Raw genomic sequence first — 51170 nt, 5'->3', positions numbered from 1 at the left:
CGGCCCCGGCCCGCATCGCCGCCGAGAACAACCTGGACCTGTCGAAGGTCGCGGGCACCGGCAAGGACGGCCGCGTGACCAAGGGCGACGCCCTGGCCGCCCTGGAAGCCCGCGCCAACGCCCCGGCCCCGGCCGCCGCTCCCGCCGCGCCGCGTCCGATCCACGAGCGCGAAGAGCGCGTGAAGATGACGCGCCTGCGTCAGACGATCGCCCGCCGCCTGAAGGAGGCCCAGAACACGGCCGCCATGCTGACGACCTTCAACGAGGTCGACATGACGGCGGTCATGGCCCTGCGCAATTCCTACAAGGACGTGTTCGAGAAGAAGCACGGCGTGAAGCTGGGCTTCATGTCCTTCTTCACCAAGGCGGTCGTCGCCGCCCTGAAGGCCGTGCCGGACGTCAACGCCGAGATCGACGGCCAGGACATCGTCTACAAGAACCACTACGACATCGGCGTGGCCGTCGGCACCGACAAGGGCCTGGTCGTCCCGGTCGTCCGCGACGCCGACGCGCTGAGCCTGGCCGAGATCGAGAAGGCCATCGGCGCCCTGGGCAAGAAGGCCCGCGACGGCGCCCTGGCCATCGAGGACATGCAGGGCGGCACCTTCACCATCACCAACGGCGGCATCTACGGCTCGCTGATGTCGACCCCGATCCTCAACGCCCCGCAGTCGGGCATCCTGGGCATGCACGCGATCAAGGAGCGGGCCATGGTGGTCGGCGGCAAGATCGAGGTCCGCCCGATGATGTACCTGGCGCTCAGCTACGACCACCGCGTGGTCGACGGCGCCGGCGCGGTGACCTTCCTGGTGAAGGTCAAGGAAGCCCTGGAAGACCCGCAGCGCCTGCTGCTGGAGCTCTAGTCGCTCTTCAGGAACGAACGGAAAGGGGTCGCGAAAGCGGCCCCTTTTTCGTTGTCGCGGGCCAGCGTTGAGACGCGCGTGGATTTCATGTATCTATGGCTTGTAGATACATCGAGGTCGCGATGACCAAGCTCGATATCCAGCCCCCCCGCGCCAAGCTCTTCACCCACGGCGGCAGCCAGGCCGTTCGCCTGCCCAAGGCCTTTCGGTTCGAAGGGACGGAGGTGACCGTCCGTCGCGAGGGCGACGCGGTGATCCTCGAACCGGTCGCCGCCAAGCCGCCTCGCACACAGGCCGATCTCGACGCGATGTGGGCCCGCATCGACGCGCGAGGCGGCGCCGACTTTCCGGACCGTGAACAGCCGCCCGAACAGGAACGGGAGTTCTGGTGAGCCTGGCGTTGGACACCAACGTCTTCGTAGATCTCATTCGAGGACGGAAGGCGATCATCCGCCAGCGCCGGGACAGGGCGATCCTGGCGGGGGAAACCCTGCTGACCTCGCTGATCGTCTATCACGAGCTACGGTTCGGCGTGGCGCTCAGCCGCGATCCGGTCGGCGAGGCCTTGAACGTGGCCGAGGTCCTGGACGGTGTCGTCATCGAGCCGTTGAACGAGGACGATGTGACGGCCGCCGCCACCGTCAGGGCCAAGCTCAGACCGCATGGAAGTCCCGTCGGGCCCTATGACGTGCTGATCGCCGGCCAGGCCCTGGCGCGCGGCTGGACGCTGGTCACCTCCAACGCCCGTGAGTTCTCCCGCGTCGAGGGCCTGGATATCCAGGACTGGAGCCAGCCATGACCGCCGCCCGCGACCGCCTCTTCCTCCTGCGCCCCGACTGGATCGACCAGGACCGGCCCTGGTTCTGCATGGCCTGCGCGGCGGTCGAGGGCTTCCTCGGCTACTATCCGGCGGTGCGCGAGGCGCTGGACGTGGCCTACCTGCCGTATCCGCGGCCGCGCCGTCCGGTGGCCGACCTGCTGGGCGAGGCGAACCAGAACCTGCCGATGCTGATCCTGGCCGAACCGTTCGAGCATCCCGACCTGCGCGAAGGCGACCTGAACGAGGCCGACGGCCTGTGGTTCGCCACCAACGAGGGGCCCATCACCCGCGTCCTGGCGGCGCGATACCGCGTCTCGCCGCCGCATCCCTGAGGTCGAGGCGGCGCAAACGCACAAGACGCCGCTGACCGAGGCTTTTAACGCACCTGTTGGGTTGATCCTTAAGGCAGAGGCGCTAGGAGTACCCCGCCCAGTCACCCTTGGGAAACCGGGGGACAGGCCCCATTTTCTGTCCGGCGCCGAACGCGGCGCGTCTCAAGGCGAAGATCCATGGCTCAATACGACGTCGTCATCATCGGGGGCGGCCCCGGCGGCTACAACGCGGCGACCCGCGCCGGTCAGCTGGGTCTGAAGACCGCCATCGTCGAAGGACGCGGCAAGCTTGGCGGCACCTGCCTGAACGTCGGCTGCATGCCGTCCAAGGCCCTGCTGCACGCCTCGGAGCTGTACGAAGCCGCCGTCGGCAGCGAGTTCGCCAAGCTGGGCATCGAGGTGAAGCCCAAGCTGAACCTGCCGCAGATGATGGCCCAGAAGGCCGAGAGCGTCGAAGCCCTGACCAAGGGCGTCGAGTTCATCATGAAGAAGAACAAGGTCGAGTACATCAAGGGCTGGGGCCGTATCGACGGGCCCGGCAAGGTGGTGGTGAAGGCCGAGGACGGTTCGGAAACCGTGCTCGAGACCAAGAACATCGTCATCGCCACGGGCTCGGAGCCCACCCCGCTGCCGGGCGTGACCATCGACAACAAGCGCATCGTCGACTCGACCGGCGCCCTGTCGCTGCCGGAAGTCCCCAAGAGCCTGATCGTGATCGGCGCCGGCGTCATCGGCCTGGAGCTGGGCTCGGTCTGGAAGCGCCTGGGCGCGGAAGTGACCGTGGTCGAGTTCCTGGACCGCATCCTGCCGGGCACCGACACCGAAGTGGCCAACGCCTTCCAGAAGATCCTCACCAAGCAGGGCTTCAAGTTCAAGCTGGCCTCCAAGGTCACCGGCGCGGCCGCGACCGACAAGCAGGTCAAGCTGACCGTCGAGCCCGTGGCCGGCGGCGAGGCCGAGACCCTGCAGGCCGACTACGTGCTGGTGGCCATCGGCCGCCGTCCCTACACCCAGGGCCTGGGCCTGGAGACGGTCGGCATCGAGACCGACAAGCGCGGCATGATCGCCAACGACCACTACAAGACCACCGCCCCGGGCGTCTGGGTGATCGGCGACGTCACCTCGGGTCCGATGCTGGCCCACAAGGCCGAGGACGAGGCCGTGGCCTGCATCGAGCTGATCGCGGGCAAGGCCGGCCACGTGAACTACGACATCATCCCGGGCGTCATCTACACCTCGCCGGAAGTCGCCACGGTCGGCAAGACCGAGGAGGACCTCAAGGCCGCGGGCGTCGCCTACAAGGTCGGCAAGTTCCCGTTCCTGGCCAACAGCCGCGCCAAGATCAACCACGAGACCGACGGCTTCGTGAAGGTGCTGGCCGACGCCAAGACCGACCGCATCCTGGGCTGCCACGCCGTGGGTCCCAATGTCGGCGACATGATCGCCGAGATCTGCGTGGCCATGGAGTTCGGCGGCTCGTCGGAAGACGTGGCCCGCACCTGCCACCCGCACCCCACCCGCGCCGAGGCCTTCCGCCAGGCGGCGATGGGCGTCGAAGGCTGGACGATGCAGGCCTAGCGCCCTGTCGCAAACTTAACGAGCGTTCGCGCTCGACTGGACGTAGAGTGGCGGGGTTTCGAGAGGAGCCCCGCCATGCTTTTGTCCGCCCTGCTGCTGGCTTCGGCCGTCCACGTCGCGCCGCCCGTGACGGGCGACAAGATCGTCTCCGACCTGCCGGCCAGCTATTACGCCTCGATGCAGGAGGCCCTCGACGCCGCCAAGGCGCGGGCGGCCTGCCGGAACAAGGGTCTCGAGTTCGCGGTCGACGCGGCGCCCCCGCCCCGGACCATGGTCCGGAAACTCGGCGACCTGCCGCCGGCCAACCACACCCTGACCGTCCTGCGCAGCGTCGACGGCTGCCCGGCGTCCTCGACCGTCCGTTTCAACGTGGACCTGCCGGCCGGGCGCTAGGTCCGGCCCGATCGGCACGAAAAAGCCCCGCCGGGGGCAAATCCGGCGGGGCTGGTACGCTAAGCTACGAGGGGAGGAGACGCCCTCCTACGCACGCGAGGGCGGTACGCTTACTGAACCTTAGAATTCTTCCCAGTCGTCGCTGCTCGGCTGCGCCGAACCCGCGAAGGCGGCCAGCTTGGCCTGGGCGGCCTTGACCGGGTTGGCGCCGGGACGGCTGGCCGACGTGGCCGGGGCGACAGCGGGGCGCGGGGCCGGACGCGACACCTGGGTCGGCGCCGGAGCGGCGCGACGAGTGGTGGAGCCCACGGCGGCGCTGGCGCCGCCCACCTGGAACCGGCCGATCATCTGCATCAGGCCGTTGGCCTCGCCCTTCAGGGCGTGGCTGGCGGCGGTCGATTCCTCGACCATGGCGGCGTTCTGCTGGACGGTCTGGTCCATCTGGTTGACGGCGGCGTTGACCTGGTTGAGGCCGGTGGCCTGCTCCTGGCCCGAGGCGGCGATCTCGCTGACCAGGCCGTCGATCTCGCTGACCTTGCCGACGATGGCCTGCAGGGCGTCGCCCGTCTGGCCGACCATCGACACGCCCTGGCTGACCTGCTGCGAGGAGGTCGAGATCAGGGTCTTGATCTCCTTGGCGGCGTCGGCCGAGCGCTGGGCCAGGGCCCGCACTTCCTGGGCGACGACGGCGAAGCCGCGGCCGGCGTCGCCGGCGCGAGCCGCCTCGACGCCCGCGTTCAGGGCCAGCAGGTTGGTCTGGAAGGCGATCTCGTCGATCACGCCGATGATCTGGCTGATCTCCTGCGACGACTTCTCGATCTCGTTCATGGCGTCGACGGCGCCGCGCACCACCACGGCCGAGCGTTCGGCGTCCGAACGGGTCGAGGTGACGACGCGCGAGGCTTCGACGGCGCCGGCCGACGAGCGCTTCACCGTGGCGGTGATCTCGTCCAGGGCGGCGGCGGTCTCTTCCAGGCTGGCGGCCTGCTGCTCGCTGCGGCGCGACAGGTCGTCGGCGGCCGAGGCGATCTCGTCCGAGCCGGCGCCGATGCCGTTGGCGGCGTGGACGATGGTGCGCATCGCCTCTTCCATCTGGGCGATGGCGCCGTTGAAGTCGTTCTGCAGGCGCTGGTAGGCCGGCGGGAACTGGGCGTCGACGCGATAGGTCAGGTCGCCGTCGGCCAGGCGGGTCAGGCCCGTGGCGATGTTCTCCATGACGAAGGCCTGCTCGCGGGCGGCGGCCTCGGCGGCCTCCTGGTTGCGGCGGCGCTCGGCCTCGGTCTCGGCGCTGGCGCGCTGCTGGGCGGCCTCGGCGGTGCGCAGGGCCAGGGCGTTGTCCTTGAACACCTGGACCGAGCGGGCCATGCCGCCGACCTCGTCCTTGCGCTGGGCGCCGACGACCTCGACGTCCACCGAACCCTGGGCCAGGACTTCCATGGTCTTGGACAGGCCCGACAGCGGGGCCGAGATCTTCGAGCGGCCGATCCACAGGGCGAAGACCAGGGCGGCGGCCGAGGCGACCAGGCCGAAGACGATCGACATCAGGGTGCCGGTCTGGGCGGCCTTGTCGGCCTTGGCCACCATGGCCCGGGTCTCGTCGCTGTGGGTGTTGGTGTAGTGCGAGACGTCCTTGCTCAGGCTGGCGATGTCCGGGTCGATCACGCCCATGACCATCTTGGCCGCGTCGTTGGCGTTCTGCAGGCCCAGGTCCGCGCCCTGGCGGGCGCTGGAATAGACGCGGTCCAGACGGGTCTGGTAGTCGGCGACGCGCTTGGCCTCGTCGGCGTCGGCGGCCTTGATCTTGCCCAGCGAGACCTTGGCTTCCTTGTAGGCGGAGTCGATCTCGTCGCTGGCGGCCTTGGCCTCGGGCGAGGCGGCGTCGTTGGCGATGGTGCGATAGGCGGCGTAGCCGATCGTCGCCACGCGGCGATTGAAGCGCGAAGCCTCCAGCTCGGCCGGGGCGCGCTGTTCGACGAGCACCTTGGTGGCGGCTTCCGACACCTTGGCCTGCCAGGCGGCCACGCCGGTGATCGACAGGGCGACCACGGTCAGGATGACGGCCGGCAGGGCCACCTTGGTGGAAATCTTCAGATCGTCGAACTTCATCGCAAACCTCATGTCCGGGTGTCCCCGTCGAGAAAGGGCGGGGGGCCGGTCTTGAGGCCAAGAGCCGCGAACGCCGTAAAAACGCGGTTAACTGCCAGGCTTGGGCCGGTGTTGAGCGACGGAATGTCACAGGTCGGAGCAAATCGGCCGGCCTGAATCTGCCTCCATAGATCGTCGCGACATCGATCTTTCAACCTAATCGTGTATAGCTGAGCCGCACCGAAAAACGCGCGCGCCGCACGATCCTGGGGAGATGCACATGAGCGAGTCGAGCCGGCCCAACATCCTGCTGATCACCTGCGACCAGTACCGCTTCCCGCGGTTCTCCTACGGGCCCGAGGCGGGCTTCGCCGAGCCGCTGAAGCGAATCCTCGGCTTCCAGCGCGAGGACGACCGCCACAATCCGTACGCCAAGTACTTCCCCGGCCTGCTGGCCCTGCGCCAGAACGCGGCCCTGCTGCGCAACCACACCATCGCCGCCAGCGCCTGCACGCCCAGCCGCGCGACGATCTACACCGGCCAGTACGGGACCAAGACCGGCGTCACCCAGACCGACGGCCTGTTCAAGAGCGGCGACTCCTACAACTTCCCCTGGCTGGCGGCCGACGGCATCCCCACCCTGGGGACCTGGATGCGAGCGGCAGGCTACTCGACCCACTATTTCGGCAAGTGGCACGTCAGCAATCCGCCCGAGCACTCGCTGGACCGCTACGGCTTCGACGACTGGGAGGAGTCGTATCCCGAGCCCCACGGGGCGGCGATCAACAATCTGGGCGTCTATCGCGACGCGGGCTTCACCGACCAGGCCTGCGCCTTCATCCGCCGCAAGGCCCTGGCCCTGAACTACAACCGCGTCCAGGCCGTCGAGCAGGCCCAGGACCCCTACGCCAACGGTCCCGACCCGGCGGACATCCCGCCCTGGTTCGCGGTGGCCTCGTTCACCAACCCGCACGACATCGCCACCTATCCGGCGGTGATCGCCCAGGCCCTTCCGACCCCGGACAATTCGGGGACCCAGTCGATCTTCGGCCCGCTGACGATCCCGCTGGAGGGCCAGAAGACCCCGCCGCCGACCGCCGGCACGCTGCAGATCGCCCTGAACCCGCTGGACTTCCCCCAGGACTGCGCCCTGGCCTCGCCCACCCAGAACGAGTCCCTGGCCGACAAGCCCGGCTGCCAGCGCGACTACGCCTACAAGGTGGGCCTGGCCCTGAACGCCAAGACCGGGTTCAACATCATCAACGGCGTGCAGTCGCAGCTGCATGACACCTTCCCCAACGCGCCCACCCTGCCGGGCCAGGACGAGCGGTCGTTCGAGAACGCCGTGAAGGCCTCGCTGAAGGGCACGATCCCGTTCCAACTGAGCGCCGATCCGGACGGCTACGCCGTGCAGTTCCTGCAGCTGTACGCCTGGCTGCACACGGTGGTCGACACCCACATCGCCGCCGTCCTGAAGACGCTGGAGGAAACCGGCCAGGCAGGGAACACCATCGTCATCTTCCTGGCCGACCACGGCGAGTACGGCGCGGCGCACGGCATGATGATCGAGAAGTGGCACACGGCCTATCAGGAGGCCCTGCACGTGCCGGTGATCGTGCGGTTCCCGCCCTCGACCGGGATCGTCGAAGACGAGCCGGGGACGGGGGAGGGGCCGTTGGGCTACACGCCGCGCCAGATCGACGCCCTGACCAGCCACATCGACATCCTGCCCACCGTGCTGGGCCTGGCGGGGGTGACGGCGCAGCAGCGCGAGACGATCGCCAAGGCCCTGGGCCGCCAACGCCCCGTGCCGCCCCTGCCGGGCGTGGACCTGTCGGGCCTGCTGAAGGGCGACACCGACACGGTGGTCGAGCCGGACGGGCGCGAGCGCCAGGGCGTGCTGTTCATCACCGACGACGAGATCACCGCGCCCCTGGCCTCGAACGACGACCCGGCCAATCTCAAGTGCGACAAGGAGTTCGAGGTCTACAAGGCCGTGGTCGCCGCCGTGAACGCCCAGAACCCGTCGCTGGACCTGGCCCCGGGCCCGGTGCGGCAGCCCAACCACGTGCGCTGCGTGCGGACCAAGGCCTACAAGCTGAACCGCTATTTCGACCCGTCCGGCCAGGCGCCCCAGGAGTGGGAGATGTACGACCTGACGCGGGATCCGAACGAGGCGGTGAACCTGGTGGAGGTCGGGCGCTCGCCGCCCACCGCCCGCGCCGACCTGCCGTCGCCGTTCGTACGGGCGGCGGTGCAGACCGAGGCGGACCGGCTGGCGGCGCTGCTGGCGCAACTGGAGGCGCGGGATCTGTAGCGGTCCGCCTCCTTAACCGTTGTCATCCCGGAAAGCGCGCAGCGCTTGTCCGGGACCCAGGTGAACCGCACCGCGCCAGCCCAGTCCCCTGGGTCCCGGACAGCCTCTGCGAGGCTTCCGGGATGACAACGAAAATGGATTGTGGTTCTGCCGCTAGGCCCGCGGATGCGCCTTGCCGTACGCGGCCAGCAGCCCCGCCGCGTCGACCTGGGTGTACCGCTGCGTCGTTGACAGCGAGGCGTGGCCCAGCAGGTCCTGGATCGAGCGCAGGTCGGCGCCGGCGCCCAGCAGGTGGGTGGCGAACGAATGGCGCAGGGCGTGGGGCGTGGCGCGGTCGCTCAGGCCCAGGCGGCCGCGGAGGTTCTGCATGGTCGCCTGGACGTGGCGCGGCGACAGCGGCCCGCCGCGCTTGGCCCGGAACAGCGGATCGTCGGGCCCCAGGGCGAAGGGCAGGGCGGCCAGATAGGCGTCGACCCGTTGGCGGACGACGTCCAGCACCGGCACGATCCGGGTCTTGCCGCCCTTGCCGGTGATGCGCAGGCTGTCGGCCAGGGGCGCGTCGCGACGGGTCAGGGACAGGCCCTCGGAGATCCGCAGGCCGCAGCCCCACAGCAGGGTCAGCACGGCCTCGTCGCGGGTCACCTCCCAGTCCTCGCGGTCGGGGTCGAGGGAGAGCTCGGCGATCAGGCCGTGGGCCTGGTCCTCGGAGACCGGACGCGGAGCGCCGACCTTGATGCGCGGGCCGCGCACCAGGCCGACGGCGGCGTTGGGCGTGTCGAGGCGATGATCGAGGAAGCGGTGGAAGGCGCGGATCGACGACAGGCTCTGCGACAGCGAGCGGGGTGACAGCCCGTCCCTGTCTTGAGAAGAGGGGCCGCGCTCGCCGGGGTCGCGGCGGAAGGCCAGGTAGGCGCGCAGCTCGGCGGCGGCGATGGTCCCCATGTCGGCGACCGACAGGGCCTCGCCGCGATGGCGCTCCAGGAAGTTCAGATAGGCCAGGACGTTGTCGCCATAGGCCCGCACGGTGCGCGGCGAGGCGCGCTTCTCGTGGGCCAGATGGTCCAGCCAGGCGGTCAGGGCGGTGCGGGCGGTTGAGGTGTGGGCGCTCATCCTTGCCGCCCCCCGACCGTCATCCTCGGACTTGTTCCGAGGACCCCTGCTTCAGCGGAGTTGTCGTCGCAGGGCGCGCGCGGCGTCGGCGGCGTCTCGTTCGGAAACGGCAACATGGCGGACATAGGGGTCCTCGGAACAAGTCCGAGGATGACGGGTCTCACAGGATCGGCCAGCGCTCGGCCGTGCGCTCGACGACGCGGGCCAGGAAGGCGACCAGCTCCGAGCCCATGTCGGCCGTGAAGCCCTCGGGGTCGGACGAGCCGAAGGCCAGCAGGCCCTGGCGCGAGGGCTCCCACAGGGCCATGCGGACGATGGCCATGCTCTTGATCTGTTCGATGCGGTCGCCGAACAGGCCCAGGGCCGGGGCGTGGAAGCCCATGCGGGCCACGCCGTGGTCGCCCATGGTCATGTCGATCTGGCCGGCGATCAGGCCGTGCCAGCCGGCGGGCACGCGGCCGGGGCCTTCCAGCACCACGACGCCGGCGGTCAGGCCGAAGCGCAAGGTCGCCATGTCGTCGACCCGGCGGGCCAGGTCGGAATGGTTGCGGGCGTCCAGCAGGTCGATGACCGCGGCATGGGTCTGGGCCTGGGCCGAGAAGTTGGCGCGGGCGGTGGCCTCGATCTGGCGGCGGAACGTGGCCTCGCGCTCGTGGGCGGCCGAGACCCGGGCCAGGGCGGCGGGGCCGAAGTCGACGATATTGCTGGCGTCCGGACGCAGGCCCAGGTCGCTGAGCAGGTCGGGATCGCCGTGCAGGAAATCGGGCTCGGCGCGCAGGAAGTCGCGGATCAGCGCCGGGTCGACCGCCGGGAACAGCTTGGCTTGCGTCGCGTCGCTCATGGGGTCGGCCCTACTCCGTTCACACTTCGTCCCCATATCGTTCACAACAGGAGACAGGGTCGATGAAGCCCCAAGTCGGTTAACAGCGGCTTGATGGGACGGCGACGGGTCCTCTCGACCTGGGGACGTTTCCAAGGCAGAACCCAAGCTTCCCCGATGTCTGGTCCCATGCCCCGCATAGCCTCCGTCCTGTTGCCCATGCCGCTGCCCGAGGCGTTCGACTACGCCGAGCCGGAAGGCCTGGGGCTGGAGGTCGGCGACCACGTGACGGTGCCCCTGGGGCCGCGCGTGATTCGCGGCGTGGTCACCGCCCTGCGCGACGGGACCGGCGGCAACCGGCCGCTGAAACCCGTCCTGGAACGGGTGGACGACCCGCCCCTGCCGCCCGGCGTGCTCAGCTTCATCGAGTGGGCGGCGCGCTATTCGGTCGACATCCCCGGCTGGCCCCTGGCCATGGCCCTGCGCGGCCTGCGCCATCCGCCGGCCAAGCCCGACAAGGCCCTGGCCCTGACCGGGACCCAGCCGGCCCGCATGACCCCCGCACGGCTGAAGGTGCTGGCCGCCGCCGAGCAGGGTCCGATGGCCTCGGGCGCCCTGGCGACCGCCGCCGGCGTCTCGGCGGGCGTCGTGAAGGGGCTGGTCGACGAAGGGGCGCTGGCCGTCACCTGGCTCGAGCCCGACACCAGCTTCCCCCAGCCCGACCTGTCGCGCCCGCCCCAGACCCTCAATCCCAGCCAGCAGGCCTCGGCCGACGTCCTGGCCGAGATGCTGGCGGCCGGCGGCTTCCAGGCGGCCCTGCTGGACGGGGTGACCGGCTCGGGCAAGACCGAGGTCTATCTGGAGGCCGTGGCCGCCGCCCTGGCCGCCGATCCCGAAAGCCAGGTGCTGATCCTGCTGCCCGAGATCGCCCTGACCCAGGCGGTGCTGGCCCGCTTCGAGGCGCGGTTCGGCGCCGCCCCCGTCGAGTGGCACTCGGCCGTCTCACCGCCCAGGCGCCGCCGGGCCTGGGAGGGCGTCGCCACCGGCAAGGCGCGGATCGTGGTCGGCGCCCGCTCGGCCCTGTTCCTGCCGTTCCGCAAGCTGCGGCTGGTGGTGGTGGACGAGGAGCACGACGGCAGCTTCAAGCAGGAGGAGGGCTTCATCTACCAGGCCCGCGACCTGGCCGTGGCCCGCGCCAAGATCGAGGGGGCGCTGGTGGTGCTGGCCTCGGCCACGCCGTCGCTGGAAAGCCTGTGGAACGCCCAGCAGGGCCGCTATCGCTGGCTGCGCCTGTCGGCCCGCCACGGCGCGGCCCAACTGCCCGACATCGGCCTGATCGACATGCGCGAGACCCCGCCGGAACCGGGCCGCTGGCTGTCGCCGCCGCTGGTCAAGGCGGTGTCGGTGGCCCTGTCGCGAGGGGAACAAAGTCTACTGTTCCTGAACCGTCGGGGCTATGCGCCCCTGGTGCTGTGCAGGGCCTGCGGCGAGAAGATGAAGTCGCCCGACACCGACAGCTGGCTGGTCGAGCACCGCTATACCGGCCGCCTGGTCTGCCACCTGACGGGCTTCTCGATGAAGAAGCCCGAGGCCTGCCCGCACTGCGGGGCCAAGGACAGCCTGACCTCGATCGGCCCCGGCGTGGAGCGGGTCGAGGAGGAGGCGCGCCACCTGTTCCCCGACGCGCGGATCGCGGTGTTCTCGTCCGACACGGTGTTCGACGCGGCCGGGGCGCGGACCCTGGTCGACAGCATGGCGGCGGGCGAGATCGACATCCTGGTGGCCACCCAGGCGGCGGCCAAGGGCCACAACTTCCCCAACCTGACCCTGGTGGGCGTGGTGGACGCCGACCTTTCCTTACGCGGCGGCGACCTGCGGGCCGGGGAGCGGACGTTCCAGCTGCTGGCCCAGGCGGCGGGCCGGGCAGGAAGGCACGAGAAGCCGGGCCGGGCGCTGCTCCAGACCTATTCGCCCGAGCACGGCGTGCTCCAGGCCCTGAAGGCCCAGGACCGCGACGCCTTCGTCGAGGCTGAGATGATGATGCGCCAGGAGGCTGGCCTGCCGCCGTTCGGCCGCTTGGCGGCGGTGATCGCCACCGGCCCCGATCCCGTGGCCCTGGAGGACTACTGCAACGCCCTGGCGGCCGCGACGCCCAACGCCGAGGGCGTCGAGGTCTTCGGCCCCGCCGACGCGCCGCTGGCCCTGGTGCGCGGGCGGCGGCGCAAGCGCTTCCTGGTGCGGGCCGAGCGATCGGTCGACCTGCAGGGCTTCCTGGCCGCCTGGCGCGCGCGGGCCAAGGTCCCGAACTCGGTGCGCGTGGTGTTCGACGTGGACCCGTACAGTTTCTTGTAGGGCCGCGCCCGGAACAGGGGACACACACTCACGGCCAAACGCGATGCGAACCTGGCGCGGCCTTGGGGTGAGTGTGTGTCCCCACCTTCGGTCGCGTCCTAAACCGGTTCCTTCTCCAGCACCGGCTCCGGCCCAGGCTGCCTACCCCGCAGGGGCAGCTCCGGGATCAGGAAGATCACCACCAGGCCCAGGGCGATCACGATCAGCCCGGCGGCGAACACGCCGGTGATGGCGTGGGTCAGGGCCTGGGCCAGGGCGGGGTCGGCGTGGCGGGCCGCGCCCCCAGCGCCATTGGGGGCCGTGGCCTTCAGGGTCATGCCCTGCAGCTGGCCCAGGTCCAGCCCCTGGCCCTCGCTGGCCAGGCGGTGGGTCAAGAGGGCGCCGAACACCGCCACCCCGATCGTCGAGCCGATCTGGCGGAAGAACTGGTTGGAGCTGGTGGCCACGCCGATGTCGCGCACCTCGACGGCGTTCTGGGTGGCCAGGTTGAACATGCTCTGGCCGGGGCCCAGGCCCAGGCCGACGATGGCCATCCGCCAGCACAGGTCCATCAGGGTGGTGTGGGCGGTCACCCGGGTCAGCAGGCCGATGCCGACCAGCAGCAGCACCGCCCCGGCGATCATCAGCGGCTTGTAGCGGCCGGTCTTGCTGGCGATCTGGCCGGCGGCGGTGGAGGCCACGATCAGCCCGCCCATCAGCGGCAGGATGGCCAGGCCCGAGGTGGTGGCGTCCACGCCGAGCCCCAGCTGCATGTAGAGCGGCAGGAAGGTCACCACGCCCAGGAAGGCCACCGAGATCAGGAAGCCGGCCAGGTTGGAGGTGGCGAACACCCGGTTGCGGAACAGGCGCAGCGGCACCAGCGGGTTGCTGACCTTGGTCTCGATGAACAGGAACGCGCCCAGGGCCACGGCGGCGAAGGCGAACAGGCCCAGGCTCTGGGGCGAGCTCCAGGCGAAGTCGTGGCCGCCCAGGCTCAGCGCCAGCAGCAGCGGCACGAAGGCGGCGACCAGCAGGATCGCGCCCGCCACGTCGACCGCGCCGGAGCTGCGGTGATGCAGCGGCGGCATCTTCACCAGGATCATGAACAGGGACAGCAGGCTGAGCGGCAGGTTGACGTAGAACACCCAGCGCCAGCCGGCGATCACGTGCGAGCCCAGATGCACCGTGCCGTGGTCGGTGAAATAGCCGCCGATCAGCGGGCCCAGCACGCTGGCCAGGCCGAACACCGAGCCGAAGATGCCGGCGAACTTGCCCCGCTCGCGCGGCGGATAGAGGTCGGCGATGATCGCGAAGGCGGTGGTGAACAGCGCCCCGCCGCCGATCCCCTGCAGGGCGCGGAAGACGATCAGCTGGACCATGCCGCTCATGCCCAGCACGTTGCCGAACTCGCCCGACAGGCCCGACAGCCACGAGCCGGCCAGGAAGATGGCGATGCCCGACAGCAGCACCGGCTTGCGCCCGTAGATGTCGCCCAGCTTGCCCCAGATCGGCACCATGACCGTCGAGCTCAGCAGGTAGGCGGTGGTCACCCAGGCGTAGAGGGTCAGGCCGTTCAGCTCGGCGATGATCCGCGGCATGGCCGTGGAGACCACGGTCTGGTCCAAGGCGCTGAGCAGGAACACGATCATCAGCCCGGCCAGGGTGGTCCGGCGCTCGGTGTCGGTGAAGGTCTGGGCGGTCGTCATCGCATCCCCCTGCGGTGTCGCGCCGCTACATGCGGTCGCGTGGGGCGGTCCGCAAGTCGGAACGTGGGGGAAAGAAGGGGGCTCCCGCGAGAGCCCCCTCAGTCGCTACGCGACAGCTCCCCCCGAGGGGGAGCATCTGCTCGAACTGGATCCTCCCCCTCCGGGGGGAGGTGGCCCGGAGGGCCGGAGGGGGTTACTTCCCCCGTCCCCGCCGCCGCGACAGCATGTTCAGCCCCTCGACCCCGGCCGAGAAGGCCATGGCGGCGTAGATGTAGCCCTTGGGCACATGCACCCCGAAGCCCTCGGCGATCAGCACCGCCCCGATCATCAGCAGGAAGCCCAGGGCCAGCATGACGACGGTGGGGTTGTCGTTGATGAAGTTGGCCAGCGGGTCGGCGGCCAGCAGCATCACGGTCACGGCCACGATCACGGCGATGATCATCACCGGCAGGTGGTCGGTCATGCCCACCGCGGTCAGGATCGAGTCGATCGAGAACACCAGGTCCAGCAGGATGATCTGGAAGATCGCCCCGCCGATGTTGGAGATCGCCGCCGTCTTCACGTCGGGCGCGGCCTCCCCGGCGTCCGGATCGACGTTGTGGTGGATTTCCTTGGTGGCCTTCCAGATCAGGAACAGGCCGCCGGCGATCAGGATCAGGTCGCGCCACGAGAAGGCCGTCTCGAAACTCGGTTCCCCGTGGGAGAGCGGCCCGGTCAGGCCTAGGTCGAACACCGGGGCGGTCAGGCCCACGATGAAGGCGATGGTCGAGAGCAGGACCAGCCGCATGATCAGGGCCAGGGAGATGCCGATCCGACGCACCCTCTGTCGATGTTCGGGCGGCAGCTTGTTGGAGAGGATGGAGATGAACACCAGGTTGTCGATGCCAAGCACGACTTCCATGACGATCAGCGTGACCAGGGCGGCCCAGACGGCTGGGTCCGCGGCGAGGTGAAGGAGTTCGTTCATCGTACCGATCTAGGTTCCGGTTCGGAAAACGCGCCATCGCCTCCCCCTCAAGAGGCGCCGTTCATGCAAGGAACGCGACGGAAGCCCCCAGGCTTCGCCGAACCGAGAATCGAGATGATGCCCGACGCCGCCAATATCAAGCCCCTGACGGCCCTTCGGTTCTTCGCCGCCTTCTGGGTGGTGATGTACCACTATTGGCCGAACCTCTCGGCGGCGGTCCCGCCGGCGGTGATCGGCAAGGGCTATCTGGGCGTCGAGGCCTTCTTCACCCTGTCGGGCTTCATCCTCTGCCACGTCTATCTTCAGGGCGTGGGGAGGGGGACCTTCCGCTACGGCGACTTCCTGTGGAACCGGCTGGCGCGGGTCTATCCGCTGCACCTAGCCACCCTGGCGGGCGTGGGTCTGATGGCCTTCGCCGCCGGCCTGGCCGGGATCGCCGTCGACCCGAACATGCTGGCCTGGAACGCCCTGCCGGCCAACCTGCTGCTGGTCCAGGCCTGGGGCTTCGCGCCGGTGTCGGGCTGGAACCATCCGTCGTGGTCGATCTCGGCCGAGTGGTTCGCCTATCTCTGCTTCCCGGCCTTCGCCTGGGCCGCCTGGCGGCTGCGCGACCGGCCGCGCCTGGCGGTCGGCCTGGCCCTGGCCCTGATCGCCGGCCTCTATCCGCTGTTCCAGACCCTGGCGGGCTTCCCGCTGACCGAGGCGACCATCCGCTGGGGCTTCCTGCGCATCGTGCCGTGCTTCGCCTACGGCTGCGCCCTGCACGCCCTGTGGCGCTCGGGCGCGGTCACCGGCCGATTCTCGGGGATCGGCGCCTGCCTGGCGGGCGCCGCGGCGCTGCTGGCGGTGCACTTCCAGGCGCCCGATCAAGTGATTGTCATGACGCTGGGCGCCCTGATCGTCACCCTGGCCGGCCTGGCCGCCACGGGCTCGTCCTTCGCGACCCAGGCCCCGCTCGTGTACTTGGGTGAGATCAGCTACTCGACCTACATGATCTGCATCCCGTGGAAGATCCTGGCGGTCAACGCCGCGGAGAAGCTTCTCAAGATCGATGGAGATCAGCTGCCGCTCTATGCTTGGCTGTTAATCGTCGCCGCACTGGTGCCGCTGTCGGCGCTGTCGTATCACATCATCGAAAAGCCGATGCGTGAGCGCATGAAAGCTTGGGCGAACGGCTGGCGGGAGCGACGACCTGCCACGGCAAAAGCCGGATAAACGGTCTTTTCATCTTTCCCTGCGAGGGTTATCCCTTAACCCTAGTGACGCGGGGAGTACCCACAGCATGACGAAACGGACGAGAACCCTCCTGGGTTCCCTGGCCGCTGCCGCCATGATCAGCCTCGTGCCGATGTCCGGCGCGGTCGCTGACGGGTATTGGCAGTGCGTTCCGTTCGCGCGTCTGATGTCGGGTATCCAGATCTTCGGCGACGCCCGCACGTGGTGGTCGCAAGCCGTCGGCAAGTACGACACCGGCTTCGTGCCCCGCGCCGGCGCGGTGCTCTGCTTCAAGCCGACCGCCCGCATGAACCTCGGCCACGTCGCCTTCGTCAGCCAGGTGCTGACCGACCGCGTGATCCAGGTGACCCACGCCAACTGGTCGGTGATCGACGGCGGCCGCGGCCAGATCGAAAAGGACGTCACCGTGGTCGACGTGTCGCCGGCCGGCGACTGGAGCCAGGTCAAGGTCTGGTACGATCCGATCCGCGACCTGGGCACCACGGTCTATCCGACCCACGGCTTCATCTACCAGAACAACCAGGCGGTCACGATCGCCGCCGCCACCAGCAAGCTGGCCCTGGCCCAGAACGCCGCCGTCTCGCTGGCCAAGTCCGCCGCCAACCAGGTCGCCGCCTCGGTGCGGGTCTCCTCGCCGCTGGACATGATCAACCAGGCCGCCGACTCGACCGACCGCATCGCCGCCCTGATCGCCCAATCCCAGGGCTCGGGTCCGCCGCAAGACGCCGACAAGCCGCAAGCCACGCGTTGACGTGGTGCGCGCTCTGGGCCATGCCCGGCGCGTGAACAAGGTTCCACATCCATGCTGAGGGTGCTGCGCCACGGCGCGCCGGGCTTCGAACCCGGCGGCTTGACGCCCGACTGGGCGCTGCCCGCCGACGCGGTGTGGATCGAGCTGGTCAGCCCCACCCGCGCCGAGGAAGTGGCCGTCGAGAAGTCGATCGGCCTGTTGCTGCCCACCCGCGAGGAGATGGCCGAGATCGAGGCCTCCTCGCGCCTCTACCAGGAGGACGGCGGCACGTTCATGACCGCCACGGTGCTGGTCAACGCCGACGGCGACCTGCCCACCGCCGCCCCGGTGACCTTCGTCCTGACCGGCGACCGGCTGGTGACCATCCGCTATGTCGAGCCCAAGTCGTTCGCGGTGTTCGCCGCCCAGGCCGAGCGCCAGCCCAGCCTTTGCCCCAGCGGGGCCCAGACGTTCCTGGGCCTGCTGGACGCGGTGATCGACCGCACCGCCGACATCCTCGAGCGCACCTCGTCCGACGTCGAGGCCCAGTCGCGGGCCATCTTCGGCCGCCCGCGCGGCGCGGCGTTCGAGGCGATCCTCAACCGCCTGGGCCGGGCCCAGATCGTCAATTCCAAGGCCCGCGACAGCCTGGTCAGCCTGGCCCGCCTGCTCAGCTTCGCCTCGCTGGCCGCCCAGTTCGAGGGCGACAAGGAGCTGCGCGACCACCTGAAGTCGCTGCAGCGCGACGTCCAGTCGATCACCGACCACGCCGGCTACCTGTCGGGCAACATCACCTTCCTGCTCGACGCGGCCCTGGGCCTGATCAACATCGAGCAGAACGCCATCTTCAAGATCTTCTCGGTGTTCTCGATCGTGTTCCTGCCGCCGACCCTGATCGCCGGCATCTACGGCATGAACTTCACGCACATGCCCGAGCTGGCCTGGCTGCACGGCTATCCGTTCGCCCTGGTGCTGATGGTCATGGCGGCGGCCGGGCCGCTGCTGTGGTTCAAGCGGCGCGGATGGCTTTGAGTTTTCTCGACAAACTGAACGTTTCCTTAAAGATGGCGTGACACGGTTCGGCGAAAAGAGCCGTGACATGCCCGCCGCCCCCTCCAGCCGTCAGACCCCCCAGCAGACCCTGATCCGCACGCTCGCGCCCAAGGCGCTGAAGGCCGCGATCGAGGCGCACGCGCGCTATCTGAAGGGGCTGCCGGCCGGGACCCGCGCCAACCTCTCCTATGTCGATCTCGACAATGTCAGCCTGGAGGGTGTCGACCTTTCCGAGGCCGACCTGACCGGCGCGCGCCTGTCCGGCGCCCTGCTGGCGCGGGCGGTGCTGACCCGGGCCACGCTGTACGGGGCCGACCTGCGCGACGCCGACCTGCGCGACGCCAACCTCGCGCGCTGCGACCTGCGCGGCGTCTGCCTGCGCGGGGCCAACCTGGCCGGGGCCGACCTGTCGGGCTGCGACCTGCGCGAGGGCGTCACCGCCACCCAGGACAGCATCGACGGCTTCAAGATCCTGCGGCACCGCGAACGGCGCGGCGAGCTGGACCGCGCCGTGACGCGCGGGGCGCGGCTGGACGGCGCCCAGCTGGGCGACGCCTTCACCCGGGTGGCCGACCTGACCGACGCCGACCTGGCCGGGGTCAGCCTGCAGGGGGCGCGGCTGAACCGGGCCACCCTAAACGGGGCCGACCTCTCGCGGGCCAACCTCTACAACGCCGACCTCAGCGGCGCCTCGCTGCGCCGGGCCGTGCTGTCGGGCGCCGACCTGGCCGGGACCACCTTCGACGGGGCCGACCTGACCGAAGTGCTGCGCGCCCCGCCGCCGATCATCTATGTGGACGACGCGCCCCTGCACGAGGTGCTGGAGGCGCACGAGCTGTTCGTGACCAGCGACGGTCGCGACGGCGCCCCGGCCAAGGCGCCCTCGACCGACTTCCGGCCGCTGCGCCGGCTGCGCGGACGGCGCCTGGCCGGCCTCTCGGCGCCGGGCGCGATCTTCTTCGGCATGGACCTGGAGAACGTCCAGCTGCAGGGCGCCAACCTGGCCGACGCCGACCTGCGCGGGGTCAATCTGCGCGGGGCCGACCTGCGCGGCGCGCGCCTGGTCGGGGCCCAGCTGTCGCGGGCCGACCTTTCCGGCGCCAAGCTGGGGCCGCTGGACATCGCCCAGGGCCGCGTCCTGCGCGCCGACCTCAGCCGCGCCGTGCTGCGTGGCGCCGACCTGACCGGGGCCAGCGCCCGCCGGGTGCGCCTGATCGAGGCCGACCTGACCCGCTGCAAGCTGGACGGCTGCGACCTGACCAGCGCGGAGCTGCCCGAGGGGTTCGCGCTCTAGCGCCCCGGCCCCAAAAGGTTGTCATCCCGGAAAGCGCGCAGCGCTTGTCCGGGACCCAGGTGGGCCGCACCGCCTTCGCCCAGTCTCCTGGGTCCCGGACAGCCTCTGCGAGGCTTCCGGGATGACAACGATTGGGTGGCGGATGGATCATTCCACCATCCGACGCTATCCCTTCCCTCCAGGCTCCATCCCAACGCAACGCGGAAGGTTCGCATGGATCGTATCGAGGCGATGCGGGTGTTCGTGGCGGCTCTGGACGAGGGCAGCCTGGCTGGCGCCGGACGCAAGCTGGGCCGCTCGCCGGCGGCGGTCAGCCGGGCCATCGCCTTCCTGGAGAACCATGTCGGGGCCGAGCTGCTGCACCGCACGACGCGGTCGCTGCGGCTCAGCGAGGCCGGCGAGCGCTACGCCGCCGCCTGCCGCCGGGTGCTGGTCGACCTGGAGGAGGCCGATCTGATCGCCCTGGGCGAACGCTCGGCCCCGCGCGGCACCCTGACCCTCACCGCCCCGCCGATCAGCGGCGAGGAGATCCTGCACCCGATCATCGACGCCTTCCTGGACGCCTATCCGGCCGTGGCGGTGAACCTGCTGCTGCTGGACCGCCACGCCAACCTGGTGGAGGAGGGGATCGACGTCGCCCTGCGCGTGGGCCAGCTGCCCGACTCCGCCATGGTGGCCGTGCGGGTGGGCGGCGACGTCAAGCGGGTGATCGTCGCCGCACCGCGCTACCTGGACCGGCATCCGCGCATCCTCGAACCCGGCGACCTGGTCCAGCACCGGATCGTCACCACCACCCATTTCGGCCACGACACCTGGGTGTTCCCGCCCGCGCCCGGCGGGGCGATCGCCCGGTCGGTGCACTTCAAGCCCCGGCTGGTGGTCAACAGCGTGCGGGCCGCCCTGGCCTCGGCGGTCGACGGCCAGGGGGTGACGCGGCTCTACACCTACCACGTGGCCGAGCGGGTGCGGGACGGGTCCCTGCGCATCCTGCTGCGCGACGCCGAGCCGCCGCCCTTGCCGGTGCACCTGCTGACGCCCCAGGGCCGCACCGCCGTGCCGAAGGTCCGCGCCTTCCTGGACTTCGCCGCCCCGAGGCTGCGGGCGGCCTTCGCGCGGCTGTCGGCCGAGGCGGGGGCGCTGGGGACGGCGTAGCTCTTTCCGTTGTCATCCCGGAAAGCGCGCAGCGCTTGTCCGGGACCCAGGCGAGCCGCAAGGCGTCAGCCCAGTCCCCTGGGTCCCGGACAGCCTCTGCGAGGCTTCCGGGATGACAACGATTGGGGTGTTTCGATTATATCGATCTACGGAAGAGTGTCCGCCTTTCACTGATCATTCCGCCGATCCATGAACGGGACCACCTTGACGACATCGCCGGACGCGATCCCCGCGGCGGCAGTCATCGAGGCAAGATCATGAGCAACGAACGCAAGGTCGCCATCGTCACGGGCGCGTCGCAAGGCATCGGCGCGGCCCTGGTGAAGGCCTATCGCGACCGCGACTATCGGGTGGTGGCCACGTCCCGCTCGATCCAGCAGGGGAGCGACCCCGATGTCCTGGCCGTGGCCGGCGACATCGGCGACCCCGCCACCGCCGAGCGCGTGGTGGCCGAGGCCATCGCCCGCTTCGGCCGGATCGACACCCTGGTCAACAACGCGGGCATCTTCACCGCCAAGCCGTTCACCGCCTTCACCCAGGAGGACTTCGAGGCCAACCTCTCGACCAACCTGGTCGGCTTCTTCCACGTCACCCAGCGCGCCGTCGCCCAGATGCTGAAGCAGGGCTCGGGCCACGTCGTCAGCATCACCACCAGCCTGACCGACAACGCCAACTCGCAGGTGCCCTCGGTGCTGGCCAGCCTGACCAAGGGCGGCCTCAACTCGGCGACCAAGTCCCTGGCCATCGAGCTGGCCGACAAGGGCGTGCGGGTCAACGCCGTCTCGCCCGGGGTGATCAAGACCCCGATGCACGCGCCCGAGACCCACGCCTTCCTGGCCGGCCTGCACCCGGTGGGCCGCCTGGGCGACATCCGCGACGTGGTCGAGGCCGTGCTCTATCTTGAGACCGCCGGCTTCGTGACGGGCGAGATCCTGCACGTCGACGGCGGCCAGAGCGCCGGTCACTAGGTCAGGAGGTCGTCATGCCCATCGTCACCATCCAGGTCACCCGCGAAGGCTCCGGCCCCGGCCGCGACGCCGTCACCGCCGAGGAGAAGGCCCGGCTGATCGCCGGCGCCAGCCAGCTGCTGCTGGACGTGCTGGGCAAGCCGCTGGACTCGACCTTCGTCGTCATCGACGAGGTCCCGCTCGAGAACTGGGGCTGGGGCGGCCTGCCCGCCCTGGAGTTCCGCCAGCGACGGGCGGCCGGCCAGGCCTGATCCCGCCGCACCCGAAGGGCCGCCCGTCGCGGCGGCCCGCCCCCTTCAAGAACAGGACGTCAGCCATGGGTTCCGAAACCCCCAACCGCCTGCTGGACCTCCTCGGCGTCGAGCTGCCGATCATCCAGGCGCCGATGGCCAACTTCACCACGCCGCAGATGGTGGTCGCCGTCGCCAAGGCCGGCGGCCTGGGCTCGCTGCCCAGCGCCGTCTATTCGGAAAGCCTACTGCGCGAGGCGCTGGACACGGTGCGGGCCGGCACGACGGCGCCGATCAACCTCAACTTCTTCACCCACACGCCGCCCGCCGAGGACCCCGCCCGCCAGGCCGCCTGGCGGGCGCGGCTGAAGCCCTACTATGTCGAGGCCGGGCTCGATCCCGACATGCCCCTGCCGGCCGGCGGCCGCGCGCCCTTCGACGACGCCTTCTGCAAGGTGGTCGAGGACTACCGCCCCGAGGTGGTCAGCTTCCACTTCGGCCTGCCCGCGCCCGACCTGCTGGACCGGGTCAGGCGCACGGGCGCCAAGGTGCTCTCGTCCGCCACCACCGTGGCCGAGGCCCTGTGGCTGGAGGAACGCGGCGTCGATGCGGTCATCGCCATGGGCTACGAGGCCGGCGGCCATCGCGGCAACTTCCTGACCGACGACATGGCGACCCAGGTTGGGACCTTCGCCCTGGTCCCGCGCATCGCCGACGCCGTCTCGGTCCCGGTGATCGCGGCGGGCGGGATCGCCGACCGGCGCGGCGTGCTGGCCGCCTTCGCCCTGGGCGCCCAGGCGGCCCAGGTCGGCACCGCCTATCTGCTGACGCCCGAGGCCGGGATCTCGCGGGTCCATCGCGACCTCCTGTCCAGCGCCGAGGACACCGCGGTCACCAACCTGTTCACCGGCCGTCCGGCGCGGGGGATCGTCAACCGGCTGATGACCGAGCTGGGCCCGCTGTCGGACCTGGCCCCGGCCTTCCCGACGGCCGGGGCGGCGGTGGGGCCGCTGCGCAAGGCGGCCGAGGCGGCGGGGCGCGGCGACTTCACCCCGCTGTGGGCGGGACAAGCCTTCCGCGTGGCCCGGCCGATGTCGTCGGCCGACCTGACCCGGGCGCTGGCGGGCGTCTAGGCGATCTTCTAAGCGGGCGCGCGCGACGCCAGGATCGCGTCGGCCACGTGGCCCATGATCAGGTGGATCGAGGTCCGCTCCTCGACCGTCGGGCCCCGGGGCAGGTGGTGGTAGATGGCGAAGGTGCCGATCACCCGGCCCGGGGCGGCGTCGATCGGCGTGGACCAGCAGGCGCGCAGGCCGTGCTCCAGGGCCAGCTCGCGGAAGTCGGCCCACAGCGGATTGGTGGCGATGTCGGTGACATAGACCGCGTGTCCCAGATAGGCCGCCGTGCCGCACGACCCTCGTCCCGGGCCGATCTCCTGGCCGTGGATGGCGTCGCAGAAGGCCTTGGGCATGCTGGGCGCCGCGCCGTGCAGCAGGTGACGCCCCTCGTCGTCCAGCAGCAGCACCGAGGTCAGCAGGTCGTCCGCCGTCGCCTCGACGGCCAGCAGGTGGCGGTCCAGGATCGCTTCGAGACTGTCGCCGGCGGCGCGTTCGGCCTGCGCCTCGCGGTCGCGCTGGGCGAGGGCCATGTCGAGCAGATGCGAAAAGGGCATGAGCGCACGCGCCTCCGCGAAGAGGGCGTCGGACGCCCCTTTCGTAACCCTGTCGCGGAGCGCTTCGTTGCAGGTCGGCCGGGCGGCCTACATCCGCTTCTTCAGCGGGACCAGGTCGGGATAGACCGGCTCGCGGCCCTGGGCCTTGGCCTGGAAGGCCTCCAGCATGTGCGGCGGCGAGAACATGCCCGTCTGCCAGGTGGCGATGTAGTCCAGCCCGTCCTTGATCGTGTGGTCGCGGGCGTAGTTGATCATCACCTTGCTGCCGGCCACGGCCAGCGGAGACTTGGACGCGATCTCGCGGGCCGTCTCCAGGGCGTGGGCGACCACCTCCTCGTGGGTGGCGAACACCTCGTTGACCAGGCCGATCTCGCGGGCCCGGGCGGCGGGCAGGCGACGGCCGGTGTAGGCCAGCTCGCGCACCCAGCCCTCGGGGATCAGCTTGCACAGGCGCGGGAAGGTGCCGACGTCGGCGGTCATGCCGATGTTGATCTCGTGGATCGTGAAGAAGGCGTCGGCGCTGGCGTAGCGGATGTCGCAGGCGCTGGTGAAGTCCACCGCCCCGCCGATGCAGCCGCCCTGGATGGCGGCGATCACCGGCATGCGCGCCTCGTCCAGGCAGCTGAAGGTGTCCTGCAGGTGATGCACGTGGCGGCGGAAGCTCTCGGCGGCCACGAAGCGGTCGGCCGGCTCGCCGCCGGTCACGCCCTCGCCGTCGGTGAACACCGACAGGTCCATGCCGGCGCAGAAATGCTTGCCCGTCGAGGAGATGACGATGCAGCGGGCGCGGGCGTTGTGGTCGATGTCGCGGACGATCTGCGGCAGCTCGTTCCAGAACGCCCGGGTCATGGTGTTCAGCGCCTCGGGGCGCTTGAGGCGGATATGGGCGACGCCTGTCTCGATCTCGACATCGAAGCAGCTATAGTCTGGCTTGTTACCCACGTGCGTCTCTCCCTGTCGTCGGCTCTCTATCTCGTCGGACAATCTGCAACACGCGCGCGGGGGACGCCAACCAGCCCCTACGGAAGCCTGTGAAGGAAAGAACAGCCATGGCCAAACACTCGATCGCCCCCAAGATCGGCATGACTCTGTCGGTCGCCGCCGCCCTCGGCTCGATGATCGTCGCGCCCCTGCCGGCCGCGGCCCAGTCCAAGGGCATCGGCGGACTGTTCGCCTGCGAAGGCTCGGGCAAGAAGCAGGAAGGCGGCGCCCTGATCGGCGCGGCGGCCGGCGCCCTGCTGGGCCGCGCGGTGGCCAAGAACGAAAAGACCCTCGGCACGGTGGTCGGGGCCGCCGCCGGGGCCGCCGCGGGCGCCTATATCGGCTGCCGCATGCAGTCGACCGACCAGGCCCTGGCCCAGCAGGCCACCAAGCGCGCCCTGGACAGCGGCCGCTCGGAGACCTGGAGCAATTCGCGCACCGGCGCCTCGGGCCGCATCGACGTGGTGTCCTCGTCCTACGGCCCGCCGATCGACGGGCAGAACCTGCGCTTCGAGCGCGGCGTGCTGCAGCTGCGCAGCTACGACGCCGCCGGCGGCGACTACACCGCGCGCGCCGCGGCCAACCTGCGCTCCAGCCCCTCCACCACCGGCAAGGTGGTCGGCAAGCTGGCGGCCGGCGAGCGGGTCGAGGTGCTGGGCGGCGCGCCGAACAGCAACTGGCTGCTGGTGGGCCGCAACGGCTACGGCGTGGGCTACGTCTCGGCCTCGCTACTGGACCAGGGCGGCTACGCCCAGGCCAGCTGCCGGATCATCAACGCCTCGATCAGCACCAAGGGCGCGGCCCCCAGCAGCGAACGCTACAGCGCCTGCCGGGACGGCAAGGGCGAGTGGCAGCTGACGACGGTCTAGGTCGCCCATCTCCAACAGTTGTCATCCCGGAAGCGCGTAGCGCTGTCCGGGACCCAGGTGAACCGCAAAGCCTTCGCCCAGTCCCCTGGGTCCCGGACAGCCCCTGCGGGGCTTCCGGGATGACAACGTTTTGGATTGCCCGTCCTCACAGATCCACCACCTCGCACTTCAGCCGGGTCCGGATCTCGTCGGCCACGATGGCCCGGTGGCAGCACCGGGCCTCGTGTTCGTAGCACAGCAGGGCGATGCGCTTCTCGCCGGCCAGGGCGGTGGCCTGGCCCAGGGCCAGCTGGGCCTCCGGCTCGGCCAGGTGGGCGTGGAAGATCGCGCGCATCTCGTCGGTGCGCCCCGCCCGCGCCGCCTCGCGCCCGGCCTTGGGCGTGCCCAGCGGCCGCAGATGGACGTAGTCGATCCCCTCGGCCTTCAGGCTGTTCCCCAGCATCGTCTTGGAGAAGCCCGGCCGACGCGAGGCGGCGACGGCGCGGACGTCGACCACCGTGTCGACCCCCGCAGCCTTCAGCCGGCCGATCATGCCGTCCAGGGTGTCCTGCTCGTATCCTATGGTGCTGACGGGCGGTTTCATGGGTCTGTCCATGGACGAGGTAACGCCGGGAGCCTACCTTAGGGGCCAGCAGCCGCTACAGGAGCTTTCCGCCATGGACGCGGCCGTCTTCCGTGACCCTCGCCGACGCTTCATCCCCATCGCCAGCCGCGCCGGGGCCGGCGAGATGGCGGTGCTGGAGTTCGGGCCCGTCGACCGGCCCGTCGACGTGATCTTCGTCCACGCCAACGGCTTCAACGGCCAGACCTACCGCGCCCTGCTGGCCCCGCTGTCGGCGGGGCTGCGCATCCTGGCGGTGGACCAGCGCGGCCACGGCGCCAGCCGCCTGGCGGCCGACCCCGACCATCGCCGGAACTGGCTGGACCTGCGCGACGACCTGCTGGCCCTGCTGACCGCCCTGGACCAGGCCCAGCCCGTGGTGCTGGCCGGCCATTCGATGGGCGGCACCGTCAGCCTGCTGGCCGCCGCCGCCGCGCCGGAGACGGTGCGCGGCCTGGTGCTGCTGGACCCGGTGATCATGCCCCGGATCATGGCCTTCTACGCCCACATGCCCTGGACCTCCGGGGCGCTGTGGAAGCACCTGCCGCTGGTGCAGGCGGCGCTGCGCCGCCGGGCCGTGTTCGACAACCGCGAGGCCGCCTTCGCCGCCTATCGCGGACGCGGGGCCTTCAAGACCTGGCCCGAGACCATGCTGGCCGACTATGTGGGCGGCGGGTTCAAGGACCGCGACGACGGCAAGGTCGAGCTGGCCTGCGCCCCGGCCTGGGAGGCGTCGAACTACAGCGCCCAGGCCCACGACCCCTGGCGGGCCATGGGCCGCATCCGCTGCCCCGCGCGCCTGCTGAAGGCCGAGAAGGGCTCGACCAGCCATGTCGGCGACGGCGCGGGCGTGATGCGCCGCCACCCGTCGATCCGTGTCGAGACGATCGCCGGGACCAGCCATTTCCTGCCGATGGAACGGCCGGACCTGGCGCGCGAGGCGATCTTCGAGATGGCGGCGGGCTGAGGCCCCGGGGGACATGCCCTTGCGGCGTGTCCCCACTTTCAAGCTCAGCGTCCGCCGTTTGGGGACACGCCCAAGGGCATGTCCCCGGCCGTTAGAGCGCCAGCCCCGCCACCGCCGACTTCGCCAGCGCGGCCCGCGCCGCGTCGCTGATCGGCACCACCTTGCGGGCGTCGAGGTCGAAGGTGATGGCCACGGCTTCCGACGTGCCCCAGGCCTTGCCGGTGGTGGGGTCCAGCATCCAGTGGACCACGCGCATGGCCTGGCCTTCCGTTCCCACCAGGCCGGACCGCAGCTCGACCCGGTCGCCGGCCCGCGGCCAGGCTAGGTGGGCCAGGCGATACTCCAGCACCGCCCCGCCGACCCGCGCCGGCTTGTGGTCGGCATGGGCGACCACGGTGTCGCGGAACGGGCCGATGAAGGCGCCGATGCCGTCCGAGACCCGGCCGATGAACTGCTCGGCGCGCATTCGTCCGAACACGTCGCAATCGGTCGGCGACAGGGCGCCCAGGCCGATCCGCTTCAGGCCCAGGTCGTCGGCGCGGTCGAGGCCCGCGGTGGTCTCGAACGGCGACAGGTCCAGGCTCCGGGCCCGGGCCTGGGGCGGGACCTCGACCTTCAGGGCCTGGGCGCGCTCGTGCACGACGCGCGGCCAGGGGAAGGCCTCGCCCTCGCGCGGGGTGACGTGGGCGATGGTGGTCTGGAAGGTCGCCGCCAGCTGGCCGCTGGCGGTGTGGACCAGGAGCTGCAGCACCTTGGCCTCGGTCTCGGAGACCTCGACCACCCCGCCCAGCATGTGCAGGGTCGCCCCGGCATGGGCCTCGCGCAGGAAGCGGATGTGCTGTTCGCGGACCACCACGGTGGCGTTGGCGTAGGGCGAGAAGGCGTGCGGCAGGCCCAGCTCGGCCGCCAGCCCCGCCAGGCCCTCCATGGCCCGCACGACGTAGAAGCGCACGTTCATGTGCCCCATCTCGTCGCAGTCCCAGGTGTTCACGCCCCCACGCCAGATCTCGACGCCGGGGAGGGGCTCGGTGGGCGTCATGGGGCGTCTCGGTGCGGGGTGAACGGTCGTTCGAGTCTAGCGGGGTTTCCGCGCGGTCCGCAATCGCAGTCGGGGACATGCCCTTGCGGGGTGTCCCCAAGTCCTGGCGCCGTGAATGCCGATGGGGACACGCCGCAAGGGCATGTCCCCGACTGGATCACCCCTTGCAATCCGCGCACAGCCCGTGCGCCTCGATCGTCACGCCGGTCAGGGCGTAGCCGGCCGCGGCGCCGGCGGCGATGATCTCGGCGCTGGCCTTGGGCTCGATCTCGCGGGTGGCGCCGCAGCAGTCGCAGATCAGGAAGGCGGCGGCGTGGCCGTCGGCCTCCTTGCGGCAGGCGACATAGGCGTTGAGGCTCTCGATCCGGTGGGCGAAGCCCTGCTTCTCCAGGAAGTCGAGCGCGCGATAGACGGTGGGCGGCTTGGCCGGCGGGCCGTCGACGGCGAAGCTGGCGATCAGGTCGTAGGCCTTCACCGGCTGGCCGGCCTCCAGCAGCAGCTCCAGCACCCGGCGGCGCGGGGCGGTCAGGCGCTGGTCGGACGCCTCGCAGCGCGCCTCGGCGGCGGCCAGTTCGGCCGCCAGGGCGGTTCCGGCGACGCCGTGATGGTGATGATCGTGATCGCAAGCGGCGTGATGGGCCATGACCCAGAGGTAGAGGGCGCCGCTCCTCGGCGCAAGTTCCCGCTCCCACACCCTTTCGTTGTCATCCCGGACAGCCCCTACGGGGCTTGCGGGATGACACCCTCTGTTCGGTTCCGAATTGACCTAGTGCCCCCGCAGATAGGGCCGCGCCTGCACCACGTAGAGCCTGTCGCCGATCGTCAGCCACTCGATGTCCTGGGCGCCGCCGCCCAGCCAGGCGTCGATGGCCAGGCCCGCCTTGGCCAGCCGCAGGGCCAGGGCGTCGGTCAGCACGAACCGGCCCTCCTCGATCCGGACCTCCCGGACCCCGCCCTTCTCGTCGAACGACAGCATGGTGTCGTCGGTCGAGCGGGTCAGCACCTGCAGCGAGCCCTGGGTCTCGCCGTGATAGATCAGCTGCTCGGCCACGCGCTTGCCCTCGACCACCCGCATGCCTAGGCCGCGCTTGGCGTTGATGAACACCGCGTCCGGCTCCTGCGGATCGAAGGGGTTCTCGGTGATCATCACGCCCGAGGCCTCGGCGTTCATGCCCTGCTGGATCAGGACGGCGGCGTGGACGGCGCGGTGGTCGATGCGGGCGGCCTCGCGGGCCTCGTAGGCGGCGTCGTTCCAGACCGAGCCCCAGACCGTGCGGATCGCGTCGGCCAGCTGGGCGTCGGTGACCACGTTGGGCACGCTGGTGTACAGCCCCGCGCCGTTGAAGCCGGGCAGGTCCTCGGCGTTGGTCGAGCTGCGGGCGAAGACGCCGCCTTCGCCGATCACCGCGCGCCGGCGGGCTTTGACGGCCTCCATCAGCCGCGGGTCGATGGTCCCGGCGGCGAAGGCGGCGCGCAGGCGGGCCAGGGCGGCGTGGCGGGCGGCGCGGTCGGTCTTCAGGGCCGGATCGGCCAGCAGGGCGTCGATCACCTTGTCCAAGCCGTTGGCCCGCACGAAGCGGTCATAGGCCGAGAACGGGAGGGCGAAGCCGGGCGGCACGGCGAAGTCGGTCGTACCCGACCTGGCCATGTGATGGCGCACCTCGCCGAGATTGGCCGACTTGGCGCCCACCCGGACGCTGTCGGTCCGCCGTTGCTCGTCCAGGCTGGGCAGGCCGGCATAGGCCAGGTCGGCCTTGGGGACCTTGACCGCGCCCTTGGCCCGGCGGGCCGCGGCCCTGGCCTCGGCCGGGGTAGCCCCGCGGAGGGTGACCATGTCGTCCTTGGCGGTCATCACCACCACCTGGCCGTCCAGGGCGGCGTAGGCCGCCCGGGCGTCGCGGCGATAGGCGTTGGGCACGCCCCAGCTCTTGGCCAACAGGTTGACGTGGCTGAGCGGGGTGGAGAAGGCCGTGGTGATCACCCCGGCCACCGGCTCCAGCTGGATCGGCGGGACGTCCAGCATGACGATGTCGTCCCGCCGCAGATCGGTCTGGGGCGTGATCTCGCCCACCACCCGCAGGCGGCCGACCGCCTTGCCGGGATTGAGCACCAGCACCTCGCGCGAGCCGTAGGCGGCCGCGCCGTCGATGATCTCGATCCCGCCGACGCCGGAGGCCAGCTCGTACTGCTGGTGGGAGTTGGGCTTGAGGGCCAGGGGCGCGAAGAAGTGGGCCTTCAGGGCGGTCATGGTCTCGCCCAGCACGGCCGCGTCCAGGGCGTCGCCCTCGAAGAACTCCACGCCGTAGCGCTGCAGGCCCGGATAGAACACCACCGAGCCGAAGATGAAGCGGCGGTTGGGCTGGGAGTAGTTGGCCGCGACCAGGGCCTCGGCCGGGCGGCTGGACAGATAGGTCTGCTGCACGAAGGTGACGTGGAAGTCGTAGCGCCGCGAATTGATGAAGTAGAGCCGGCCGGCCGGGTCCGCCTTGCGGTCGGCGCGGTCGATCACGAACATCAGCTGCGGAGTGTTGAAATAGCGCCCGGTCGTGGTGGTGCGGGCCAGGGCGTCGTACTGGGCGCGGTCGGCGATGGCGGACGCCGAGCGGTCGTCGGCCAGGGCCGGCTGGGCGGCGAGCAGGGCCAGCAGCGTCAGGACCGTGGCCAGCAGGCCCGCGAGGCGTCGTGTCATGAGGGCTCCCCAGCTTCGGCCGAAGCTTAGCCTAGCGGGGGAGGGAGTCGAGGCGGGCGGAGGCTACGGTTCAAGCTCAGGGTTGTCCGAAGCTGTGCCGGACGCTGAAGGTCACCTTGTTGTCGCGGGAATTGCCGCCGGCCAGGTCGGTCGCGCCGGCGCCGCCGCGGACGACGAGCCAGTAGTTCTTGGCGACCTGGTAGTCCAGGCTGGCGGCGTAGAAGCTGGAGCCGCCGTCCTTGAGGGGGCCGACGCCCTTGTAGTCGAGCTGTTCGTAGCCGGCCTGCAGGGCGAACTTGCCGGCGCCGGTTCCCGACTTGGGATCGGAGCCCCGCCATTCGTAGCCGACCACCAGGGCCAGGGAGAGCTTGTCGAACGTCTGCAGGCTGTCGGCCGGGTCGACCTTGCGGTCGAAGTCGTAGCGGCCGAAGAGTGTGAAGTAGTTCGGCGGCGCGCCCGTGCTGGCGAGAATGCCGATCGGGCGTCGGTAGGACAGCCAGGCCGAACCGCCGTCGCCGGCGTCCTCGCCCGCCTTGGGGTTGACCTTGAAGGCCATGCCGCCCGCGACCATCAGGCTGGCGCGTCGTGCGTAGCGCTCCGCGGCCTCGTTGCGGCAAACCTGCACGGCCTCCGGCATCCCGGTGGCGGCGAGATCGGCGGCGATCTTGACCTTCAACGCGTTGATGGCCTTGTGAAGAAGCTCTTCGGTGCGCTCTTTCACCCAAGCCCTTCGGGCCAGCTCCTTCGGGTCTCCTCGACCGCCTTCTCCATGCGCCAGGTCCGTGGGCAGGGGGGTGTCGAGCTGGATCAGCCTGGGATCGTCCCCCCAGGTCGCGCCCGAGTTCTCCCATTCCTGCTCGGCGGTCGGACGAAACATGCCGCTCGTCGGAACTTGCTTTTCGATCGTCGCCTCGAACGCATCGCCGATGCAGTCCGACAGCTTGGTGTCCAGCCGAGGGTCGGCGTAGACGATCTCGTCATTGATCTTCTGGGCGCCGAGCAGTTCGGTGGCGAAGCCCAGGCCGACGCGGTCGGCCTTGCCTTCGTCGGTCTGGGCGTAGCCCAGGCTCAAGCTGGTCCGGGCCCAGGCGCCGAGCGCCCAGTTGTCCTTCACCGCCTCACGGTACTCCGAGAGCTTCTGATGGTTGAACCAGAAGTACGGCGCGCCCGCGATCGCCAGGCCGGGCTTCAGGTCGCCGTTCTCGTCGATATAGCTGGCCAGGTCGATGCTCTTGGCCCGAAGGGCGGAGGGGTCGATGACGGTCGTGGGCGTGAGGTCGATGACGGCGAAGCCGGGCGTCTCCGGGATCGAGGTGTCGATCTCCTCCGTCGCGGGACGGTCGGTGACCTTCTCCTTCTCGGCGTCGACCGCCGCCTTGACGGCCGCGTCGGAAAGGGCCTGAGCCCGGGCGCCGACCGGAGCCAGGAGCGCCACGCTCGCGGCGCAGACGAAGATCATGCGCATTGTCTGTCTCCTGCGGGTTGGATCAGCCGATGAACACGCCCTGGTGTCCGAAGTCGGTGGGGTTGCCCGCCGGACCGATCTGGCCTTTCACGTGGGTCGGATTCGCGGAGCCTTTCCGCGGCCGGAGCAGATTGCCGGCGGCGTCGGTCACCGTGACGGTCGCGACGTAGGGGCGGCCGGGGGTGGCGTTGTGGACGACCACCCAGCTCACATCCAGGCTGATGACGTCGTCGTGCGAAACGAGCCCGGTCCAGGTCGCCGTGTCCTCGGTCTTGGCGCTCAAGGGGACCAGGCGGGTGTGTGCGCCGATCTCCTCGCCGAGCGTGGCCTTGTGGAGGAAGACCTGGGAATCCACGCTCAGCGTGACGGTCACGGGCTCGTCGCCCGGAAACAGGAACATCGTGGACATGGTGTTCTCCCGCGGCGTCGATCACGCCGAACGGGGGCAGGTTGGCGCCGTCACCCAAGCTTGGCTGTGGGATAAGCCACCTTCACCAGGGGTGTTTTCGCACCTTCGCCGTGGCGGCGAAGCCGTTTGGGATCAGTGGGTCGGCGCCGCCAGCACCGCCGCCTGCAGGTCGCATCGCGCCGCGTCCGGCGCCGGACCGGCCGCCCGGGCGGCGTCGAGTTCGGCGCGGACGGCGGCCAGGTCGGACTGGAAGCCGGGCGAGGCCTCCAGCGCCTGGACCAAGGCCTGGGCGTTGATCCGCCCGGCATCCACCGACGAGGCGTTGTGCACCCCGCAGATCACCCGGCTCTGGCCGTAGGCCTCGGCGCGGTTGAGCAGGGCGTCGGCGCGGTCCGGCTGGGCCTTGGCCAGGATCAGGCCGACCGTCCAGCCCCAGGTGGTGTGGCCCGACGGATAGTCCGAGGTCAGGCCCACGATCCAGCCGCTGCGGGCGCAGATCGCGCCGCGATCGACCTGGTAGGGACGCTTGCGCTTGTAGAGCTTCTTGGGGGCCGAGATCGCCGGCCGCACGTCATGGCTGACCCGGCGCAGCATGGCCGCCAGCTTCGGCGTGGTCTTGCGGCTGGGGGTGAAGCCCAGGGCGCAGCTGTAGCTGTCCATGATCCGGGCCTCGCGCGCGTCCTGCTGGGCCAGCGACCAGCGCGGACTGTCCTTGAGCCGGCGGGTGGCCAGGAAGACGGCGCGGTCCTGCTGGTCGACCGCCGATCCCGCGGCGGGCGGCGGCGGCACGGCCTGGCGGGCGTCGTAGGCGCCCTTGGCCAGGTAGGGCGGGGCCGGCGTGGCGCATCCCGCCAGGACCAGGGCCGCCATTCCGATCGTCCATCTGGCGCGCATGAAAAAGGGTCCCCGAAGCAACTCCGGGGACCCTGCATTCTCACATCGTCAGGAGCAAGACGGCTTACTTGCCGAACAGCTTGTTCCAGCGCGGCTTCTCGCGGCCCTTCCAGTGCTCGCGGTGGAAGGCGTCCGAGGCGATCAGCGGCACCACGGTGGTGGCTTCGGCGAACACCATCTGCTCGTAGGTGGTCGAGACCTTGCCCCACGAGGCGGCTTCCTTGAGCGTCGAGGAGCTGCAGGCGCCGTCGCGCACGTCGGCCACGGTGATCTGGACCGCGTACTTGTGCATGTCGGCCTCGACGCCCAGGATCTCGGCGCAGACCACGGTGTCCTGGGCGAAGTTCTTGGGAACGCCGCCGCCGACCATGAACAGGCCGGTGGTGCCGGCCGCGATCTTGATGTCCGTCAGTTCACGGAAGTCGGCGACCGCGTCGATCATCAGATAGGGCTGCTTGGCCGCGATCCGCTCCTTCTGGTGCTTGACCAGGCCGAAGCCGGCCGAGCTGTCGACGAAGGCCGGGCAGAAGATCGGCACGCCTTCCTCGTAGGCGGTCTGGATCAGCGAGCCGGGCTTCTTGGCGTTGCCTTCCGACAGCCACTTGCCCATCTCCCAGATGAACTCGCGCGAGGAATAGGCGCGCGGCTCCAGGCGGTTGCAGATCTCCAGGATCGTGTGATCGCAATTCTGGAGCTCTTCTTCGTCGATATAGGTGTCGTAGATGCGGTCGATGTAGTTGTCGCGCAGGACGTTGTCGTCGACCGGGCCCGCGGCCTGGTAGTGCTTGAAGCCCAGGGCCTCGAAGAAGTCCATGTCGACGATGCTGGCGCCGGTGGCGACCACGGCGTCGATCATGCCGTTCTTCACCATGTCGCGGTAGACGTGCATGCAGCCGCCGGCCGAGGTGGAGCCGGCCAGGATCAGCCACGGCGAGCAGCCCTTGTCGGCCAGGGCCATGTTGAAGATGTCGGCGGCGCGGGCGGTGTCGCGCGAGCTGAACGACATCTTGCGCATGGAGTCGATGATCGGACGGGCGTCGAACGCGGTGATGTCGATGTGCTCGACGACGTTCTGCAGCAGCTCGGCCTTGGTGTTGTTCGGAACGGGAGCGTTCATCGCTTCGGTTTCCCTGACTTTGGACGCCCGTCGTTGAAACAAGAACCCTTCGCCGGGACGGAGCGACCGACGGGGGAATAGGGGAATGCGGCTACGCCCGACGTTCACAACGTCGGGCGGCGCGCGCGGTTTAACTCAGAAACGATTTAGAGGCGAACCAAGACGACTTAGCGACGACGCCGTTTCTTGCCGGCCGCGCCCTTGGGACGCGAGAAGCGGACGATCTTGCGCTCCTCGGTCTCGGGCCGCGGGGTCGGGATCGAGCGCTTGGCCAGGCCGTACATCGAGGCCATCGGGGCGTCCTGCACCTGGGCGGTGTCGGTTTCCCCGAAGCCGTTGAAGCGGGTCGACATGGCCACGCCGTAGGCGCCCAGCATGCCGATCTCGATGTAGTCGCCCTCGTCGACGCTTTCCGGCAGGTAGAACGGGCCGGGCATGTGGTCGACGCTGTCGCAGGTGGGGCCGTAGAAGCGGAAGGGGCGCAGGCCGTCCTCCACCACTTCGCCGTTCTTGCGATAGGCCTTCACCGGGAACGGCCACTTCATGTGGGCCGCGTCGAACAGCGAGCCGTAGCTGCCGTCGTTCAGATAGAGCGCGTCGCCCTTCTTCAGCTCGACCTTGACCAGCAGCGACGAGGCCTCGGCCACCAGGGCCCGGCCAGGTTCGCACCACAGCTCGGTGGTCTCGTGCACCATCATGTCGGCGAAGCCGCGGTCGATGGCGGCCAGGTACTCGGAGAGTTCCGGCGGGGCCATGCCCGGATAGATAGACGGGAAGCCGCCGCCCACGTCCACGACGTCGGCCAGCACGCCGGCGCGGACCAGCGCCCGCGAGGCCTGGGCCATCGCCGCCTGGTAGGCGGTGGGGCGCATGCACTGGCTGCCGACGTGGAAGCTGACGCCCATCAGGTCCTGGGTGGCGCGGCGGGCGGCCAGCAGCAGGGCCGGGGCGTTGTGCGGCTCGACGCCGAACTTGCCCGACAGGCTGTAGGCGGCGCCGTCGGCCTGCACGCCCATGCGGACGATCAGGTTCAGGTCCTTGGCCTGGCCGGTGGCGTCCAGGATCTTGGCCAGTTCCTCATGGGTGTCGAACGAGAACGTCCGCACGCCGTGATCGAAATAGGCGGCCGAGATCGCCACGCGGCTTTTCACCGGGTGCATGAAGGCCATGCGCGAACCGGGGGCGTGCTGGGCGACCAGCTCGACCTCGTTCAGCGACGCCACGTCGAAGGACCGCACGCCGGCGTCCGCGAGCTCGCGGATCACCCACGGCGAAGGGTTGGCCTTCACCGCGTAAAAGACGTCGCCTTTGAATTCAGCCTGGAACCAGCGCGCCGCTACGGAAACCGCGTCGGGCCGCACGAGTGCGACGGGACGTTCCGGTGACCGCTCACGGACCAGGTCCAGGGGAGTATGGTACGTGTGCAATTCACGTAGACCCCTGCAGAAGTTAAACCCAGGCCGGCGTTAGCAGCGCTTATGAGGACTTCGGGTCCGCCGGAGCGAGCGAAATAGGGTCATACCCCGAGGATGTAAAGAGTCTTTTGGAGGCGGGGTCCCCGTGGGAGCGGCGAGGGGCGCGAACCCTGGCCCGGTCAGGCTTGCGGCGCAGTTTGCGTTCCGCGTCCGCCGGGAAGGACGGGGGAATTGATCCACTGTCCGTCACAAATCCGTTGCGTCCGTGCCCCAAACCGACCAACGCATTCCCCAGCGCTCGAAACCACGTTAAGGATTCGCCCCGACCATGACGTCGGACCCTGTTCTCTCGATCCGCGCCGCCTCCAAGACCTTCGGGTCGCGACGGGCGCTGGACGCCGTCTCGCTCGACGTGAAGCGCGGCGAGATGATCGCGCTCATCGGTCCGTCGGGCTCGGGCAAATCCACCCTGCTGCGGTCGATCGACGGCCTGCAGACCATCGACGCTCCCGCTTCCGGCAAGGACGGGGAGGGCGTGATCACCGCCTTCGCCGGTCCGGTCCAGGCCCGGGGCAAGGTCAGCGACCAGGTCCGCAAGGCGCGGGTGCGCATCGGCTTCATCGCCCAGCAGTTCAACCTGGTCGGCCGCCTGACCCTGTTCACCAACGTGGCCCTGGGGTCGCTGGGCCGGATCGGCACGGTGCGCGGCCTGTTCGGCGCCTGGCCGTCCGAGACCCGCACCGCCGCCATGGCGGCCCTGCACCGGGTGGGCGTGGCCGACTACGCCGCCCAGCGCGCCAACACCCTGTCGGGCGGCCAGCAGCAGCGCGGCGCCATCGCCCGCGCCCTGGTCCAGAAGGCCAAGATCATCCTCGCCGACGAGCCGGTCGCCTCGCTCGACCCCGTCTCGGCGCGCAAGGTCATGGAGATCCTCCGTGATCTGAACAAGACCGATGGCCTGACCGTGGTCGTCACCCTGCACCAGGTCGACTACGCCCTGCGCTATTGCGACCGGGTGGTGGCGCTGAAGGCCGGCAAGAAGGTCTATGACGGCCCGACCAAGGGCCTGGACCGCGACAAACTCATCGACATCTACGGCCCGGAATTCGAGGACGTGTTCTGGGAAGGAGCCCCGCAATGATCCGCCGTCACTTCACCGTCGGTCTCGGCCTCGCCGCCGCCCTGGCCCTGGCCGGATGCGCGGAGAAGAAGGCCGCCGCCCCGGCGCCCAAGGACACGATCGTGTTCTCGATCCTGTCGACCGAGTCGGCCCAGAACATGGAGAGCTACTGGAAGCCCATCCTGGCCGACATGGAGAAGTCGACCGGCATGAAGGTGAAGCCGTTCTTCTCGTCCAACTATTCGTCGCTGATCGTGGCCATGGGCGCCAAGCAGACCGACGTGGGCTGGTTCTCGAACGCCTCGGGCCTGGAGGCCGTGCGCCGTTCGGGCGGCGAGGTCTTCGCTCGCACCTTCGACCCGTCGGGCGTCGACGGCTACAAGTCGGTGATCATCGTCCCGGCCGACAGCAAGCTGACGGTCGAGGGCCTGCTCAAGTGCGACAAGACCCTGGACTTCGGCATCGGCGACAAGAAGTCGACCTCGGGCACCCTGGCCCCGATGACCTATCTGTTCATCCCGGCCAACAAGAAGCCGGAGGGCTGCTTCAAGACCGTGCTCAGCGCCAGCCATGACGCCAACCTGTTCGCGGTGGCCAACCACAAGCTGGACGCGGCCACCAACAACACCACGGCCCTGCGCCTGAACGAGTACGCCAAGGGCGGCGCCCAGTCCAAGAAGGTCAAGGTGATCTGGGAATCGCCGACCCTGCCGGAGGACCCGATCGTCTGGCGCAAGGACCTGGATCCGGTCGTGAAGGAGAAGGTCCGCCAGTTCTTCCTGACCTACGGCCAGGGCGACACGCCCGTCGCCGCCCAGCAGCGCAAGAACCTGGAGCGCCTGTCGATGGGCGGCTTCAAGGCCGCCGACGACACCCACCTGCTGGTGGTGCGCGAGATGGAAGCCCTGGAGAACGTGGGCCTGGCCCGCGACGCCGGCGACCAGGCCAAGCTGGCCGCGGCCGAGAAGGCCCTGGCCGACATCAAGGCCCAGCGCGTGGTCGCCGAGGGCAAGGCCGGCGTCGCCGCGCCGGCCAACTGAGCCAGGACCCCCGAGCCCACCCGATGAGCGACGCCGTCCCGCCTCCGCCCAGCAAGCCGCTCTCGGCGCGCGCCTTCGACCTGCTGCTGTGGGGCGGGGTGATCGCCCTGCTGGTGATCAGCTTCAAGCCGGCCGAGATCGACAAGTTCCCGCAGCTGTTCACCGACGCCAGCAAGATGCAGGGCTTCGCCAGCGGCTTCTTCTCGCCGTTCGGCGATCCGAAGGCGTTCATGGCCGCGGACTGGGAGCTGTACATCGGCAAGATGTGGCAGACGATCCAGATGGCCCTGTGGGGCACGGCCCTGGCCATCGTCGTGGCCATCCCCCTGGGCCTGCTGGGCGCGCGCAACATCAGCCCGTGGTGGATCCAGCAGCCGGTCCGCCGCCTGCTGGACCTGATCCGCTCGATCCCCGACCTGGTGGTGGCCCTGATCTTCATCACCGCCGTGGGCCTGGGTCCGTTCGCCGGGGTGATGGCCCTGATGTTCAACACCGGCGGCGTGCTGGCCAAGCTGTTCGCCGAGGCCGTCGAGTCGATCGACAAGGGTCCCGTCGAGGGCGTGCGGGCCACCGGCGCGATCAAGCTGCAGGAAGTGGTCTGGGGGGTGATCCCGCAGGTCGCGCCGCTGTGGACCAGCTACGCGCTCTACCGCTTCGAGTCGTCCAGCCGCTCGGCGACGGTCCTGGGTCTGATCGGCGCCGGCGGCGTCGGCCAGGTGCTGCTCGATTCCATCAACGGCTTCCAGTACGACCAGACCGGCTGCATCGTGCTGGTCATCGTGGTGGCCGTTTCGCTGATCGATCTGCTGTCCCAGATCATCCGCACACGTCTGCTTTAAGGACGATTCATGTGGCCTTCGGGCCACAATTAACACCTTGAAAAGGCTTGTCATCGGTCTGTCATCAAAGGGTGGCGGAACCGTCATGGGACCCCCGTAAAGCGGCTCTACCTGATCCGGACCAACGGGCAGGGGGCAAAGCCTTAAGGGGAATTCTCACATGCGGAACAAGACCTCGCTGGTCTGCGGCGCGGCGCTGGGCGCCATGCTGGCCTGCGGCCTCGGCGTCGCGGCTCACGCGCAAGACAACACGGTCGCCTGGAAGGGCGCGCCGCAATGGACCAACGACGACGTCTACTTCAAGGTCCGCGGCCGGATCCTGATCGACGGCGTCTTCCAGGACGTCGACCGCGAAGGCACGGCGACCGACTACAAGACCAGCAACCTCCGCGGTCGCCAGGTGTTCCTCGGCATCGAAGGCAAGCTCAACAACTACATCGCCTACAAGGCCGAAGGCGGCTGGGTGAACGGCGGCACGCCGACCTGGGACGACGTGGTCATCGAGATCAAGCCGACCGAAACGACCAGCATCATGGTCGGCAACATCAAGGCCACCGGCCTGGAAAACCTGACCTCGACCCGCTTCACCACCTTCATGGACCGCGGTCCGTACGGCGACTTCGGCGTCGACAGCTATCTGCTGAGCGTCGTGGGCAAGGTGCAGGGCCCGAACTGGAGCGTCACCGGCGCCGTGCAGGGCGACAGCATCAACAACGCCGACATCAACAACACCTCGTCGGCCACCAACACCAACCAGAACTCCAACGAGCGTCTGGGCTTCACCGGCCGCGTGCACTACGCCCCGGTCGTGACCGACTTCGACAAGGTCCACCTGGCCGTGTCGGCCCGCTACCGCAACCACGGCAACGAAGGCGCCTTCAACTATCAAGGCCGCACCGACACGAACTACGGCACCAACGGCCTGTACTACAAGACCGGCGCCATCGGTGACCGCGACACCACCCTGGCCGCCGAAGGCGCCTGGATCCACAACAACTTCTCGGTCCAGGGCGAGTACTCGAACATCAAGGTCGAGCGCCTGCAGACCGCCGCGGCCGGCACGAACCCGGACGTCAAGGTGGGCTACGCCTTCGTCAGCTTCTGGCCGACGGGCGAGACCCGCAACTACGATCCGGTCGCCGGCGAGATCAAGCGTCCGAAGATCCTGAACCCGATCACCGCCGGCGGCTTCGGCGGCGTTGAACTGGCCCTGCGCTACGACTTCGCCGACCTGACCGACGCCTACAAGACGGCGTCGAGCGCGGCCAGCCGCACCGTTTCGCAGGACGCCGGCAAGTACACCGCCTGGACCCTGGGCGTGAACTACTACCCGACCGCCTATGTCCGCTTCCAGGCCAACTACACCGACGGCTCGGTCGATCCGGTCGTCGTCAACCGCGGCACGGACATCAAGCAATTCCAGCTGCGCGCCCAGCTGGACTTCTAAGACCCTCCGGGCCGGCCTCCCACGAGCGCCGGCCCGGTCCTTCTCCCAACGCTCCCAGAGACTCCAGGAGTTCTCCATGAAGAAGCTGCTTTCCTGCGCGGCCGCCGCCGTCGCCCTCTCGGGCCTCGCCGCCGCCCCCGCCCACGCCGCCCGCGACTACGTCTGGGCCGCCGGTTCGTCGACCGTGTTCCCGTTCGCCACCCGCACCGCCGAGAACTTCGCCAAGAAGACCGGCAAGAAGGCTCCGAAGGTCGAAAGCCTCGGCACCGGCGGCGGCATCAAGCTGTTCTGCTCGGGCGCCGGCGAAGGCTTCCCGGACATCGCCAACGCCTCGCGTCCCATGAAGAAGTCGGAATTCGACGCCTGCGCCGCCAAGGGCGTGAAGGACATCGTCGCCATCAAGATCGGCTTCGACGGTATCGTCGTCGCCACCGACAAGGACGGCGCCGACTACAACTTCAAGACCGAGCACCTGTTCCTGGGCCTGTCCAAGACCGTGCTGAAGGGCGGCCAGTTCGTCGCCAACCCGTACAAGACCTGGGACGAAGTCGGTTCGGGCCTGCCGGGCAACCGCATCAACGTCTACGGCCCGCCGCCCACCTCGGGCACCCGCGACGCCTTCGTGGAACTGGCCATCGAGGCCGGCGCCCGCAAGTTCCCGACCGCCGACGCCCTGCGCTCGGACAACGAGAAGAAGTTCAAGTCGCTGGTCGACCCGCTGCGTAACGACGGCTGGGTGGACGCCGGCGAGAACGACAACGCCATCGTCGGCACCCTGACCAAGACCCCCGGCTCGCTGGGCGTCTTCGGCTGGTCGTACCTCGAAGAGAACATGGACAAGATCAAGGGCGCCTCGGTCAACGGCGTTCGCCCGTCGGCCCAGACGATCTCGGACGGCTCCTATCCGCTGTCGCGCACCCTGTTCATCTACGTCAAGAAGGCCAACATCGGCGTGACGCCGGGCCTGGCCGAGTTCGTGCAGGAGTTCACCTCCGACGCCGCGACCGGTCGTGGCGGCTACCTGCAGGGCCGCGGCCTGATCCCGCTGCCCTCCGGCCAGCACGACGCCCAGAAGCAAGTCGCCGCCAACAAGACGGTGATGGCGCGTCCGGCTCAGTAAGCCGACACGCAAGCCCCATTCGGGCTTCGAACAGGACGACGCCGCGGTCCCCAGTGGGCCGCGGCGTTTTCTTTTGTATAGTGGTGGGATCGCGGTCCGCCCGGCCGCCTCACCCTCCCAGGGACCATGATCCTCCTCGCGCTCGCCGTCGTCCTGCTCCTCGTTCTCCTGAACGGGGTCTTCTCCATGTCCGAACTGGCGGTGGTCTCCGCCCGCCGCGCCCGGCTCCAGACCTTCGCCGACCGCGGCGACAAGGGGGCCAAGCTGGCCCTGGCCATGGCCGAGCACCCGACGCGGTTCCTGTCGGCCGTGCAGGTCGGCATCACCCTGATCGGCATCCTGGCCGGCGCCTACGGCCAGGCCACCATCGCCGGGGCCCTGGATGTCTGGCTGAAGGACAAGCCGGTGGTCGGCCCCCACTCGGAGGCCATCGCCACCACCATCGTCGTCATCGGCCTGACCTATGTCTCGGTGATCCTGGGCGAGCTGGTGCCCAAGCGCCTGGCCCTGCTGTTCCCGGACGTGATCGCCCGCAAGATGTCGCCGTTCCTGGCCCTGGTGGCCACGGTGCTGCGCCCGTTCGTGACCCTGCTGACCGCCTCGACCGCCGGCATCCTCAAGCTGATGGGCGTGCGCGACGAGCGGACCAACGACATCACCGCCGAAGAGGTCGAGACCGTCCTGGCCGAGGGCGCCGACGCCGGCCTGATCGAGCCCGAGGAGCGCTCGATGATCCAGGAGGTGCTGCGCCTGGGCGACCGCCCCGTGCGGGTGGCCATGACCCCGCGCCGCGACCTGTTCTGGATCTCGCTGACCGACAGCCAGGACGAGATCCTGCGCGAGATCCGCGACTGCCCCTATTCGCGCATCGTGGTGGCCAGCGAGGGCGACCTGGACGGCGACATCGGGGTGATCCTCAAGAAGGACCTGCTGGACGCCTGCCTGGGCGGCGAGACCATCGACATCAAGGCCCACGTCCAGCAGCCGGTCGCCATTCCCGAGACTATGTCGCTGCTGCGGGCCATGGCGGTGTTCAAGCAGACGCCGCTGCACATGGCCCTGGTGGTCGACGAGTTCGGCTCGATCCAGGGGGCGATCACCCCGCTGGACCTGCTGGAGATGATCGCCGGCGACTTCCCCGAGGACCACGACGAGAGCGACAGCCGCATCCTGCGCCGCGAGGACGGCACCTGGCTGGTCGACGCCCGCCTGGACATCCAGGAGCTGAACGACGCCCTGGGCGAGAACTTCGAGGCCGAGGGCGGCTACCACACCGTGGCCGGCCTGATCCTCGACCGCCTGGGCCGCATCCCCCGCGAGGGCGAGATCGTGGGGTTGGGCGGGTTCGACGCCGAGGTGGTCGACATGGACGGCTCGCGGATCGATAAGCTGATCCTGCGCTGCGTGCGCAAGGACTAGGGCGACACGCATGGGCGGATCGGCGGATGCGGGGCTGGTCGAGGCCTGGGCGGCCGGCTGGGCGCTGTCGCGCGGCGTCGCCGCGCCGATCTCGGTGGCGGGCGGCCATCGGATCGTGGTGGGCGAACCCGGACACGCCGAACGCTATGTCTTCCCGAGCCTGGACGCGCCGGCCCTGTCGGACCTGGCGGCGGGGATCATCGCGCCGGGGATCTTCCTGAAGGCCTTCTGCGCGCCCGAGGCGCTGCTGGCGGCCGTCGACGCGCGCTGGCGCCCGCAGGCGTCGGGCGACCTGATGGCCATCGACCTGGCCGCCGTTCCGCCGCCCGCCGCGCCGGCGGCGGGTTACGTCCAGGACCTCCGCGCGGAAGGGGCGGTGCTGGTCGTCGAGATCCACGACGCGGAAGGCGGATTGGCGGCTTCGGGCCGCGCGGCCCTGACCGGAGCCTTCGCCGTGTTCGACAAGATCGTCACCGACCCGGCGCACCAGCGGCGCGGCCTAGGACGGATCGTGATGGGCGTCCTGGGCGAACGGGCCCGGGCCCTGGGCGCGGGCCAGGGCGTGCTGGTCGCCACGCCGGAGGGGCGGGCGCTGTACGAGGTGCTGGGCTGGCGCTTCGAGGGGCGGATGGAAACGGTGGTGATCCCGGACGAGGCGAGCTGACCGGCGACGAAGAGGCGCCGGCCTACAACAGGCCGTGGGCGCGCGCCTCGAACACGGCCTCGGTCTTCGAGCGGACCTCCAGCTTGGTGTAGATGCGCCGCACGAAGGTCAGGACCGTGTTGCGCGAAACGCCCATCAGCTCGGCGATCTCGTCGAACGAGAAGCCGCGCGTGATCAGCTGCAGCGTCTCCTTCTCGCGCTCCGACAGGCTGGGCGTCTCGGCCCTGGCGCCGTCGTCCTCGGCCGGCGGCGGTTCGGGGCGGAAGCGCATCAGCACCTGCCGCGCGATCCGCGGGCTGATCGGGCTGCCGCCGCCGTGCAGGACGCGGATGTCCTCGGGGATGGCCGGCAGGGGGCTGTCCTTGAGCAGATAGCCGCTGGCGCCGGCCTCGATCGAGGCGATGACGTGGTTCTCGTCGGCGAAGGTGGTCGACACCATGATCGCGCAGTCGGGCCACAGGGCGTGGGCCTGGCGGATCACGTCGATGCCCGAGCCGTCGGGCAGGCCCAGGTCCACCACCAGCACGTCGGCGGCCGGACCGTCCAGCAGGACCCGCGCCTCGGCCACCGTGGCCGCGACGCCGGCGACGGCCAGGTCGGGCGCCTGCGCCAGGGCCGAGCGGAACGCGTCCTGGAACGCGGCGTCGTCCTCCACCAGGATCACCCGGAGCGGCGGTCGCGCGGCTTCGGCGCTCATTTCCCTCTCCCTGCTCGTCGGACGTAGGTCCAGGCCGCGTAAGGATTCGCAGAGCCTGCGCCAGATGACGTCATCATATCTAGCGACAGGGCGAACGTTGATCTGAGAACGCCGTCGCGGCAACTAGACGTTGCTCGCGCCGCGGCGTCGCGGGGCGCGCCTCAAGAAGACCAGAACCAAGCTCGCGCGGGGGGCGCAGGGCAGGGGGCGCCGAAGCGGCCGCCTCCTGCCCCCAGGGCTTCAGGTCCGCCAGCGCAGCGTCGTCTCTTCCACCGGGTTGCGGAACGGCCGGCGCTCGTGGCGGCTGGCGTTCCATTCGCGCTTGAGCTGGTGGTACCAGCGGCCCTGCTGGTCGGCGTCGCCCATCCACATCAGCGGCGGGTTGTCCCGCAGGCCCCGGGTCTGAGCCTCGACGATCCGGCCGTCCTGGCGCAGGAAGGCGCGGGCGGCCAGGCGGATCACCGGATAGAGGGCGGTGAAGGCCGGGTGGTCGGACCAGATGATCTGGTTCATCCGGGTCTTGCCGGCGTTGATCGGGGTCATGGCCGACAGGGCCAGCACCTGGCGCTCGCCGACCTTCACGTGCTCCCAGCGCAGCCCCGGCAGTCGGAAGGTGATCTCGGTCAGGGGCTCGCCGCCCAGGATGGCGTAGGCCTTGGAGTTCTTGCTGGGCTCGTGCCGCACCATGGTGAAGCCGGCCTCGGACGGGGCGAAGGCCTTCTGCTTCTCGTGCTGGCTGGCGCCGGTGCGCCACCACCACTGCTGGTGCACATAGGGGCCGTGGGCCGGGTCGATCAGGCCCAGCACCGCGTGGTCGATGTGGATGTCGTAGTCCAGGTGATCGACCAGCTTGGGCTTGCCGCCGACCACGCCGGGGATCGTCGGGGGCGGGAAGGGCGGCTGGCCCTCGAAGCGCGGGTCGGCCGACATCCAGATCCACACCAGGCCCTGGGCCTCGACCAATGGATAGGTCCGTACACGGACCTTGGTGATGTCCAGCGGGTTGTCGGCGGTCAGGGAGGGGATCTTGGCGCAGGCCCCGTCGGTGCGGAACCGCCAGCCGTGATAGGGGCATTCGACGCTTTCCCCGCCGCCCGGTTCCTCGCGGACCTTGCCGGCCGACAGCTTGGCGGCGCGGTGCGGGCAGACGTCGCGCAGGGCGTAGACGGCGCCGGCCTTGGTGCGGCCGATCATGACCGGCTGGCCCAGATACTCCCGGCTTTCCATCTTGCCCGGCTTCAGGTCGGGCGACAGGGCCGCCACGTACCAGGCGTCCATGACGAAGCCCTCGCCGAATTTCACGGCCTTGGAAGCCGGCCGAGCGGCCAGCACCTGCGCGTCGTCAGCCATGTGGTACGCTTGCCCCCCGACACGCCCCCGCGCGCCGTCCCCGGGGCAGTAGGCGCCATGGCGAAGCTGGCGTCCAGCGCCCACAACCCTGCATTCCGTGAAGAGTTTGTGGCGCCTGGCAAAACCCTCGCCCGCCGGGCGAGGGTTCGGGGAGGGCCGGCGCCTACTTCGCCGCCGCCGTCTCCACCAGGCGCTGATAGAACCGCACCATGCGTTCGACATTGGCCAGCGTCATGTGCTCGTTGGTGCCGTGGATCATCTCGGTGTCCTTCACCGCCAGCTGCAGCGGCTGGAACTTGTAGATGTCGTCGGCGATCGGGCCCATGTAGCGGCTGTCGCTGGCGGCGGTCATCAGGGCCGGGGCCACGGGGGCCTTGCTCTCGTCGCCGGCCAGGGCGGCCAGGGTCTTCCAGCCCTCGGAGGTGGTCGAGGCCACCTTGCTGGGCTCGTCCGGGGCCTTCACCCAGGCCAGCTTGACCGGCAGGTCGCCGACCGCGCTCTTGGCCCGGGCCATCACGTCGGCCGAGGTGTCGCCGGGGGCGATGCGGTAGTTGATCCAGGCCGTGGCGTCCTGCGGCAGGACGTTCTCCTTGGGCGAACCCTTCAGCATGGTCGGGGCGATGGTGGTGTGCAGCATGGCCGCGCCCGCCGGGGTCTTGGCCGTCTGGCTGATCAGCAGCGGCGAGAACAGCCAGGTGTTGGCCGCCGCCATCTTGATGGTCGTCGAGCTGTGCGGGGCCAGGCTCTTGAGCATGTCGGCGCCGGGGCCGCTGAACTTCATCGGAAAGGCGTTGTCGTTGATCGCCAGCACGGCCTTGGCCAGGGTGGCCACGCCCGTCTGGGGCGGCGGGGCCGACGAGTGGCCGCCGACGGCCGGGGCGGTGACGGTCAGGGTGGCGTAGCCCTTCTCGGCCGTGGCGATCAGGGCCACCGGCTTCTTGGTCACCGGATGGTCCTCGACCACCACCATGCCCTCGTCCAGCACGAACTGGGCCTTGACGCCGCGCGACTTCAGCAGGGCCGCCGCCGCCCGGGCGCCGACGCCGCGCACCTCCTCGTCGTGGCCGCTGACCACGATCACCGTGCGCTTGGGGGTGAAGCCGGCCTTGGCCAGGCCGTCCAGGGCCTCGAACAGGGTGACCAGGCTGCCCTTGTCGTCGATCGAGCCGCGGCCCCACACCGCCCCGTCGGCCACCACCCCGTCGAACGGCGGATGGGTCCAGGCGCCCTCGCTGCCCGGGGTGACCGGCACCACGTCCTGGTGGGCCATCAGCACGATGGGGGCGAGGCTCCGGTCGGTCCCCTGCCAGGTGTAGACCAAGGCGTGGCCGGCCACGACCTCGCGGGCCATCACCCGGTGGGCGTCCGGATAGGTGGCCTGAAGCCACGCGTGGAGCTTGTCCCACTCGCCGGGCTGGTCCTCGGCGGCGTCCTGGTGGCTGACGGTCTGGAAGCGCACGGCCTCGCCCAGGTGCTGGGCCGCCAGGGCCACGTCGACAGGCCGGGCCGACGCCAGGTGGATGCTGGAGGTGTCGACCGCCGCCGGCGCCTTGAACGTCGCCGTCCGCACCGCCACCACGGCCCCGACCGCCAGCATCAGACCCACGGCCGTCAGCGCCGTCCTGCTCTTCCAGCCCATGTCGCACTCCCCGAACGCTTGTTTGGAGGGACTGTGCGATGGGTTGGGGGAACTGCCAACCCCCTTCCCCGTCATCCTCGGACTTGTTCCGAGGACCCCTGTTTCAACCGAGAAGAAGGTTGATCCGTGTAACGGGGCGCCGGCGGTCCACTTCCAAGCGGCAACTCGACGGACCTAGGGGTCCTCGGAACAAGTCCGAGGATGACGGAGGGAGGGAAAGCGCGGCCAGGCCCCCGCCCTCACTCCCCCTCGATCGACCGGATCACCCGCGCCGGATTGCCGCCGACCAGGGTGTTGGCCGGGATGTCCTTGGTCACTACCGACCCCGCCGCCACGACGGAATTCTCGCCCACCGTCACCCCGCCGATGATCGTGACCCCCGCGGCGATCCACACGCCGCGCTCGATCGTGATGGGCCTGGCCGTCACGAACGCGGTGCGCTGCGAGGGCGCGACGGGATGGCCTTCGGTGATCAGGCTGACATTGGGGCCGATCAGCACGTCGTCGCCGATCGTGACCGGCGCCAGGTCGTAGATCGTGCAGTTCTGGTTGATGAACACCCTTTGGCCGACGGCGATGTTCCTGCCGCAGGTGGTGTGGAACGGCGGCAGCAGGCGGAACTGGTCGTCCAGGTCGCGGCCCGTCAGCTCGGCGAACAGCCGCCGGATCTCGTCGGCGTCGTCCATGGTCAGGCGGTTGAGGGCCGGGGTCAGGCGCATGGCCCGCTGGACGTCGGCGACCATGGCGCGGGACTCCGGCGTCCGCCGGGCGATCCTGATCTCGTCGTCGCGCTGGGGCATGGTTGTCTTTCCGATTCGATTCGCCCAGCTTACGCGTGGCTTGGCCGAAGACGGCGGGTCGGCGAAGGGGCAATGACGGATTCATCAAGGACGGCCCCAACGCGGGGCTTCAGCCGCCGGACGTTGATCGGCCTGTTCCTCGGCGTCGCCGGCGGCCTGCCCTCGGTCGCGAACGCCATAAGCTTTCGCGCCCCTGAATTCTGGCTCCACTTTCCACCTGACTCCGCCGACCTTTCACCCACGGCGATGTCGGTTGTTCGGGACACCAAGGCGTATTTCGACGGAGCGAGAGCCGAGCCCAATTCGCGCAACATGTGGTGCCACATCATGGGTGGGGTCGATGGCGCGGAGTTTTCCAAGGGACTGCAGCGCCTCGCGCTGGAGCGGGCGACGTCGGTTGCCCGCGCCCTGGAGACTCTTGGACTCGCCCCTGGGGACTGCTTCCCGACCCGCCTCGCTGGACCCACCCCTTTTGTGCCGAGCCAGCCCGGCAAGGCCGAGGACTTCAATCGCGTCGTCGTGATCACCCTGTACCCCGGCATGGCGCCCATCGGGAACTAGTCGACGGTGAAGGCGGGCGCCTCGCGCATTTGCCTTGCGCCCCCCGCTCGCGCATAGGCTGGCGCGTGATTCCAGCGAAGGTCTCGAGAGCGGCATGAGCGTCCTGGTCCTCGGAGGGACGGGTTTCATCGGCGGGCCGACGGTCGCGCGGCTGCTGGCCGACGGGGTCGAGACCGCCGTCGCCCATCGCATGTCCCATGAGGACGCCCGCGCCGCCCCGGCCGGCGCCGCGTCCGTCGTGCTGGACCGTCGCGACCCGGCGGCGGTGCTGGCCGCCGTGCGCGACCTAAAGGTCGACACCGTGGTCGACCTGATCGCCTATACCCAAGCCGACACCCTGCCGCTGCTGGACGCCCTGGCGGGCGAGATCGGCCGCTACGTGCTGGTCAGCTCGGTCGACGTCTATCGCAACTACGAGGGCCTGCACCGCCGGGGCCGGCCGACGCCGATCTGGGACCGCCTGACCGAGGACGCCGAGCTGCGCGCCAGCCGCTTCCCCTACCGCCTGGCCAAGCCCCGGGCGGCGAGCGATCCCCAGGCCTGGATGGACGACTACGACAAGATCCCCCTGGAGGCGGCCGCCCGGGCGAAGGCCGGGCTGGAGGCGACCATCCTGCGCCTGCCGATGGTGTTCGGACCGGGCGATCGGCAGCGGCGGTTCTCGTGGGCGATCCGGCCGATGGCCCAGGGCCGGCCGCGCATCGTCATCCCCCACCCGTGGGCCGGCTGGCGGGCGACCTTCGGCTATGTCGACGACGTGGCCGCCGGGATCGCCCTGGCGGCGGTCCACCCCCGGGCGGGCGGCGAGACCTTCAACCTGGGCCGCGCCAACACCCCGACCAACATCGCCTGGGCGGCGTCGTTCGCCGAGCACCTGAACTGGCCTGGCGAGGTCCAGCTGGCCCATCCGGACGTGGCGCGCGGGGCCCTGGCCAAGGCGGTCTCGGGCCTGGACCTGGGCTATCCGCTGTTCGTCGACAACGCCAAGATCCGCCGCCGGCTGGGCTATGCCGAGGTCACGGACTTCGACGAGGTCCTGGCGCGGACCGTGGCCGACGAGATGGCGCGGTGAGGGCGTAACCCCTCACCCTCCCACGCCTGCGGCGCGGGCCCCGCCCTCTCCCTCTGGGAGAGGGAGTTCTTTGAGCGTACCTTCGCTCCGAGAGGGGCGCTCATGACTTCATCCAGAACCTGGCCCGCGTGGCTGGTCTGCCTGCTGGCGGCGATGATCGAGGGGTTCGACATCCAGTCCATGGGCGTGGCCGCGCCGCGCATGCTGCCGGCCCTGCACCTGTCGCCGGGCCAGGCCGGGTGGGCGTTCAGCGCCAGCCTGATCGGCCTGATGGTCGGGGCCAGCTTCGGCGGGGTGATCGCCGACCGGGTCGGGCGGCGGCCGGTGCTGACCGTCTCGGTGGCGGCGTTCGGGGTGTTCTCGCTGGTCACGGCCCTGGCGAGCGGCTTCGCGCCGCTGCTGGTTGTTCGCTTCCTGACGGGCCTGGGCCTGGGCGGAGCCATGCCGATGCTGATCGCCCTGGCTTCCGAGCGCGCCAGCCCGGCCCGCAAGGCGACCATGGTGGCCCTGATCGCCGGCGGCATGCCGCTGGGCGGGGCGGTGGCGGGACTGGTGGCCCGCACGCCCGCGGCCCTGGACGACTGGCGGACCATCTTTCTGGTCGGCGGTCTAGTCCCGCTGGTGGTCGCGCCGCTGCTCTATCTCGTGCTGCCGGTCGGACGCCCCGACCGCGCCGACCATCGGCCGGGCGCCGCGGCCGGGGCGCTGTTCGGGGCCGGGCGCTGGCCGGCCACCGCCTGCATCTGGGTCAGCTACGCCCTGGTCGCTCTGACCCTGCACCTGCTGCTGAACTGGCTGCCGACCCTGATGGTGGCGCGCGGCCTGCCGACGGGCTTCGCCTTCCTGGTCTCGACCCTGTTCAACCTGGGCGGGGCCAGCGGCGGGCTGGCGTTCGGGGCGGTGGTCGACCGGCTGGGCGCGCGCGGTCCGCTGCTGGCCGGCTTCGCGGGCCTGGCCGTGGCCCTGGTGCTGATGGCCGGCGCCGGCGGCCAGGCCCCGATCGCCATCCTGGCCTTCACCGCCGGCTTCCTGCTGATGGGCGGACAGTTCACCCTCTACGGCCTGACCCCGCCCTACTACCCGGCCGCGGTGCGGGCCACGGGCGTGGGGGCGGCGGTGGCGGCCGGCCGCGTGGGCTCGATCTTCGGACCCCTGGCGGCGGCCGAGCTGATCGGCGGCGGAGCCAGCGGCGCGGCGGTGGTCGGGGCGCTGGTGCCGGTGGTGGTCGTGGCGGGCGCGGTGGCGGTGGGGCTGACGTTCTTCGCGAAGCCGACCGACTAGGACCGGGGACATGCCCTT

At 70.0% G+C, this 51170-nt stretch carries 48 protein-coding genes; 28 read left to right on the top strand and 20 right to left on the bottom strand.

Annotation, left to right across the window (positions count from 1 at the left end):
* The 6 genes from odhB to WAE60_RS22240 all read left to right on the top strand — a co-directional run.
* Positions 1-863 (top strand): 2-oxoglutarate dehydrogenase complex dihydrolipoyllysine-residue succinyltransferase (gene odhB, locus WAE60_RS22265; protein WP_337688874.1); only part of this gene is annotated, 863 nt, incomplete at its 5' end.
* A 122-nt stretch (positions 864-985) separates the two neighbouring features.
* Complete coding sequence (locus WAE60_RS22260) at positions 986-1255, top strand: AbrB/MazE/SpoVT family DNA-binding domain-containing protein (RefSeq protein WP_029911091.1); 270 nt, start codon at positions 986-988, stop codon at positions 1253-1255.
* Positions 1252-1662 carry a type II toxin-antitoxin system VapC family toxin gene (locus tag WAE60_RS22255; protein ID WP_337688872.1) on the top strand — a complete coding sequence of 137 codons (411 nt, stop codon included), beginning with the start codon at positions 1252-1254 and terminating at the stop codon, positions 1660-1662. The genes WAE60_RS22260 and WAE60_RS22255 overlap by 4 nt, the downstream gene beginning before the upstream one ends.
* A complete protein-coding gene (locus tag WAE60_RS22250) occupies positions 1659-2015 on the top strand; it encodes a DUF3088 family protein (protein ID WP_337688870.1) in 357 nt (118 codons plus the stop codon). The genes WAE60_RS22255 and WAE60_RS22250 overlap by 4 nt, the downstream gene beginning before the upstream one ends.
* A 177-nt stretch (positions 2016-2192) precedes the next feature.
* Entirely contained in the window at positions 2193-3593 is a 1401-nt protein-coding gene (gene lpdA, locus WAE60_RS22245) for a dihydrolipoyl dehydrogenase (RefSeq protein WP_029911100.1), read from the top strand.
* Between the two features lie 75 nt (positions 3594-3668).
* On the top strand, positions 3669-3986 hold the full coding sequence (locus tag WAE60_RS22240) for a hypothetical protein (RefSeq protein ID WP_337688868.1): 318 nt from the start codon (positions 3669-3671) through the stop codon (positions 3984-3986).
* A gap of 120 nt (positions 3987-4106) precedes the next feature.
* Here WAE60_RS22240 and WAE60_RS22235 read toward each other — a convergent pair whose 3' ends face one another.
* Complete coding sequence (locus tag WAE60_RS22235) at positions 4107-6092, bottom strand: methyl-accepting chemotaxis protein (protein ID WP_029911107.1); 1986 nt, start codon at positions 6090-6092, stop codon at positions 4107-4109.
* A 259-nt stretch (positions 6093-6351) separates the two neighbouring features.
* Between WAE60_RS22235 and WAE60_RS22230 the strand changes: the two genes are divergently transcribed.
* Positions 6352-8388, top strand: a complete 2037-nt coding sequence (locus WAE60_RS22230; protein WP_337688866.1) for a sulfatase-like hydrolase/transferase — start codon at positions 6352-6354, stop codon at positions 8386-8388.
* A gap of 153 nt (positions 8389-8541) precedes the next feature.
* On the opposite strand, the gene WAE60_RS22225 is transcribed toward WAE60_RS22230, so the two are convergent.
* Positions 8542-9498 (bottom strand): tyrosine recombinase XerC, encoded by a 957-nt coding sequence (locus tag WAE60_RS22225; RefSeq protein WP_337688864.1) that lies wholly within the window; start codon positions 9496-9498, stop codon positions 8542-8544.
* 160 nt (positions 9499-9658) lie between these two features.
* Positions 9659-10339: a DUF484 family protein gene (locus tag WAE60_RS22220; protein WP_029911115.1), complete on the bottom strand. Its 681-nt coding sequence runs from the start codon at positions 10337-10339 to the stop codon at positions 9659-9661.
* Between the two features lie 168 nt (positions 10340-10507).
* On the opposite strand from WAE60_RS22220, the gene WAE60_RS22215 reads away from it, so the two are divergent.
* Complete coding sequence (locus WAE60_RS22215) at positions 10508-12670, top strand: primosomal protein N' (RefSeq protein WP_337688862.1); 2163 nt, start codon at positions 10508-10510, stop codon at positions 12668-12670.
* 98 nt (positions 12671-12768) lie between these two features.
* On the opposite strand, the gene WAE60_RS22210 is transcribed toward WAE60_RS22215, so the two are convergent.
* Together WAE60_RS22210 and WAE60_RS22205 are read right to left on the bottom strand one after the other, a co-directional pair.
* Positions 12769-14355, bottom strand: coding sequence for an MDR family MFS transporter (locus WAE60_RS22210; RefSeq protein WP_029911121.1), 1587 nt, complete (start codon positions 14353-14355; stop codon positions 12769-12771).
* Positions 14356-14548: 193 nt separating this feature from the next.
* The gene (locus tag WAE60_RS22205) at positions 14549-15322 is read right to left on the bottom strand and encodes a TerC family protein (RefSeq protein WP_029911124.1); all 774 of its coding nucleotides are present in this window, start codon (positions 15320-15322) and stop codon (positions 14549-14551) included.
* A gap of 117 nt (positions 15323-15439) precedes the next feature.
* Here WAE60_RS22205 and WAE60_RS22200 point away from each other — a divergent pair, with 117 nt between their 5' ends.
* From WAE60_RS22200 to WAE60_RS22165, 8 genes are all read left to right on the top strand, one after another.
* Entirely contained in the window at positions 15440-16537 is a 1098-nt protein-coding gene (locus WAE60_RS22200) for an acyltransferase (protein WP_029911127.1), read from the top strand.
* Positions 16538-16604: 67 nt separating this feature from the next.
* Positions 16605-17309: a CHAP domain-containing protein gene (locus tag WAE60_RS22195; RefSeq protein WP_029911130.1), complete on the top strand. Its 705-nt coding sequence runs from the start codon at positions 16605-16607 to the stop codon at positions 17307-17309.
* Between the two features lie 51 nt (positions 17310-17360).
* Positions 17361-18320 (top strand): magnesium transporter CorA family protein, encoded by a 960-nt coding sequence (locus WAE60_RS22190; protein WP_029911133.1) that lies wholly within the window; start codon positions 17361-17363, stop codon positions 18318-18320.
* A gap of 67 nt (positions 18321-18387) precedes the next feature.
* A complete protein-coding gene (locus tag WAE60_RS22185) occupies positions 18388-19635 on the top strand; it encodes a pentapeptide repeat-containing protein (protein ID WP_029911140.1) in 1248 nt (415 codons plus the stop codon).
* A gap of 213 nt (positions 19636-19848) precedes the next feature.
* Positions 19849-20787, top strand: a complete 939-nt coding sequence (locus WAE60_RS22180; RefSeq protein ID WP_337688856.1) for a LysR family transcriptional regulator — start codon at positions 19849-19851, stop codon at positions 20785-20787.
* Between the two features lie 257 nt (positions 20788-21044).
* The gene (locus WAE60_RS22175; protein WP_337688854.1) at positions 21045-21755 is read left to right on the top strand and encodes an SDR family oxidoreductase; all 711 of its coding nucleotides are present in this window, start codon (positions 21045-21047) and stop codon (positions 21753-21755) included.
* A gap of 14 nt (positions 21756-21769) precedes the next feature.
* Complete coding sequence (locus WAE60_RS22170; protein WP_029911149.1) at positions 21770-22006, top strand: 4-oxalocrotonate tautomerase family protein; 237 nt, start codon at positions 21770-21772, stop codon at positions 22004-22006.
* Positions 22007-22071: 65 nt separating this feature from the next.
* Positions 22072-23118 (top strand): nitronate monooxygenase family protein, encoded by a 1047-nt coding sequence (locus WAE60_RS22165; protein ID WP_337688852.1) that lies wholly within the window; start codon positions 22072-22074, stop codon positions 23116-23118.
* An 8-nt stretch (positions 23119-23126) separates the two neighbouring features.
* Here the strand turns inward: WAE60_RS22165 and WAE60_RS22160 are convergent, their stop codons facing one another.
* Positions 23127-23657: a GAF domain-containing protein gene (locus tag WAE60_RS22160; protein WP_029911155.1), complete on the bottom strand. Its 531-nt coding sequence runs from the start codon at positions 23655-23657 to the stop codon at positions 23127-23129.
* An 87-nt stretch (positions 23658-23744) separates the two neighbouring features.
* Entirely contained in the window at positions 23745-24599 is an 855-nt protein-coding gene (locus WAE60_RS22155; RefSeq protein WP_337688851.1) for a crotonase/enoyl-CoA hydratase family protein, read from the bottom strand.
* Between the two features lie 107 nt (positions 24600-24706).
* Here WAE60_RS22155 and WAE60_RS22150 point away from each other — a divergent pair, with 107 nt between their 5' ends.
* Positions 24707-25507, top strand: coding sequence for an SH3 domain-containing protein (locus tag WAE60_RS22150; RefSeq protein WP_337688850.1), 801 nt, complete (start codon positions 24707-24709; stop codon positions 25505-25507).
* Positions 25508-25652: 145 nt separating this feature from the next.
* Here the strand turns inward: WAE60_RS22150 and WAE60_RS22145 are convergent, their stop codons facing one another.
* Complete coding sequence (locus WAE60_RS22145; protein WP_337688848.1) at positions 25653-26090, bottom strand: DUF488 domain-containing protein; 438 nt, start codon at positions 26088-26090, stop codon at positions 25653-25655.
* A gap of 73 nt (positions 26091-26163) precedes the next feature.
* Here WAE60_RS22145 and WAE60_RS22140 point away from each other — a divergent pair, with 73 nt between their 5' ends.
* Complete coding sequence (locus WAE60_RS22140) at positions 26164-27075, top strand: alpha/beta hydrolase (RefSeq protein ID WP_337688846.1); 912 nt, start codon at positions 26164-26166, stop codon at positions 27073-27075.
* 91 nt (positions 27076-27166) lie between these two features.
* On the opposite strand, the gene WAE60_RS22135 is transcribed toward WAE60_RS22140, so the two are convergent.
* The 8 genes from WAE60_RS22135 to WAE60_RS22100 form a co-directional block, all read right to left on the bottom strand.
* Entirely contained in the window at positions 27167-28114 is a 948-nt protein-coding gene (locus tag WAE60_RS22135; RefSeq protein WP_029911165.1) for a thioesterase family protein, read from the bottom strand.
* A gap of 157 nt (positions 28115-28271) precedes the next feature.
* Entirely contained in the window at positions 28272-28757 is a 486-nt protein-coding gene (locus WAE60_RS22130; protein ID WP_029911167.1) for a Fur family transcriptional regulator, read from the bottom strand.
* Positions 28758-28880: 123 nt separating this feature from the next.
* Entirely contained in the window at positions 28881-30803 is a 1923-nt protein-coding gene (locus WAE60_RS22125; protein WP_337688843.1) for a PEP/pyruvate-binding domain-containing protein, read from the bottom strand.
* A 76-nt stretch (positions 30804-30879) separates the two neighbouring features.
* Complete coding sequence (locus tag WAE60_RS22120; protein ID WP_337688841.1) at positions 30880-32268, bottom strand: hypothetical protein; 1389 nt, start codon at positions 32266-32268, stop codon at positions 30880-30882.
* Positions 32269-32290: 22 nt separating this feature from the next.
* Positions 32291-32677, bottom strand: coding sequence for a hypothetical protein (locus tag WAE60_RS22115; protein ID WP_029911176.1), 387 nt, complete (start codon positions 32675-32677; stop codon positions 32291-32293).
* A 132-nt stretch (positions 32678-32809) separates the two neighbouring features.
* Positions 32810-33571, bottom strand: a complete 762-nt coding sequence (locus WAE60_RS22110) for a phosphatase PAP2 family protein (protein WP_029911178.1) — start codon at positions 33569-33571, stop codon at positions 32810-32812.
* Between the two features lie 64 nt (positions 33572-33635).
* On the bottom strand, positions 33636-34730 hold the full coding sequence (locus tag WAE60_RS22105; RefSeq protein ID WP_156035692.1) for a deoxyhypusine synthase: 1095 nt from the start codon (positions 34728-34730) through the stop codon (positions 33636-33638).
* A 125-nt stretch (positions 34731-34855) separates the two neighbouring features.
* A complete protein-coding gene (locus WAE60_RS22100; protein ID WP_337688836.1) occupies positions 34856-36115 on the bottom strand; it encodes a type III PLP-dependent enzyme in 1260 nt (419 codons plus the stop codon).
* Positions 36116-36431: 316 nt separating this feature from the next.
* Here WAE60_RS22100 and phnC point away from each other — a divergent pair, with 316 nt between their 5' ends.
* From phnC to WAE60_RS22065, 7 genes are all read left to right on the top strand, one after another.
* Positions 36432-37244, top strand: a complete 813-nt coding sequence (phnC, locus tag WAE60_RS22095) for a phosphonate ABC transporter ATP-binding protein (RefSeq protein WP_029911186.1) — start codon at positions 36432-36434, stop codon at positions 37242-37244.
* Positions 37241-38263 carry a phosphate/phosphite/phosphonate ABC transporter substrate-binding protein gene (phnD, locus tag WAE60_RS22090; RefSeq protein WP_029911189.1) on the top strand — a complete coding sequence of 341 codons (1023 nt, stop codon included), beginning with the start codon at positions 37241-37243 and terminating at the stop codon, positions 38261-38263. Before phnC ends, phnD begins: the two co-directional genes overlap by 4 nt.
* Before the next feature lie 23 nt (positions 38264-38286).
* Entirely contained in the window at positions 38287-39102 is an 816-nt protein-coding gene (gene phnE / locus WAE60_RS22085) for a phosphonate ABC transporter, permease protein PhnE (protein ID WP_029911192.1), read from the top strand.
* A 160-nt stretch (positions 39103-39262) separates the two neighbouring features.
* Positions 39263-40549, top strand: a complete 1287-nt coding sequence (locus tag WAE60_RS22080; protein WP_029911196.1) for a porin — start codon at positions 39263-39265, stop codon at positions 40547-40549.
* 76 nt (positions 40550-40625) lie between these two features.
* Positions 40626-41669 carry a substrate-binding domain-containing protein gene (locus WAE60_RS22075; RefSeq protein ID WP_337688829.1) on the top strand — a complete coding sequence of 348 codons (1044 nt, stop codon included), beginning with the start codon at positions 40626-40628 and terminating at the stop codon, positions 41667-41669.
* Positions 41670-41795: 126 nt separating this feature from the next.
* Complete coding sequence (locus WAE60_RS22070; RefSeq protein ID WP_029911202.1) at positions 41796-43088, top strand: hemolysin family protein; 1293 nt, start codon at positions 41796-41798, stop codon at positions 43086-43088.
* A gap of 10 nt (positions 43089-43098) precedes the next feature.
* Positions 43099-43752, top strand: a complete 654-nt coding sequence (locus WAE60_RS22065; protein WP_337688826.1) for a GNAT family N-acetyltransferase — start codon at positions 43099-43101, stop codon at positions 43750-43752.
* A 22-nt stretch (positions 43753-43774) separates the two neighbouring features.
* Here WAE60_RS22065 and WAE60_RS22060 read toward each other — a convergent pair whose 3' ends face one another.
* The 4 genes from WAE60_RS22060 to WAE60_RS22045 all read right to left on the bottom strand — a co-directional run bounded on the left by WAE60_RS22060 (position 43775) and on the right by WAE60_RS22045 (position 48238).
* Positions 43775-44449 carry a response regulator transcription factor gene (locus WAE60_RS22060; protein ID WP_337688824.1) on the bottom strand — a complete coding sequence of 225 codons (675 nt, stop codon included), beginning with the start codon at positions 44447-44449 and terminating at the stop codon, positions 43775-43777.
* A 240-nt stretch (positions 44450-44689) separates the two neighbouring features.
* Positions 44690-45799 carry an aromatic ring-hydroxylating dioxygenase subunit alpha gene (locus tag WAE60_RS22055; RefSeq protein WP_337688822.1) on the bottom strand — a complete coding sequence of 370 codons (1110 nt, stop codon included), beginning with the start codon at positions 45797-45799 and terminating at the stop codon, positions 44690-44692.
* Between the two features lie 163 nt (positions 45800-45962).
* Complete coding sequence (locus WAE60_RS22050) at positions 45963-47438, bottom strand: M20 family peptidase (protein WP_337688820.1); 1476 nt, start codon at positions 47436-47438, stop codon at positions 45963-45965.
* Between the two features lie 239 nt (positions 47439-47677).
* Positions 47678-48238, bottom strand: a complete 561-nt coding sequence (locus WAE60_RS22045; RefSeq protein WP_029911216.1) for a sugar O-acetyltransferase — start codon at positions 48236-48238, stop codon at positions 47678-47680.
* 123 nt (positions 48239-48361) lie between these two features.
* On the opposite strand from WAE60_RS22045, the gene WAE60_RS22040 reads away from it, so the two are divergent.
* From WAE60_RS22040 to WAE60_RS22030, 3 genes are all read left to right on the top strand, one after another.
* Positions 48362-48799 carry an OmpA family protein gene (locus WAE60_RS22040; protein ID WP_156035694.1) on the top strand — a complete coding sequence of 146 codons (438 nt, stop codon included), beginning with the start codon at positions 48362-48364 and terminating at the stop codon, positions 48797-48799.
* 94 nt (positions 48800-48893) lie between these two features.
* The gene (locus WAE60_RS22035; RefSeq protein ID WP_337688818.1) at positions 48894-49871 is read left to right on the top strand and encodes an NAD-dependent epimerase/dehydratase family protein; all 978 of its coding nucleotides are present in this window, start codon (positions 48894-48896) and stop codon (positions 49869-49871) included.
* Between the two features lie 102 nt (positions 49872-49973).
* Positions 49974-51152, top strand: a complete 1179-nt coding sequence (locus WAE60_RS22030) for an MFS transporter (protein ID WP_337688816.1) — start codon at positions 49974-49976, stop codon at positions 51150-51152.
* Positions 51153-51170 lie beyond the last annotated feature (18 nt).

It is taken from the genome of Caulobacter sp. CCG-8 (genome assembly GCF_037402475.1).
In the GTDB taxonomy this organism is placed as follows: Bacteria; Pseudomonadota; Alphaproteobacteria; order Caulobacterales; family Caulobacteraceae; genus Caulobacter.
Note: the sequence above shows the minus strand (reverse complement) of the source record. Positions and strands in the feature narration are given on the sequence as shown.

Coding starts and splice junctions, on each gene's coding strand:
- WAE60_RS22225 (WP_337688864.1), bottom strand. CDS start 9,498: ATGAGCGCCCACACCTCAACCGCCCGCACCGCCCTGACCGCCTGGCTG.
- WAE60_RS22165 (WP_337688852.1), top strand. CDS start 22,072: ATGGGTTCCGAAACCCCCAACCGCCTGCTGGACCTCCTCGGCGTCGAG.
- WAE60_RS22170 (WP_029911149.1), top strand. CDS start 21,770: ATGCCCATCGTCACCATCCAGGTCACCCGCGAAGGCTCCGGCCCCGGC.
- WAE60_RS22200 (WP_029911127.1), top strand. CDS start 15,440: ATGCCCGACGCCGCCAATATCAAGCCCCTGACGGCCCTTCGGTTCTTC.
- WAE60_RS22160 (WP_029911155.1), bottom strand. CDS start 23,657: ATGCCCTTTTCGCATCTGCTCGACATGGCCCTCGCCCAGCGCGACCGC.
- WAE60_RS22130 (WP_029911167.1), bottom strand. CDS start 28,757: ATGGCCCATCACGCCGCTTGCGATCACGATCATCACCATCACGGCGTC.
- WAE60_RS22115 (WP_029911176.1), bottom strand. CDS start 32,677: ATGTCCACGATGTTCCTGTTTCCGGGCGACGAGCCCGTGACCGTCACG.
- WAE60_RS22230 (WP_337688866.1), top strand. CDS start 6,352: ATGAGCGAGTCGAGCCGGCCCAACATCCTGCTGATCACCTGCGACCAG.
- WAE60_RS22070 (WP_029911202.1), top strand. CDS start 41,796: ATGATCCTCCTCGCGCTCGCCGTCGTCCTGCTCCTCGTTCTCCTGAAC.
- WAE60_RS22035 (WP_337688818.1), top strand. CDS start 48,894: ATGAGCGTCCTGGTCCTCGGAGGGACGGGTTTCATCGGCGGGCCGACG.
- WAE60_RS22135 (WP_029911165.1), bottom strand. CDS start 28,114: ATGACGCCCACCGAGCCCCTCCCCGGCGTCGAGATCTGGCGTGGGGGC.
- WAE60_RS22250 (WP_337688870.1), top strand. CDS start 1,659: ATGACCGCCGCCCGCGACCGCCTCTTCCTCCTGCGCCCCGACTGGATC.
- phnE (WP_029911192.1), top strand. CDS start 38,287: ATGAGCGACGCCGTCCCGCCTCCGCCCAGCAAGCCGCTCTCGGCGCGC.
- WAE60_RS22220 (WP_029911115.1), bottom strand. CDS start 10,339: ATGAGCGACGCGACGCAAGCCAAGCTGTTCCCGGCGGTCGACCCGGCG.
- WAE60_RS22145 (WP_337688848.1), bottom strand. CDS start 26,090: ATGAAACCGCCCGTCAGCACCATAGGATACGAGCAGGACACCCTGGAC.
- WAE60_RS22215 (WP_337688862.1), top strand. CDS start 10,508: ATGCCCCGCATAGCCTCCGTCCTGTTGCCCATGCCGCTGCCCGAGGCG.
- WAE60_RS22140 (WP_337688846.1), top strand. CDS start 26,164: ATGGACGCGGCCGTCTTCCGTGACCCTCGCCGACGCTTCATCCCCATC.
- WAE60_RS22180 (WP_337688856.1), top strand. CDS start 19,849: ATGGATCGTATCGAGGCGATGCGGGTGTTCGTGGCGGCTCTGGACGAG.
- WAE60_RS22240 (WP_337688868.1), top strand. CDS start 3,669: ATGCTTTTGTCCGCCCTGCTGCTGGCTTCGGCCGTCCACGTCGCGCCG.
- WAE60_RS22110 (WP_029911178.1), bottom strand. CDS start 33,571: ATGCGCGCCAGATGGACGATCGGAATGGCGGCCCTGGTCCTGGCGGGA.
- WAE60_RS22260 (WP_029911091.1), top strand. CDS start 986: ATGACCAAGCTCGATATCCAGCCCCCCCGCGCCAAGCTCTTCACCCAC.
- WAE60_RS22235 (WP_029911107.1), bottom strand. CDS start 6,092: ATGAAGTTCGACGATCTGAAGATTTCCACCAAGGTGGCCCTGCCGGCC.
- phnC (WP_029911186.1), top strand. CDS start 36,432: ATGACGTCGGACCCTGTTCTCTCGATCCGCGCCGCCTCCAAGACCTTC.
- WAE60_RS22055 (WP_337688822.1), bottom strand. CDS start 45,799: ATGGCTGACGACGCGCAGGTGCTGGCCGCTCGGCCGGCTTCCAAGGCC.
- WAE60_RS22150 (WP_337688850.1), top strand. CDS start 24,707: ATGGCCAAACACTCGATCGCCCCCAAGATCGGCATGACTCTGTCGGTC.
- WAE60_RS22210 (WP_029911121.1), bottom strand. CDS start 14,355: ATGACGACCGCCCAGACCTTCACCGACACCGAGCGCCGGACCACCCTG.
- WAE60_RS22060 (WP_337688824.1), bottom strand. CDS start 44,449: ATGAGCGCCGAAGCCGCGCGACCGCCGCTCCGGGTGATCCTGGTGGAG.
- WAE60_RS22175 (WP_337688854.1), top strand. CDS start 21,045: ATGAGCAACGAACGCAAGGTCGCCATCGTCACGGGCGCGTCGCAAGGC.
- phnD (WP_029911189.1), top strand. CDS start 37,241: ATGATCCGCCGTCACTTCACCGTCGGTCTCGGCCTCGCCGCCGCCCTG.
- lpdA (WP_029911100.1), top strand. CDS start 2,193: ATGGCTCAATACGACGTCGTCATCATCGGGGGCGGCCCCGGCGGCTAC.
- WAE60_RS22205 (WP_029911124.1), bottom strand. CDS start 15,322: ATGAACGAACTCCTTCACCTCGCCGCGGACCCAGCCGTCTGGGCCGCC.
- WAE60_RS22050 (WP_337688820.1), bottom strand. CDS start 47,438: ATGGGCTGGAAGAGCAGGACGGCGCTGACGGCCGTGGGTCTGATGCTG.
- WAE60_RS22080 (WP_029911196.1), top strand. CDS start 39,263: ATGCGGAACAAGACCTCGCTGGTCTGCGGCGCGGCGCTGGGCGCCATG.
- WAE60_RS22125 (WP_337688843.1), bottom strand. CDS start 30,803: ATGACACGACGCCTCGCGGGCCTGCTGGCCACGGTCCTGACGCTGCTG.
- WAE60_RS22190 (WP_029911133.1), top strand. CDS start 17,361: ATGCTGAGGGTGCTGCGCCACGGCGCGCCGGGCTTCGAACCCGGCGGC.
- WAE60_RS22195 (WP_029911130.1), top strand. CDS start 16,605: ATGACGAAACGGACGAGAACCCTCCTGGGTTCCCTGGCCGCTGCCGCC.
- WAE60_RS22075 (WP_337688829.1), top strand. CDS start 40,626: ATGAAGAAGCTGCTTTCCTGCGCGGCCGCCGCCGTCGCCCTCTCGGGC.
- WAE60_RS22120 (WP_337688841.1), bottom strand. CDS start 32,268: ATGCGCATGATCTTCGTCTGCGCCGCGAGCGTGGCGCTCCTGGCTCCG.
- WAE60_RS22185 (WP_029911140.1), top strand. CDS start 18,388: ATGCCCGCCGCCCCCTCCAGCCGTCAGACCCCCCAGCAGACCCTGATC.
- WAE60_RS22065 (WP_337688826.1), top strand. CDS start 43,099: ATGGGCGGATCGGCGGATGCGGGGCTGGTCGAGGCCTGGGCGGCCGGC.
- WAE60_RS22045 (WP_029911216.1), bottom strand. CDS start 48,238: ATGCCCCAGCGCGACGACGAGATCAGGATCGCCCGGCGGACGCCGGAG.
- WAE60_RS22030 (WP_337688816.1), top strand. CDS start 49,974: ATGACTTCATCCAGAACCTGGCCCGCGTGGCTGGTCTGCCTGCTGGCG.